The sequence below is a fragment of the Nonomuraea sp. JJY05 genome (genome assembly GCF_043496855.1).
GTDB lineage: Bacteria > Actinomycetota > Actinomycetes > Streptosporangiales > Streptosporangiaceae > Nonomuraea.
The window spans coordinates 1-57,068 of sequence record NZ_JBIEIS010000069.1 but is presented as its reverse complement, the minus strand read 5'-3'; the positions used below and the strand labels follow the sequence as shown (position 1 = coordinate 57,068).

The window sequence follows — 57,068 nt, the reverse complement described above, 5'->3', positions numbered from 1 at the left end:
CCGTCGACCAGGTGCTGCTCGGGCCGCAGGCCCCGGCGTTCCAGCCGGGCGTGGATGCCGGGCAGGACCTCGGTGTCAGCGCTGGTCGCGGGCATGGTGACCACGCCCGTGATCACATTGGGGTCGTCGCCGGAGCAGGTCTCGGTCACGTGCGCGAGGAAGCCCTGCCAACGGGTGACCTGCCCCCGGCGCGCATAGCGGGCCGTCAGGTCGTAGGGCGAGATGATCCGCTTGGCCTCCGCTGGGCGAGGGCGGCAGACCGCTATCGTCGTCATCGTCACGCCAGCGCAGCCGCCCGGTGGAGTCGCAGTAGTAGTTCTGCACCAGGATCTGTCGCAGGGCCTGCACCTGGGGGCCGCCCAGCAGGCCGGGATGGTTTCGGCTCAGGTGTTGCAGCAGGCGACGGGCATCTGCCCCGGTGGTGTTGATCCTGGTCTTGGGCCGGGTGGGGTTCTTGCCCAGGCGGACCTGCCGGCCGTAGCGGCGTCCCCAGTCCTCATCGACCAAGCCGTTCAGCGTGTGAGCGGCAGTGCGGGCCAGTTCCTCCAGGGCTGCGCGCACGGCCTCGTCACGGCCTCGGTGACCAGTTCCAGGCGGGTCAGGTCGCGCACGGTGGCCAGGACATGGGTGGAATCGGTGCGCTGGGTGGTGCGCTCGCGGACCAGTCCGGCCTCCTTCAGACGGGCCAGGGCCAGATCGAGAAGCCGGTCCGCCCGCCCGTCCTGCAGCAGGCGGTCACGGAAGTCACCGAGCACGCTGTGGTGGAAGCCGGGGTCGTCCAGTTCGAGGCCGAGCGCGTACTTGAAGTCGATGCGACAGCGCACGGCCCCGGCGGCATCGCGGCCGGGGAAGGTCCAGCACGAATTGCAGCACGCTCACCGTGGCCAGCTGGGCGGGTGAGAGTCCCGGCCGTGTCACCGCCGGCCGTCGCGGGGATACCACTGCGCGAAGTCCTCATCGTTCCATAACCCGTCCAGCCGGTCGCGGATCCACATGGCCGGGGTGCCACGGGGATTACTCGCTCGTGCTACCTGGGCGGTGAGCTCCGCGACCTTCAGCGCGGACCGGGGACGAACCAGAAGAGACACCTGTCCACCTCGGGGGAATGACCGACTTCGCCGACCCCAGAAGCCTCACAGTTACTGATCAGTCGCCCTTCGGGACATGCCGGATGTTTTCAAGATTCCCGACAGAGTCAAGCTGAGGCTTCGTCCATCAGTCGGCGCGATATCGCGTGCCAACGCCGCCTCTTGGTCTGGAGTGCGAGCGCGCCGTGCCGAGCTCGAACCGGTCCCATGAATCTTCAGCGCGACATTTGACAGATCCACTTCAATATGCTCTCTCAATTCACTTGAAGAGCAGCTCGAATTAATTTGTCAAATCGGCTCGACAAAGGCTCGGGCACTCGAAATGAAGGACTAACTTAAATGCATGGAATTTCGTCGTCTCGGCCGTAGCGGCCTCTTCGTCAGCGCGATCTCCTACGGGCACTGGCTCGCGTACGATGCCCCGGACCAGGAAGAACGTGCGCGAGCCTGCGTCACGGCGGCGCTGGACGCGGGCATCACGACGTTCATCACCGCGGACGCGTACGCGAACACCGCAGCCGAGTCGGTGCTCGGCCGCGCGCTGAAAGGACAGCGGCGGGAAAGCTTGGAGATATCCACGAAGGTGTTCTGGCCCACCGGTCCGGCCGGGCCCAATGACAAAGGTCTCGGCCGCAAGCACATCATGGAGTCGGCACGCGCGTCGCTGCGGCGGCTGGGCACCGACTATCTCGATGTGTACCAGGCGCATCGATTCGACCGGACGGTGCCGTTGGAGGAGACCATGCTGGCCTTCGCCGACCTGGTCCGGCAGGGCCATGTGCTCTATGTCGGCGTCTCCGAATGGACGGCCGAGCAGATCACGAGCAGCGCCGCGCTCGCCCGGGAGCTGCACGTGCCGCTGGTCTCCAACGAGGCGCAGTACAGCGCGTTGTGGCGGGTGATCGAGGCCGAGGTCGTGCCGGCCTGCGAACGCGAAGGGCTCGGGCAGCTCGCCTGGTCCCCTGTCGCGCAGGGCGTACTGACGGGCAAGTATCGGCCGGGGCAGCCGGCGCCCGCCGGGTCGCGCGGCGCTGACCTGAGCGGTTCGGGCAGTTTCATCCAGCCCTTCCTGCGTGAGGACGTGCTGGTACGGGTGCAGCGGCTGCGCCCCCTGGCCGAGGAGGCCGGGCTGTCCCTGGGACAACTCGCACTGGCCTGGGTGCTGCAGCGCCCCGGCGTGGCTTCGGCGATCATCGGGGCATCGCGGCCCGAGCAGGTGCGGGAGAACGTCGAAGCGGCCGGGGTCCGGCTCGACGCCGATCTTATGGGGCGCATCGATCAGGCGCTCGACGGCGTCGTCGAAACCGACCCGGCGCTGACGACGAGCCCGTAAAGGAATGGCGGATCGGGGCCGGTCGGTCGCATCTCGGCTGTCACTCGGCCCACTCGGCACCCCGGCGAATCGCAGTGGTACGAGGACGTCCCGCGGACGCCGGGGCGCTGGACAGGGCGTAGGTGACGCCGGTCAGGCGTTCGGACAGTTCCCACAGGTGTGCGGCTGTGGCGGTGTCGCCGATGGCGCGCTCGCGAGTGCGACGGGTGGGCTGTCCGCGCAGTTGCAGCAGCCCGTCGGGAACGATGTAGCTGCCACCGGGCAATTCCGGCACGGTCGCCGCGTACAGGGAGGTCTTCGCCCCTTCCGGGACGGGCCGGAAGGCCACGCGCACCAGGAGGCGGGTGAGCGTGGCATACAGCCGTCCTCTGCCGCTGTTGGCGCCGCCGGTGAGCACGTTGGTGCGGGTGAGCCCGGGCGCCACGGCCATGCTGCGGAGCCGCTGCCCGGCGGCGTCGGCCCGGCGCTGCAGCTCCATCGCGAAGTAGAGGTTGGCCCGCTTGGACTGCACGTAGGCGAACGCCGTCCGGTAGCCGCGTTCGGCGTTGAGGTTGTCGAGGTCGAAGCGGGCGAAGCGCTGGCCCTCACTGCTGACGGTGACCACCCGCGGATCGGAGGCGGCGAGCAGATGCGGCAGCAGCAGGCCGCTCAGGGCAAAGGTGCCCAAGTGGTTGACGCCGAACTGCGACTCGAACCCGTCGGCGGTCAGCGCGTACGGCACCATCGCCACCCCGGCGTTGTTGACCAGCAGGTCGAGCCGGTCGCGGTCCCAACCCGCGGCGAACTCCCGGATGGAGGTCAGGCTGCCCAGGTCCACCCGGCGCAGTTCCACGTGAGCGCCGGGCACCTCACCCCGCATCCGGGCGAGGGCGGCCTGGCCGCGTTCGGGATCGCGGCAGGCCAGCACGACGTGCGCGCCACGGCGGGCCAGCTCGCGGGCGGTCACGTAGCCGATGCCGCTGTTGGCTCCGGTCACCACGGCGACGCGTCCGGTCTGGTCGGGGATGGTACGGAGGGTCCCGGGGGGAGAGTTGCGCATGATGTACCACCTTGAAAAGAAAGAACTTATCGCAACTTCGAGTTGCGATAGATTCATCCTGTCAGCCGCCTCCGTATATCGCAACTTGGAGTTGCAATGCAGTCCGATCACTCCACCGCCAGGCCGGTCGGCCGCGGCGCCAAAGTACGCGCCGCCGTCCACGCCGCCACACTCGCCGAGCTCGTGGACAAGGGCTACGCCGCGTTGACCATCGAGAACGTGGCCCGGCGCGCCGGAGTCCACAAGACGACGGTGTACCGGCGGTGGAAAGATCGGGAGAGCCTGCTCACCGACGCCCTGGCCGAGCACATGGCGCTGGACATCCCCGTCCCTGACACCGGAGCGATCGAGACCGACCTGCGGGCACTGGCGCGCTCACTCGCCCGGGCGTTCACCAGTCCGACCGGCCAGGCCATCCTCGCCGCCATGTTCACCGGGGCCGCCCAGCTTCCGGAGATCGCGGCAGCCCGGCGCCACGTGTTCGACGACCGGCTCGCGAGGGCCGAACCGGTGGTCACGCACGCCATCGAGCGCGGCGAACTGCCCCGGGACACCGACCCCGCCGAGCTGCTGAAGACCTTGGCCGCGCCGATCTACCTGCGTCTGCTCATCACCGCCGAACCGGTCGACGAGACGACCGCCGACCAGGCCGTGCGCGTCACGCTCGCCGCCGCGCGCGCCGGCGTTCTGCGGCCGGTACGACGCGACGACGAGCCGGCGAAGGCGGCACGTTGAGGCCGCCGGTCAGCTGCGGTGGTGGGGGTAGGCGGAGGCGATGAGGCGGCTCAGGAACTGATCGAGGTCGTCGAGTCCGTAGGAGGCAAGCACGTCGGGCGGCTGGGTGAGCAGGTAGGTCAAGGCGCTGTTGGCGGCCAAGGTCACCATGGCGGCGTTCTCGCGGGTGACCGGGAGGCCGGCGGCCTGCTGGGCGGCCAGGTGCAGGTCGAGGTCGGCGCGGGAGAGCCGGGCCAGGGTCTGCCGCACCTGGGGGTTCCTGGCGGCCTCGGCGTGCAGTTCGAGGTGGGCCAGGATCCGGGATCGGTTGATCGTCATCGCCCGCTCGATCATCAGGCGCAGCAACGCGAGCAACTGGTCGACGGAGCCGATCTCAGCCTGCTGCAGCTCGCATCGAACGGCGCGGAGGAGCCCCGGTCGGCATGCTGTCGCGGGTCTCACTGATCGAGATGCTGGTGCAGCGGGCGGATCCGGCGACGATCAGCACAGGCGTGGAGATCACCGATCCCGCCGCGCTAAGTGCCGGCTACGACCTGGTGGTCGGTGCCGACGGGGTGCGCAGCGCGGTGCGCCAGGCCTTCTTCGGCGCCGCGACCCGTCCCCGCTACGCGGGCATCGTCGCCTGGCGCGGCGTGGTCGAGGGCTTCGAGCCCCAGGACTACGGAGAGAGCTGGGGGCGCGGGCAGATGTTCGGGATGACGCCGCAGGCTCCGGGGGTGACCAACTGGTACGCGCCCGTACGCACGCGGGAAGGAGTCCGCGAGAGCCTCGACGACCTGCGCGCACGCTTCGCCGGCTGGCACGACCCCATCCCGCGCGTGCTGGCGGCCGCCGAGGAGGGCGCCGTGCTGCGGCACGAGGTCTACGACCTGTCGCCACCCCTGGAGTCGTATGTCACGGGGAACGTGGCGCTGATAGGAGACGCGGCCCACGCGATGACACCCGCGCTGGGGCAGGGCGCCTGCCAGGCCCTGCTCGACGCGGCCGAGCTCGCCGCCTGCCTGCGTACGCACCCCGGCGACGTGGGGAAGGCGCTGCTCTCCTATGACGCGCGGCGGCGCCCGGCCGCGCAGCGGATGGTCAACGCCTCCAGCTGGATGACCCGCCTGGCCGGTGCCGGTCGCCTGGCGGGGCCGCGCAACGCACTGATGCGGCTGCTGCCCTTGTAGAGGGAAACCGGCGTACGGGGTCGCGGGCGACCGGCTCGGCCTCACTCTGGGCCTGTCCGGCCCCCGCGAACCCGTGAGCCTGATCACGCGCTCGTACTGCTCACGATGACAGAGAATTCTCACGGCCAGCGAGCCGCGCGATCATCGATGCGGTGGATCTCAGCCCGGGCTGAACCAGCGGGTGAGGGCCGCCTTCAGGCTGTCGGGGTCCGCGCCCGCCCAGGCGACGTAGCCGTCGGGCCGGATGAGCAACGCGGATGCCGGGGCATCGCCGGCGACAGCGGTCACGCGGTGCACCCGGTCGTTCCAGGGCTCTGCGATGACGGCGAGGTCGTTCCCGCCGGTGAGGTCGACAAGCACAGGGCGGGCCTCGCGCAGGAGTTCGGCGAGGCGCCCTGGGTGTCCGTCGTCGGTGGTCAGGTCAAGGGGTGGTACGAACCAGCCGGTGGGCGCGGCGGGGTGTTCCTCACCCATGTCGTAGCGGACATCGGCGCCCGCGAGCAGGGCGGCGACCAGGTGCAGGTTCTCGGTGCGGCCGAGGAGTTCCGCGAAGAGCAGGCGCAGAGCGGTGACGTCGCCTCCGGGTGCCAGCAGGGCGGTCGCGGCCCGGGTGTGCATGAGCACGCGTTCGGCGCTCGCACGGCGTTCGGTTCCGTAGCTGTCCAGCAGGCCTTCCGGGGCCCATCCCCGCAGGGTGGCGGCGAGTTTCCAGGCCAGGTTGGCCGCGTCCTGCAGTGCCAGGTTCAGGGTCGGCCCGTGGCTGACGTGTGCGGCGTCGCCGGCGATGAAGACTCGGCCGTCGCGGTAACGGTCAGCGAGCCGGGAGTTGCGGCCGCACTGGCGGCGAAGCAAGGTGGGCGCGCCCTCGGGCGGCGGAGCCAGGGGCAGGCGCACTCCGAGAACCCGTTCGATGCTGTCCTCCATCTCGGCAAGCGTCATCGGCGCGCCCGGCCCCGGGAAATCGCCTGCCGGGCGCTCCTCCCATTCGGCCGTGTTGACCAGCGGCCGCTCCGGGTCGTGCGCGAGGAGGGTGAAAACGCCCCGCTCGGTGCGGTGGAAGTGCGCCGGGATCTCACCGAGGCCCTCGACCACGACCCGTCCCCCCGGCGCGAAACGGAAGTGGTCGCTCGGCCCGATGAGGGCCGTCCGGTCGACCACGTGGTCGTCGCCGGTACCGGGGAAGGCGATTCCCGCCTGCTTGCGAACCAGGCTGTGGCCGCCGTCGCAGCCGACGAGGTATCGGGCCGTGAAGGTCGTCTCGACTCCGTCCGAACCGCGTGCCACGACGTCGACCCCGTCATCGCTCTGGCCGAAGGACAGCACGTCCCAACCGCGCCGGACATCCGCGCCGAGTTCGGCCGCGCGCTCGCCGAGCACCCGTTCAAGATCACGCTGGTTGACCGGCAGGAGATACATCGGGTTCTCCTTGCCGAGCACGTGCAGCGGCAGCGGCATCCCGCCGAAGAAGAACCCGGGCGCGGGCGCCGGTGCTCCTCGGCCCCCGCAGCGTTCGAAGAGGCCGCGGTGGTCCAGCAGCCGCACGACCTGGCCGGCGAGGCCGTGTGCCTTGTCCCCCAGGTCCGGGTCCGGCCGTCGTTCCAGCACCAGGGGCCGGACTCCCGCGAGGCGGAGCTCGCAGGCCAGAAAGAGGCCGGCGGGTCCACCGCCGGCGATGATGACGTCGAACATCACTGACGCCTCCTTAGGATACGCATCTGTATCTAATGGCGGACACCGTAAGTCACCGCGATAAGATACGCAAGTGGATCGTAAGCGCGAGCGGATCGCGGGTGAGAGCGGGGCGATCGGGGCGCGGGCGGCGGAACGTCGCGCCGACGGCGGCGCGTCGCGTCGGCGCGGCCCCAAACTCGAGGAGGCGATCCTCGACGCCGCGTGGGACGTGCTGGTCGAGCACGGATACCACGGCTTCACCTACGAAGCGATCGCCGCCCGCGCCGGCACGAGCCGACCCGTGCTCTACCGGCGCTGGCCGCAGCGCGACGACCTGCTGCTGGCCACGCTCACCACGTTCTGGCAGCCGATCACGGTGCCCGACACCGGCAGCCTCCGCGACGACGCGATCGGCTTCCTGCGCAACGCCAACGCTGACCGCGCGCCCACGATCACGTTCATGAGCGTGCAGCTGGCGGACTACTTCCGCGAGGCAGGCACCAGCTTCGGCGAGCTGCGCGACACCCTCCTCCCGCCGGGCCAGGCGACCGCCTTCGAGACGATCGTCGCCCGCGCGGTCGAACGCGGCGAACTGCCCGCCGTGCCAGGCTCGTCCCGCGTGGTGAACCTGCCGTTCGACCTGCTGCGCCACGACCTGCTGACGACGATGCGCGCGGCGCCGGACGAGTCGATCGTCGAGATCGTGGACGAGGTGTGGCTACCGCTGCTGGGGGTGTCCGGGCCGACGACCTCAGCGTGATCACGCAGGCGCCTTGCTCACCCGGCTCGCCGCGACGGTCCGAAAGAAGGGGATGGATCCGTCTTCAAGGCCGGAAAGCGCGTGACGGGCGTCGAGGAGACGGACTCCGTTCATGGAGACGGGTACGGCGAGCTCAGGCTCCATACCCGGACCTTGCCGTCGTTGCCCCCGGAGACCGCCACCAGGCGGCCGTCCAGGTGTGCGAGTGCCACCGCTTCGATCAGGCCACGGTGGTCGTCGAAGGGTTCGCCGATCGGCTTGCCGGTCGCCAGGTCCCACACCCGGACGGTCTGATCGTTGTAGCCGCCGGAGACGACGATCGGGCGGCCGTCGTTCAGTTGCCCCGCGGCCAGGCCGAGCGCCCAGCTCCGGTGGCCTCTGAAGGGATGGCCGATCGGTTCGCCGGTGGCCAGGTCCCAGACGCGTACCGTGTGATCGCCCCTCCCGCCGCCGGAGATCGCCACCGGGCGGCCGTCGAGTCGCGCCACCGTCGCCGATTCGACCGGCCCCTGATGAGCGTTGACGCGTCTGGCCATGGGGGTGCCGGTGGCCAGGTCCGTCATGAGGACGTTGCCGTCGACGTCCCCGGAGACCACGACCGGGCGGCCGTTCACCTCGCCCACCGCCACCGACAGCACCCAGCCGCGGCCGGTGCCGGTGCCGACCGGGTCGCCGATCTGGTCGCCGGTCGCCAGATCAGAAACCCGCACCGTACCGTCGAGCCCGCCGGACACCGCCACGGGACGGCCGTTCACCTGCCCGACCGCCACCGATTCGACCGAGCCCCGATGGCCTTGGAAGGGTTTGCCGATCGGTTCGCCGGTGGTCTGGTCCCAGACGCGTACGGTGCCGTCGCGACCACCGGAGACGACGACCGGGCGGCCGTTCACCTGCCCTGTCGCCACGGACCACACCGGCCCCTGGTGCCCCGTGAACGGGGAGTGGAGAGGCGCGCCGGTGGCAAGATCCGATATCAGCACTGTGCCGTCGTAGCCCCCCGAGGCCACCACAGGCCGGCCGTCCCACTGTCCGACCGCCAGGGACAGCACCCAAGACTGCCAGCCGTTGACGGGCTCGCGGATCAGGGTGCCGAACGGCGCGCCCGTCGCGGCGGGCTTCGTGGTCGTGCCGGCGGTGGAGGGGGTGGCGCCGGGAAGAACCCCGGTCAGTACGGGCGTGAGCCATAAGGCCACGGGGATCACGAGCACGACGGCGGCCGCCGCGAACACCTTCGCCAGGCCGGGCGGACGGCGGCGGGGGTGCGGGGCGTTCTCCGGCGGCGGCGCGGAACGCCAGGCACCGCGCGGGGCGCTTTCCGGCGACGGTGCGGAACGCCGGGCACCGCGCGGGGCGTTCTCCGGCCGCGGTGCGGAACGCCGGGCACCCCGCGGGGCGTTCTCCGGCGGAGTTGCGGAACGCCGGGCACCCATGTCCTGGAGGGGAGTTTCGTGGGTGAGCGCGGTGAACAGGTCGGTGACGCTCGGCCGGGACGCGGGATCCTTGGCCAGGCCGGCGGCCAGGAGGGGACGGAGGCGGGCGGGCACGCCTGCCAGGTCGGGCTCGCGGGTCATGATCGCGTTCAGGACGCCCGCGGTGACCGTGCCGGAGAAGGCCCGGTGCCCGGTGGCGGCGTACACCATGGTCGCGGCCCAGGCGAACACGTCCGAGGGCGCCCCGGCCGGCTCTCCGTTGAGCTGTTCGGGCGCCAGGTAGGCCGGGGTGCCGATCAGGCCGGACCCCGTGGTGGAGTGGTCCAGCACCCGGGCGATGCCGAAATCGATGACGACGGGCCCCTCCTGGCCCATGATCACGTTGCCGGGCTTGAAGTCCCGATGCACGATGCCGGCCCGGTGGATCGCGTCCAGCGCGACCAAGGTGGTGATCGCCAGCCGGTCCAGCCCGCCGCCCGTGCGCGGCCCCTCCCGGGTCACGAGCTCCTCCAGGGACGGGCCCTGTACGTACTCGCTGACCAGGTAGGGTGCCGAGCCGGCGATCCCGGCGGCGACGACCCGTGCCGTGCAGAACGCCGCCACGGACCCGGCGATCTCGGTCTCGCGCAGGAACCGTTCCAGGGCTTCGGGCTCGGAGGCCATCCGGGCGTGCAGCGTCTTGACGGCCACCCGCTGCCCCGAGGGGGCCTGGCCCAGGTAGACGACTCCTTGGCCGCCCACGCCCAGCACCCCGATCAGTCGATAGTCCCCGAGCTGGCGGGGATCGTTCTCGGCTAACGGGCGCGGATCGGACATGAGGCAATCTTCTCCTGGGCTCAGGGAGGATCCACTCAGCTGCTCAAAAGGTATATGTCCGCATGATGACGCGAAAGCCGCGCCTGGAGGCAGGCGTACCGGCAGCCGGCGCGCTGGAGGCGTTGAAGGATCATCTCGCCGGGGATGCTCAGGGAAACGTGGACCCGAATGGGAAGGTCGACATCATGCAGACACCCGCGATCGTCACGCCACAAGAGTGGGAGGCAGCCCGCCAGCGGCTGCTCGTCAGGGAGAAGGAGCTGACCCACGCCCGGGACGCGCTGGCCGCGGAGCGCCGGCGGATGCCGTGGCTGGCGGTGGAGAAAGACTACGAGTTCGACGGACCGGCGGGTAAGGCGAGCCTGCTGGACCTGTTCGAGGGCCGTCGTCAGCTGATCGTCTACCGCGCCTTCTTCGATCCCGGCGTGCACGGCTGGCCCGATCACGCGTGCGTCGGCTGTTCCATGGTGGCCGATCATGTCGGCCACCTCGCCCATCTGAACGCCCGCGACACCACTCTCGCCTTCGTCTCCCGCGCGCCCCAACCGGAGATCGCGCGGGTGAAGGCGCGGATGGGCTGGACGATGCCCTGGTACACCCTGACCGACGAGTTCGACGCCGACTTCGGCGTGGACGAGTGGCACGGCACCAACGCGTTCATCCGCGACGGTGACAGGGTGTTCCGCACCTACTTCATCAACAACCGCGGCGACGAGGCGCTGGGGAGCACCTGGAGCTACCTGGACATGACCGCGCTCGGGCGGCAAGAGGAGTGGGAGGACTCCCCCGAGGGCTATCCCCAGACCCCGCCGTACCAGTGGTGGAACTGGCACGACGAGTACGGCGCCGCCGAGCCGGCGCAGGGGTAGCCGGCCGGCTTGGCCCCGCACTCCGCGTATCCGCGAACGCCGGCTCATCTACCAGGATCTGGCTCCGCTCCGCGTCTGGGACACGCCCCAGGACCGACATCGGCCCACCAATCGCCCGAACGCGACACCGGTCCGGGGTGGGCTCCAGCGGGCCCACCGCCCAGTCGGGCAACGGGAGGGTGGCGCCGGGCCCACCTACTCGACCCCTGCTCGATATTTGCCGGTAACAACCTGGTAACAGGGTCTTCTCCTCAGCAATGTGAGCGGTCACACTCAGGCAACAAGAAATGTGACCGGTCACATCTGCGCACCTCCACGTCCCCCCAAGGGCTCGAACGCCCGAAGCACGCAAGGAGGTTGTATCGCCATGAGGAGGAAACATGCCTGGTCAGCGATGCTGGCGGTGGTCTTGGTGACGGGTGCCGTGCACGCCTCCCCCGCCCAGGCCGCGTCTCAGCTCGTCGTCGATCTCGGCAGCTCGACCGGCGCGCTCAGGTACGGAGCCACCGGCTTCCTGTACGGGCTCGGCGACGAGGGCATCCCGAACGAGACCATGCTCGCCGCCCTCAAACCGCAGGTCACCGCGCAGAAGGCGCCCGACGGCCTGCAGCACCCGAACGGTGACGCGCTCAAGATCGCCCCCATGTTCAAGCGCGCCGGCGGCCGCGAGATCCAGATCTACATGCAGGACGTCTACAAGCAGTGGCCGTACGAGAACCTCGGCATCAACGACTACCTGGCCAAGGTCGACACGATGGTCAGGAAGGTCGTCGCCGACCCGTACCGCACCTCGTACGTCTACGTCCCCTTCAACGAGCCCGACCAGATCTGGTACGGCGGCAACCTCGCCGGGTTCCTGAACGACTACCGGACCGTCTACCGCCGGATCCGCTCCCTCGACCCCGGCGCCCGCATCGCGGGCCCGAACTTCGCGAGCTACCGCTCGGCCGACATCCGGACGTTCATGCAGTTCGCCCGGGACAACGCCGTGCTGCCGGACGTCACCACCTGGCACGAGCTCGGCGACGACTTCTTCACCAGCTGGCACACCCACTACGCCGACTACCGGGCGATCGAGTCCGGCCTGGGCATCTCCCCCAGGCCGATCACGATCAACGAGTACGGGCGCTTCTCCGGGGATCTGGGCGTGCCGGGCAACCTGGTGCAGTTCGTGGCGAAGTTCGAGAACAGCAAGGTCGACGCCTGCCTGGCGTACTGGACGACGGCCGGCGGGCTCAACGACCTGGTCACCAGGAACAACCAGGCGACCGGCGGCTGGTGGCTGTACAAGTGGTACGGCGAGCTGACCGGCAACACCGTGACCGTCACCCCACCCGCGCCGGGTGGCTCCCTCCAGGGCCTGGCCGCGCTCGACCAGGGCAAGAAGCAGGCCAGGGTGATCTTCGGCGGCAACAACCCGGCCGGCGGCACGTACGACACCAACCTGGTCGTCAAGGGCATCCCGGGCGCCCTGGGCACCACGGTCCACGCCACCGTCTGGGGCGTCGACGACACCGGGCTGAACCCCTCCCCCGGCCCGTACAAGGTCACCGAGGCGGACTTCACGCCGTCCGGCGGCCAGATCACGATCCCCCTCACCGGGCTGAAGGGCTCCTCGGCGTACCACGTGATCGTGACCCCGGACAAGGACCCGACCGCCGGCTCCCGCTACGAGGCCGAGTACGCCGCCGCGCCGGGTGCGATCACCTACGGCCCGGTCTCCTACGCGGACGGCGGCGCCAAGTTCGTGGTCACGGCCCCCTCGGACGGCTACTACAACGTGGACCTGCGCTACTCGGCCTCCGCCGCCCGCGTGGCCAGGCTGCGGCTCAACGGCTCGGACCTGACCGACGTCAACCTGCCCGCCGCCGCGAGCTGGAGCACCGTCACCACCAAGGTGTTCCTGACCGCCGGGATCAACCGCCTGGACGTGAGCGCAACCGGCGTCAACGTCGACTATGTCGACGTCTCGCCGGCGTCGGGGACGATCACCGCGTACGAGGCCGAGTCCAGCGCCAACACCCTGGGCGGCGCCGCCCGGGTCGCGGCCAACTCCGCCGCCTCGGGCGGGAAGTACGTCGGCTACGTCGGCGCCGGCGCGGCCAACACGCTGCGCTTCAACAACGTCACCGTCGCCTCGGCCGGCCGCTACCGGCTGGTCGTCACGTACGCCAACGGTGAGCTGGGCGAGGGCGCCACCAACTACAACAGCAACATCGTCGACCGCTACGCCGACATCTCGGTCAACGGCGGCGCGGCCCAGCGGCACTACTTCCGCAACACGCTGGGCTGGTCGAACTACCGAACCACCGTCGTGGACGTCACCCTGGCCGCCGGAGCGAACACGATCACGTTCGGCAACGCCTCCGCCGGCTACGCGCCCGACATCGACCGCATCCAGATCGCCAAGCCGGTCGGCTAGCACCAGCCCGGCCGGTCAGCAAGCAGCAGAGGAGATCCATGAACACCAGCGTCGTCTGGGGCCACCCGAGCCTGCGGGTCGTGCTCGACGTCTCACCCGACGGACCGGTCGGCGTCCGGTCGCTGTCCGGCGGCGACGCCGCCACGGCGCACCTGCCCAGGTCGACGCAGCCGGTGGTGGAGCTGCTGGTCCCGGAGGAGGGGCGGGCGCGGGCCTCGCACCGCTTCTCCCGGACGGCCGTCGGCCTGCGCCTGGCCTACCGGGGCTGCGAACAGCGCAGAGAGGGGGTGTGGCACGTGCTGCAGCTCGATCTGCACGACGCGAGGAGCGGGCTGAGCGCCGAGGTGTTCCTGCGCTCGGCGGAGGGCGTCAGCGCGTTCCAGGTATGGACGCGGGTGACCAACCGCGGCCAGGACCCCCGGCTGCTGCTGGGCGTCACGTCGTTCGCCGCCGCCTTCGCGGGGGCCGTGGACGACCTGGACGTCGTACGGGCCGACAGCGAGTGGCTGGGCGAGAGCCGCTGGGTCCGCGAGGCCCTGCGGGGGCAGGCCGTACCCGATCTCCGCCTGGGCGGCCACGGGCAGGACGGCCGCGGGCGGCTCGCGGTCGTCAGCACGGGCACCTGGTCGACCGGCTCCCACCTGCCCACCGGCGGCCTGATCGACCGCGCCGGCGGGCAGGCGTGGCTGTGGCAGATCGAGCACAACGGCGCCTGGCGCTGGGAGGTCGGCGAGCGGCTCGACGACCCGTACGTCGCGCTGCTCGGCCCGACCGACATCGACCACCAGTGGCAGCACCTGCTCCAGCCCGGCGAGTCGTTCACCACGGTGCCGGTGTCGGTCGCGGTGTCCGGCGAGGGCCTGGAAGGGGCGGCCGCCGCGCTCACCGCGCACCGGCGGATGATCGTCCGGCCGCATCCCGACCGGGAGCGGCTGCCGGTGGTGTTCAACGACTACATGAACACGCTGTCGGGCGACCCGACCACGGCCAAGCTCCTGCCGCTGATCGACGCCGCCGCCTCGGCCGGGGCCGAGGTGTTCTGCGTGGACGCGGGCTGGTACGACGACGGCGGCACCTGGTGGGACAGCGTCGGCGAATGGCAGCCGTCGCAGACGCGCTTCCCGCGCGGCATCGAGGAGGTCCTCGGCCGCGTCAGGGAGCACGGCATGGTGCCGGGGCTGTGGCTCGAACCCGAGGTGATCGGCGTCCGCAGCCCCATGGCCGACAAGCTGCCGCCCGAGGCGTTCCTGCAGCGTGGCGGCGTACGCCTGGTCGAGCACGGCCGCTACCACCTCGACCTGCGCCATCCCCGCGCGATCGCGCACCTGGACCAGGTCGTGGACCGGTTGGTGGAGGAGCTCGGCGTCGGTTACTTCAAACTCGACTACAACATCGACCCGGGCGCGGGCACCGACCTGGACGCCGACAGCGCCGGGGACGGGCTGCTGGCCTGCAACCGGGCCCATCTGGCTTGGCTGGACGGCGTGCTGGCGCGCCATCCGGGGCTCACCCTGGAGAACTGCGCGTCCGGCGCCATGCGCATGGACTACGCCATGCTGTCCCGGCTGCACCTGCAGTCCACCAGCGACCAGCAGGACTTCCGCCTCTATCCGCCGATCGCGGTGTCGGCGCCGATGTCCGTGCTGCCCGAGCAGTCGGCGAGCTGGGCGTACCCGCAGCCCGACATGTCGGACGAGGAGATCGCCTTCGCGCTGTGCACCGGCATGCTGGGGCGGCTCTACCTGTCCGGCCATCTGGACGGGATGAGCCCCGCCCAGCTCGACTCGGTCCGCGACGCCGTACGCGTCCACAAGGAGATCCGCGCGGACCTGGCCCGCGCGACGCCCGTGTGGCCGCTCGGGCTGCCGGGCTGGGGCGACCGCCATCTCGCCCTGGGCCTGCGTGCGCCGGTCGATGGCGCCGCCGACGTCACATACCTTGGCGTATGGCGACGCGACGGGGCGAAGCCCGTACGGCTGGACCTGCCGCACCTGGCGGGCCGCGCGGTCGAGATCGACGTGATCTACCCGCGGCACCTGCCGGACTGGGCTCGCGACTGGCAGCCCGGCTCGGGCGTGTTGACGCTCACTCCCTGCTGTGACGAGCCCCACTCCGCCCGGATCCTCCGTATCCGCACCGCCTCATGAAAGAGACCACCATGAAGACCAAATGGACGGCCGCCGCCGCCGCGACGGCGCTCGCGCTCGGCCTGGCCGCGTGCAGCGACCCCTCCGTCGAGACCGCCTCCTCCGCCGCGCCCGCCACCGCCGCGGCCTGGCCCGACCCGGCCACCAAGCTCGACGGCGTCAAGCTGACGATCTGGGCCGCCCAGAACAGCAACACCGTGCCCAAGGCGGTCATCGCCGGGTTCCAGAAGGCGACGGGCGCGACGGTCGAGGTCGTGACGATCCCGGACCCGTACGAGCAGGGCATCCAGACCAAGGTCGCCACCGGCGACAAGCCCGACCTGGCGTTCTGGCAGCCGACCGCGTCCATGCTGACCGCGATCAACGCCAAGGCCAACCTCCAGCCGCTGAACGACGCGCCGTGGCTGGCGCAGCTGTCGCCGGACCTGAAGGACATCACCGGCATCCTGGACGGCAACCGGTACGCGGCCCTCATCACGAGCCCCGCGGTCGAGGGCGTCTACTACAACAAGGAGGTCTTCGCCGCCAACAAGATCACCGATACGCCGAAGAACTTCGACGAGATGGTGAAGCTGGGGCGCACGCTGAAGGCCAAGGGCGTCACGCCGTTCTTCGAGATGGCCGGCGACAAGTGGGCGACCCAGTGGTGGGTGCAGGTCCAGCTCGCGGACGCGGCCAAGAACGGCCTGTGGGAGCGGATCAACACGGGCAAGGAGACGTTCGACAGCCCGGCCGTCGTCGGGGCGATCAAGACGTACAAGTCGCTGATCGACGAGGGGCTGTTCAACTCCGACATCAAGACCGCGAAGTTCGAGGACCAGGGCGCGGCGCTGCTGTCCGGCAAGGCGGCCATGGTCGTGCAGGTGAACTCGTTCTTCGGGCAGCTGCAGGCCTCGGCCGACACCGCCACGCTGAACAAGAAGATCGGCTTCTTCCCGATCTCGCCGTCGGGGAACGTCGGCACGTTCATTCCCGACCAGTCGAACGCGCTGGTGGCGTTCAGGACCGGGGACGCCAAGCGGGAGGCCGCGGCGCGGCAGCTGCTGGCGTACTGGATGGGGCCCGGCTACAAGGACTTCGTCACCGACCGCAACACCGTCTCCCTGGAGCCGTCGGTGCCCAGCCCGGCGGGCGTGCCGCAGGCGCTGCTGGACGTGCACGCCGCGCTGCCCACCGCGGTCGGGTCGATGCAGGCGCTGGCGGTGGCCAACCCGGACCTGTACCTGAACCTGGCCGACATGATCACCGGGACCATGACGCCGGAGAAGGTCGCCTCGGCCACCCAGGATCAGTTCGCCCAGCTCGCAAAGGCCGCCGGGGCGAGCGGTTTCTGACGTGCTGATCACCACCTCGCGGCAGGCCGCCTCCCGCACCACGACCGCGACCCGCGGGCGCCCGGTCGTCGGGAGGCGGACGCACCCCATGTGGTTCATGGCTCCGGCGTTCGCCATCCTGCTGGTGTTCTTCTTCCTGCCGACGCTGTTCAACTTCGTCTACGCCTTCACCGACTGGTCGGGCTTCAAGAGCGCGATCCGGCCCGTCGGGCTGGACAACTTCACCGACCTGGCCTCCAACGGCACGCTGTTCCGGTCGCTGCGGGTCACGGTGGTGTACGCGGTGCTGGTGGCGATCTTCCAGAACGCGTTCGGCTTCGGCCTGGCCGTGCTGCTGGAACGCGACACCTGGCTCAACCGGGTGGCCCGCGTGTTCTTCCTCATCCCGGTGCTGATGTCCGCCCTCGCCGTCGGCTACATCTTCCAGGCCCTGCTCAAGCCGACGGGCGGCCTGAACCGGCTGCTCGGGATCGACTACGCCTGGCTGGGCGACACCACCTGGACGATCGTGGTCGTGGCGCTGATCCACGCGTGGAAGTGGATGGGGCTGTCGATGCTCATCTACCTGGCGGGGCTGAAGACCATCCCGGACGACATCGTGGAGGCCGCCCACATCGACGGGGCGTCGCGGTGGCGTACGTTCTGGGCGGTCCGCTTCCCGCTGCTCGCGCCCGCGATCACGTTCAACGTCGCCACGGCGCTGCTGGGCTCGATGAACGGCTTCGACATCGCCCAGGCCACCACCGGCGGCGGGCCCGCCCGCACGACGGAGATCCTGAACATCTTCATCTACCGCACCTTCGGCCAGGGCCTGTTCGCGCAGGCCACGACGATGAGCCTGGTGCTGTTCCTGCTGGTGGCCCTCATGGCCTTCCCTGTCATCTACGTGCTGCGCAAGCGGGAGGAGATCCTGTGACCCCCGTCATGCCCGAGCGCCGCGGTGTGAGCGACGCGCCCGTGTGGCGCCGGCTCCAGCCCCTGGTCACGTTCGTGCTGGTGGCGCTGTCCATCGGCATCCCGCTGTGGCTGGTGCTGGTGACGGCCGCCAAGTCCCGCGGCGAGGCGCTCACGCCGGACCTGTCGCTGCCGACCGAGTGGCACCTGCTGGAGAACCTGCGGCAGGTGTGGGGCGACGGCGAGGTCCTGCAGGCCTCGCTGGGCAGCCTGCTCGTCGTCGTGCCCTCGGTGATCGGGGTGCTGCTGTTCGGCTCGATGGCCGCCTGGATCCTGGCCCGCCGCGCCACGCGGCTCAACGCCGTCCTGTACGCGCTGGCGATCAGCGGCATCGTGCTCCCGCCCGCCGTCGTCACCGTCGTCCTGCTGCTGCGCCAGCTCGGCCTGGCCGGGAGCGCGGTCGGGATGATCGGCGTCTACATGGGCATCTACATGTCCACGGTGATCTTCTTCGTCACCGGCTTCGTGCGTACGATCCCCACCTCCCTCGAGGAGGCGGCGCAGCTCGACGGGGCCAGCCCGATGCGGGTGTTCTGGCTGGTGGTGCTGCCGCTGCTGCGCCCGGTGCTGGCCACGGCCACCATCCTGGTCTGCCTGTACGTGTGGAACGACGTCTTCTACGCCTTCTTCGTGATCGGCGGACGCCTGGACACGCTGCCCCTCAACCTGTTCCGGGTGGCCAGCGCCGGGCTCTATCTCAACAACTGGCACCTGATCTTCGCCTACGTGATCCTGATGAGCCTGCCGCTGGTCGTGGTCTTCGCCATCGCCCAACGAAAGATCATCTCAGGCATCACCAGCGGCGCCGTCAAGTAGCGGGCCGGTCACCGAAGGGGAGCGGGGCCGGTCCCCTTCGCACGCCCGGCCCCCCGCCCACGTGGCGCACCGGCCACGTACGGGCTGGGGTCGTGGCGCATGACCAGCCGTTCCCCCGGCCCACCGCTCGCCCAAGGTCATCCCGGCGAGTCGAGCTCGGACGGCCGGACATGGCGATGCGGCGTCGAGCGCGTCTCCACCTGGCCGTCCACCACCCAGATCAGCCGTCCAACAGGCGCCGGACGTCCTCCAGGAGTTTCGCGTCGGCGGCCAGATGCGCCTCGGCGTTGTCGAACAGCGCGTCGGCCAGCGGCGACAACCCCGCCTTCGCCTCGCGCCCGGCGGCGAGCGCCACCCGCCGGGCCTCCAGCGCCCGGAACGAGGCCGCCACCAGGTCCCGCGCCTCGCCTGACTCCAGGAGCGCGTGCCAGCGCAGCGCCAGCGCGAAGTCGGACCGCGTGGAGTGCGGGGGTGCGGCGAGCGCCTTGCGCAGCAGGTCGCGGAGCGTGCGCCGGCCCTCGGGAGTGATCGCGTAGACCCGGCGCAGCCGATCGCCGGTGCGCTCCTCGGAATGCGTCTCCGCCAGCCCTTCGGCCTCCAGCTTGGCCAGGGCGTGGTAGACCGAGCCCGGCTTCACGTCGGTCCACTGCTCCAGCGCCCCGGCCGTGACGAGCTGGTTGATCTCGTATCCGTGCCGCGGCCCCTCGTTGAGCAGCCCCAGGACGAGCATCCGGGTCGACGACACTCAACACCTCCACGCGATAGTCAAGGTTGACTATATCAGCCGTCCCATGCTCATATAATCAAACTGGATTATTCAAATTGGAGGTTCTCGTGTTCTCGCGTCTCTCGCGCCGGATGGACGCGCTCGTCAGCGCGTACACGCGGCTGGGCAGGTTCAGCGGCGCGGTGCTGGTCGCCCGCGGCGACCGGCGGCTCTTCGCCAAGGGGTACGGCCACGCCGACCACGAGCGCCGCGTGGCCAACACGGCGGCGACGGCGTTCCGCATCGGATCGCAGACCAAGACGTTCACCGCGATCGCGATCCTGCAACTGCAGGAGCAGGGCGGGCTCCGCGTCACCGACCCGATCGCCCGCCACCTGCCCGGCTACCCGCACGGCACGCGGATCACCCTGCATCACCTGCTGACCAACACCTCCGGCATCCCGGACTACGTCACGACTGACGGCTTCACCCGCGTCATGGGGACGCCGCGCACCCGCCGGCAGCTCATCGACGGCTTCGAGGGCCGGCCCCTGCTGTTCGAGCCGGGCGCGCGGATGAGTTACAGCAACTCGGGCTGGATCCTGCTGGGCGAGGTGATCGAGCGGCTGTCCGGCCTGACCTACGGCCAATACCTGCGCCGGAACGTCTTCGCCCCCTTGGCCATGGAGCGCAGCGGCCTGGCCGACGGCACCGACCCCGAGACCGCCGTCGGCTACATGTCGGTCGACGGCCAGGTCACCAGAACCCCATATCTGGACAATTCCAACCAGGACGCTGCCGGAGCGCTCCACTCGACGGTCGAGGACCTGCACCGCTGGAATCGCGGCCTGCCCGGGCTGCTGCGGCGGGAGTCGCTGGCGGAGCTGTTCAGGCCGCACGTCGAGGCGGACGGCACCGGGTACGGTTACGGCTGCGTGGTGAGCGAGGACCGGGTGGAGAGCGCGGGCGGCACCATCGGATTCGTCAGCGTCTCAGCCCGTTACCGGCACGACGACCTCTTCGTGACCGTTCTGTCCAACATCGAGAACGCCGCCTTCTCCGAGATCGAGTCCGCGCTGGCGGCGATCGCCCGCGGCGAGCCGTACGAGCTGCCGAGCCGGCGCGTCTTCGTCAGCGTCGCTCCGGACGTCCTCGACCGGTACGCCGGCCGCTACACCATGCGGTACATGGGACGCACCTCCACGATGGACGTCACGCGGGAGGGTGAGCGGCTCATGGTGGAGGTGCACGGGTTGGTCAGGACGGAGCTGCGCCCGATGTCGGCGACCCGCTTCTTCGCCAGGATGAAGGGCGAGGTCGAGCTGGACTTCCTGGCGAACGGTGAAGTCGCGCTCAACTGGGCGGGTCACGAGGTCACCGCCCGGTCCGCCTGAGGAAGCCGGCCCGCCCACCACGGCGAGGAGCGGGCGGGCCGGGAAGTGCGGGCTGTCAGGCGCAGGTGTAGCCGGACGGGAGGGCGGTGTTGCCGCTCGGGCGGGTCGCCTGGAAGCCGACGCTGGTGGTGGCGGCTCCGGGGGCGAGGGTGCCGTTGTGGCTGACGTTCCTGATGGTCACGGTCTGCCCGCTGACGGTGGCGGTGCCGTTCCACGAGCCGGTCAGCGTGTGGCCGGCCGGCAGCGTGAACGTGACCGTCCATCCGTTGATCGTCGAGGTGCCGGTGTTGGTGATGGTCAGCGGCTGGATGACGTACCCGGTGGCCCACTGGGTCTGCACGGTGGGGACGGCCGTGCATGTTCCGGTGGAGGTGCCGGGCTGGGTGGTGACCTGCGCGGTGTTCGAGACCGGCGAGGTGTTGCCCGCGGCGTCGCGCGCCCTGACCTGGTAGCGGTAGGTGGTGCTCGGACTCAGGCCCGTGTCGCTGAACGAGGTCGTGGCCGAGGTGCCGACCTGGGTGAACGTGCCGCCGCTCGCGCCGGGCGCGCGCAGGATGTCGTAGCCGGCGACGCCGTTGTCGTCCGTCGAGGCGGTCCAGCTCAGGGTCGTGCCCGTGGACGTGGTCGCCGAGGCCGCCAGGCCGGCCGGGGCCGTCGGCGGTGAGGTGTCGCCGCCGCCGGTCGTCGTGGTGAACGCGACCGGTGGCGAGTCGCCGGACAGGTTGCCCGCGCCGTCACGTGCCCGCACGTACACCTGGTACGGGGTGTTCGCGGTCAGCCCGGTGAGGGTGATCGAGGTGGTGGTGGACTGGCCGAGCTGCGGGTCGGTGGTGCCCAGCTCGCGGTAGACGTTGTAGCCGGTCAGGCCGGAGCCGCCCTGGTCGGTGGAGGCGGCCCAGGTCAGCGTGGCGCCGGTGGCGGTCACGTTGGACGCGACCGGGGCGCCCGGCGTGCTCGGCGGGGTGGTGTCGCCGGAATCGCCGAGGGTGGGAGTCTGCCAGTCTCTCCACTCGGCCAGATTGCCGAGCGCCTTGGACGAGATCCTGATCGCGCCGGGCGCGTTGCCCGTCTTCAGCAGGAACTTCTGGATGTTCTGCTGCAACGGGGTCCGCCATTCCGCCCTGTTGGCGCAGTGGTTGCCGTCCTGGATGTCGGACCAGTACGTGATGTTCTCTCCCGCGCCGAGCGCCTTGTAGACCTCCGCCCCGCCCAGGGCCGCCACGCTCGCTGACTTCGGACCCAGGTTGGTGATGTGCGGATTGTCCATGATGAACAGTCCGCGGGGCGCGACCATGGCCACCATTTCGTGCGTGTCCACCGGGAGCCTGGCCGGGCTGCTGGTGAAGGAGCCGAACGCGTCGCCCAGCCACGGCTGCTCTCCGTACGCGCTGCTCAGGCTCTGAGCGCCTTCCCCGGGAATCCCGCGGAAGATGGGAACGCCGGCGCTGCCCGACTCGATCGGCATGGTCAACGCGATGCGCTGATCGAACGCGCCGATCACGAAAGCGCCCTTTCCGAAGCGCGAGCATCCCGTGACGCCGGTCGCATCGGCTTTGAGAATGCTGCCGTTCGACTGTTCGATGACGTCGATGATCCGGCTCACGCCCCAGGCCCAGGCCAGCAGCAGCCCCGTGCTGCTGGAGGAGCCGTAGACGCTGTAGAAAGCGCCTTGTTTGTTGCTGCGTGGCGTGCCCTCTTTTCCGACCGCGTAGGGGTCGTAACTGATGACGGCGGCGCCGGCCGCTTTGATGGCGGCCGTGTCCGCGCCGAACCCGCCCACGACGACGACGGCCGGGAAAGGCCCGGACCCACTCGGCAGGTCGACGCTCGCCGAGAAACTCGAGCTCCTGCCGTTGTGGTTCACGTTCACGGTGATGCCGGTCCTCGAGACCGTTCCTGTGACGCTCGACGGCTTTGCGGGCTTCTCACCGTAGACGAACTTCTCCGCCAGCTTCTTGATCTCCTGCCGTCGGCACCGCCACTCGGACCTGGCGGAGATGCGCGTACCGTCCAGCTTCTTGAAGGGGTCGGGAAGCTTGGAGTTGGTGGGCAAGGAGCCTGCGTCGGGCAGGCCGGTCACCGTGCAGTCGGCACCCTCGTCCTCGACTCCGGCAGCCGCTACGGCCTCGGGGGGCGCGACCGTCACCGCTCCGGCGATCGACAGCGTCGCTGCCGCCGTCAGCGCGACGACCCTCGAACGGATCTTGTAGCGGCCCAAGCTGGTGATCACCAAAGCTCTCCCTTCCGGGTGGAGTGTTGGCGATCAGTCTGAAAACCCCTATGAAACATGTCAATAGAATGTCGAAATGTTTCAAAGATCAAGGCTTTCTCAAGCTTTTGAACTGCAAATATGCCCTTGAAGGTGTCGAAACTTTCGGAAATGGTGCGGATGAGGTGAAGGCGGCACCCGCCGTCCCGAAAGTTTCGATCAGCCTTCGTCAGCGGCCGGCAGGCTGCTGACTCGCGGCGAGGGTGCGGACGGCCGACACCACGGCCTCGCGGCGCCGGGCCAGGGCCGCCTTGTCGTCCTGCTCGTCGAGGACGAGGCGGCACAGCTGGGGGACGGCGAAGTTCCAGGCGACCAGCCCGAGCACGGTGAACATCCAGTCCTGGGCGGCGCAGGTGCGCTCGGGCCCGGCCAGTCCGGCTCCGACGCCGGCGTCCACCAGGTCGCGTACGTTGTCCCGGTACATCGCGCGGCGTTCGTCCTCGCCCTCGACGGGACCCGGACCGCTCTCCAGCGCCTCCCACAGCAGCAGCCTGATCAGGTCCGGATGGTCCTGGTACCAGTCGAACAGCTGCCCCACGGAGTCGGCCACCGCGCCGGGATCGAGGGCGTTGGCGTGGCAGACCTCGTCGACCTTGGCCCGCACCACGGCGCCGAACAGCTTCTCCTTGCCCCCGAAGTACAGGTAGATCGCCTGCTTGTTGGCCTTGGCGGCGGCGGCTATGCGCTCGACCCGGGCGCCGGCCAGGCCGTGCGCGGCGAACTCGGCGGTGGCGGCCTGGAAGATCCGCTGTCGGGTGGCCTCCGCGTCGTAGCTCATGAACTGAATTAAACCATCCAGTTGACTTTCCGGGCGACATCCGCTTCGATCTAAACCAACCAGATGGTTTATTTCTGAGGAGACATCATGTCCATAGCTCCCGTGCCGGTCCGCTCGCCGCTGTCCACCGGTCTGGCCGGCTCCACCGCCGTCCTCATCGGCGGCACCTCGGGCATCGGCCTGTCCGCGGGTGTGCTGCTGGCCGAGGTGGGCGCCCGAGTGGTGCTGGTCGGCCGCGACCAGGCCAGGCTGGCGGCCGCCGTGGACCGCGTACGCGGCGCGGTCCCGGCGGGCGGCCCTGCCGACGGCCCTGCGGACTCGGTGCTCGGCGTCTCCGCCGACGGCTCGGACGAGGACGCGCTGGCGGAGGTCTTCGAGCGGGCCGGCCAGGTCGACCACGTGCTCGTGACGTCCGGCGGCCTGGGCGGGGCGGGCCCGGTGACCGAGCTCTCCCACGACGACCTCCGCTCGGTCCTGGACACCCGGCTCTGGGGCGCCGTCGCCGCCGCCCGGCTCGCGGCGAACCGGCTGCCGGCGGGCGGTTCGATCACCTTCACCTCCGGCACGTTCGTCGTCCGCCCGATCCCCGGGATGACCGGTCCGCTGGCGGCCGTCGGCGCCGTGGAGACCTTCACCAGGGCGCTCGCCGTCGAGCTCGCGCCGAAACGGCTGCGGGTGAACGCCATCCGCTACGGCAGCTTCGACACCCCGCTGCTGCGCACGGTGTCCGGGCTCGACGGCGACGCCGCGGTCGCCAAGGCCGGGGAGGGCACCCCGCTCGGCCGCTTCGGCACGGCCGAGGAGGCCGCCGCCTCGGCCCTCTTCGTGATGGCCAACAACTACGTCACCGGTCAGGTGATCACCGTGGACGGCGGGCAGAGCCTGGCGTGAGTCAGATGTGAGCAGGCTGGGTGAGCGGCCCGGACCGGCGACCCGACCGCGCGGCGGGTTCCCGGACCTCGACACGATCGCCGCTCGCGCGGCGACGGCGTCAGGCTGAGCTCCGCTCGCGCCGTTCGTCGCGGGTTTCTGACCGCTCGCCGTAAAGATCTTCAATACTGCATACCGTATGTGGTACGCGTGTGAGGTGGCAAGATTCCTCGACCGTTCCCGGATCGTGGCGGCACCCGGCTGGAGCCGGTGGCTGGTGCCGCCCGCCGCACTCTCGGTCCATCTGGCGATCGGGCAGGCGTACGCGTGGAGCGTGTTCAAACCCCCGCTGGAGTCCTCCCTTCACCTGTCGGGCACGCAGAGCGCCCTGCCGTTCCAGCTGGGCATCGTCATGCTGGGCCTGTCGGCGGCCTTCGGCGGCACGCTGGTGGAGCGCAACGGGCCGCGCTGGGCGATGTTCGTCTCGATGGCCTGCTTCTCCTCCGGCTTCCTGCTGTCCGCGCTCGGCGTGGCCACCCGGCAGTACTGGTTGGTGGTGCTCGGCTACGGCGTCGTGGGCGGGATCGGGCTCGGCATCGGCTACATCTCCCCCGTCTCCACGCTGATCAAGTGGTTCCCCGACCGGCCCGGCATGGCGACGGGGATCGCGATCATGGGGTTCGGCGGCGGCGCGCTCATCGCCTCGCCGTGGTCGGCGCAGATGCTGGAGTCGTTCGGCACGAGCACGGGCGGGATCGCCACCACGTTCCTCGTGCACGGCCTGGTCTACGCGGTCTTCATGACGATGGGCGTGCTGCTGGTGCGCGTCCCGGCGGAGGGCTGGTCTCCGCCGGGGTGGACGCGGCCCGCGGTCGCGGTCAGGCCGCTGATCACCGACGCGGACGTCTCGGCCCGCAACGCGATCCGCACCCCGCAGTTCTACTGCCTGTGGGTCGTGCTGTGCTGCAACGTCACCGCGGGCATCGGGATCCTGGAGAAGGCCGCTCCCATGATCAGGGACTTCTTCGCGGGCACGGCCACGCCGGTCGCGGTGGGCGCGGCGGCGGGGTTCGTCGCGCTGCTGTCGCTGGCGAACATGACGGGCCGCTTCGTCTGGTCGTCCACCTCCGACCTGATCGGCCGCAAGAACATGTACCGCGTCTACCTGGGGGTCGGCGCGCTGCTCTACCTGGTGATCGCGCTGGCGGGCAACTCCTCCAAGCCGCTGTTCATCCTGTGCGCGCTGGGCATCCTGTCCTTCTACGGCGGCGGCTTCGCGACGATCCCGGCGTACCTGAAGGACCTGTTCGGCACCTACCAGGTCGGCGCGATCCACGGCCGTCTGCTCACGGCCTGGTCCACGGCGGGCGTGCTCGGCCCGCTGATCGTCAACGCCATCGCCGACGCGCAGAAGGCGGCGGGGCGGTCGGGGCCCGCGCTCTACACCACCTCCCTCTACATCATGATCGGGCTGCTGGCGGTGGGCCTGCTCGCCAACGAGCTGATCCGGCCGGTGAGCGACAGGTACCACGAGAAGCCGGCCGAGCCGGCCATGGAAGGGCAGGCGACATGATGACGTCCAGGCGGACCGCCCTGATGGTGCTGGCGTGGGCCTGGGTCGCGCTGCCCTTCGCGTTCGGCGTGTACGAGCTGGTGCTGAAGCTGACGCAGCTGTTCGACTAAGGGGTGTTGCGCACAGTAGCGGGGCGCTGCGGCTCGGGCGACAGGGCCTCGGCCAGGTCGCGGATGATGCTGCGGTGATCGCCGCGCCGCCAGGCGAGGGCGAGCACGCTCGGGGCCAGACCCGTGACCGGGATGGTCATGATGCCCGGCCGCCGGTAGATCTCGGCGTTGCCGGCGGCGAGCAGGACGATGTTGTCGCTGCTCTCAAGCGCCGCGAAGGTCTCCTCGGCGTTCGTCACGGTCGTGCAGACCACCGGTGGCCGCCCGCCGCGCTCGTCGGTCGCCAGCCAGTGGTCGCGGAGGGGGCCGGCGCTTTCGGGGAGCGCCAGGAATTTCTCGTCCAGGAGCTCGGCGAAGTCGACCTCGTCCCGTTCGGCCAGCCAGTGGCCCTGCCGGAACGCGACCCAGCGCGGCTCCCTGGCCACGACCCGGACGTTGAGATCATCCTGACCGGGGAACGGCAGCCAGACGAACGCCACGTCGACCTCGCCCTCGGCCAGGCCCACCGTGGGGTCGGTCCAGTTGACCTGGCGCAGCCGCAGGTCGCACCCGGGCCGGCGTCCGGTGAACCGTTCCCGCAGCGTTGCCAGGAGGCCGCGTCCGACACTGGTCGACATGCCGACGGTCAGCCGTGAGGCTTCGGCCGCGGCGGCGTCGCCGACGGCCCGCTGGGCCTCGTCCCACTGCCGGAGCAGCTCGCGGGCGGCCGGCAGCAGCGCCTCGCCCGGCGAGGTGAGCCGCACCGTGCGCCGGTCGCGGGAGAACAGCCTCACTCGCATCAGCTCTTCGAGCTGGCGTATCTGCTTGCTGAGCGTCGGCTGCGAGATGAACAGGCGCTCGGCCGCGCGGGTGAAGCTGAGCTCCTCCGCCACGGTCACGAAATATCTCAGGTCACGCAGATGAGCATCCATAGCCGTCGGCTATTACAGCAGATATTGGACGTGCGAGGAAGGTCGACGCCACGATTGCGACATGAGCACCACGGAGGATCGCCTGGCGATCATCGAGACCTGCACCCGCATGGCCTGGCATGCCGACCAGCGCGAATGGAACCGTCTGGGCGAGGTGTTCGCGGACTCGGTGACCCTGGACTACACCAGCCTGAACGGCGGCGAGCCCGCCGTGCTGACGCCGGCGCAGATCGTCGAGGCCTGGTCGGGCCTGCTCGGCTCGTTCGACGCCACCCAGCACCTGATCACGAACCACCTGGTGACCGTCGACGGCGACACCGCGCTCTGCACGGCGTCATTCCAGGCCACGCACCGCCTCACCGATCCGTTCGGCTCGCCGCTGTGGACGCTGGGCGGCACCTACCGCTTCGAGCTGGTCCGGTCGGACGGCGCGTGGAAGATCGGCGCCGTGGTGATGACCGCCACCTGGGCCGACGGCAACCGGAACCTGATGTCCCTGGCGGCGGGAAACGGATGATCGCCCTCGTGACCGGCGGCAACCGGGGGATCGGCCGGGAGGTCTGCCACCAGCTGGCGGCACTCGGCCACACCGTCCTCCTCACCGCCCGATCGCCGGCGGCGGCCGAGACCGCGGCCAGGGAACTCGGGGGCGACGTCGTCCCGCTGCGGCTCGACGTCACCTCCGAGGAGGACATCGCGGAGGTGGCGGCCGCTGTCGCCGAGCGGTACGGGCGGCTGGACGTTCTGGTCAACAATGCCGCCATCACCTACGACACCTGGCAGAACGGCGCGTCCGCCGACCTGGACGTCGTCCGCGAGGCCGCCGAGACGAACCTGTACGGTCCCTGGCGGCTGATCCAGGAGCTGCTGCCGCTCCTGCGCGAGAGCGCGCACCCCCGGATCGTCAACGTCTCCAGCGAGGCGGCCTCGCTGACCAACATGGGCGGCGGCACCCCGGCGTACGGCACCACCAAGGTGGCCCTCAACGCCCTGACCCGCATGCTGGCGGCCGAGCTTCGCGGTGACGGCGTCCTCGTGAACGCGATCTGCCCGGGCTGGGTCGCGACGGACATGGGAGGCCCGGGCGGCCGTCCCGTCTCCGAGGGCGCGGCCGGCATCGTCTGGGCGGCCACGCTGCCCGACGACGGCCCGACCGGCGGGTTCTTCCGCGACGGCCGCCCCCTCCCCTGGTGAAACCCTGTGAAGGACAATGAAATGATCTTGGTGACGGGTGCGACGGGCAACGTCGGCTCCGAAGTGGTCCGAGCCCTGGCCGCGGCCGGTGAACCCGTCCGGGCGCTGGTGCGCAAGCCGGGCACCATGCCGCTGCCGGACGGCGTCGAGGCGGTGACGGGCGACCTCAACCGGCCGGAGAGCATGGCCGCAGCGCTGGGCGGGGCCCGCGCGGTGTTCCTGCTCCCCGGGTACGAGGACATGCCGGGACTGCTGGCCGAGGCCCGGCGTGCGGGGGTGGAACAGGTCGTGCTGCTGTCCGGCGGCTCGGCCGGGAGCGGCGACATGACCAACGCGGTGACCCGTTTCATGGCCGCGTCCGAGTCCGCCGTGCGGGAGTCGGGGCTGCCGTGGACGTTCCTGCGGCCGAGCGCGTTCATGTCCAACGCCCTGCGCTGGCTGCCGCAGCTCCGGTCCGGCGAGCAGGTGCGGGTCCCGTTCCCGGACGTGCGCACGGCGAGCGTCGACCCGCACGACATCGGGGCCGTCGCCGCCCGCGCGCTGCTGTCGGAGGAGTACCGGGGCGAGATCCTCCGGCCGACCGGTCCGGTCGCGATGCCGCCCGCCGACCAGGTCGCCGTGCTGGCCAAGGTCCTCGGCCGCGATCTGGAGTTCGTGGGCCTGACGAACGAGCAGGCGCGCGCCGACCTGCTCGCGACCATGCCCGTCGAGTACGTGGAGGCGTTCTTCGACTTCTACGTCAACGGCTCGCTCGACGAGTCGATCGTCCGCCCGACCGTCCGCGAGGTCACCGGCCGCGAGCCCCGCACCTTCGAGCAGTGGGCACAGGCCCATGCGGACGACTTCCGCTGAATCCCCCTCGCATCCCAACTCCACGAAAGCTCCAGATGAACCAGAGATTGCGGCGCCTTCTCGCCGCAAGCTCCGCCGCCGCATGCGCGATCGCGCCGGTGGCGGGCTGTTCGAACGACGACAAGCCCGCGACGCCGTCCGTGCAGAAGACGGAGCCGGGACGCTTCGCCTCGTCCAACCCGGGTTCGGTCAACACCTACTGGATCCAGGCACCGGAGGGCCTGGTCCTCATCGACACCCTGCGCACGCCGGCCGATGCCCGCAAAGCGGTGGCGGAGATCAAGAAGACCGGCAAGCCGGTCGCCGCCATCCTGCTCACTCACTCCCATCCCGACCATGTGGGCGGGGCGGGCGCCTTCCACGAGGCGTTCCCCAAGGCCCCCATCTACGCCTCCAAGGCGACCGACAAGACGATGCGGGAGGACGATCGCGGCTTCTACCCGCTGGCCCGTTCGGCGAACGCGGACTTCCCCGCCAAGCTCACCTACGCCGACCGGACCTTCGAGGACGGCGCACCACTGCAGGTCGGCGGCCTCCGGTTCGAGACCGCCACGTTCGCCCACGGCGAGTCCGACACCGCGGACGTCTACTACCGTCCCGACACCGGCGACCTCTTCTCCGGTGACCTGGCGACCGGGAAGGTCACGCCCGCGCTGATCGAGGGGACCAGCTGTGGCTGGCTCCAGATCCTCGATCAGCTCGGTGGGCGCTTCTCCGGGGCCAGGACGATGTACCCGGGGCACGGCGCCGCGGGCCCGGCCCGCGCGTTGATCGACGAGCAGCGCCGGTATCTCCAGGTGTTCCGCGCTCTGGTCCGGCCGGCCGTCGCCCCGGACTCCCCCGATGGCAGGACGGTCGGCCCCGGCGAGCAGAAGTCGATCATCGCCGAGCTGGACCGCGCCTACCCGGGCCATCCACCGGTCGCGGACCTTCCGACCATCGTGCAGGACAACATCAAGGCCGTCGCGCGCGAACTGTCAGCCGAGGACCCCGCGAAGACGCCTGCCGCCTGCGCGGATACCCCTCGGAAGGGGACGGACGGGCTGCTCGCGCCGGTGAGCGCCTACGTCACCGCGGTCAACGGCCGCGACCTCGACGCGCTGGCGGGAGCGTTCGCCGCCGACGCGGAGCTCGTTGACGTCGGGCGGCGTTTCAAGGGTCGCGCCGCGATCCGCGACTGGGCCCGGGCCGAGGTCATCGGCGGCAGCCTGACCGTCATCGAGGTCGTCGAGAACCGGCCCGGTCACCAGCGCCTCCTTGTGCGCTTCGCCCCCGGCGGCCAGGGAGGCTTCAACGCCCACTACGCCTTCACCGTCGACGGCTCGTCCATCACCGAAGCCGAACTGACCTATGCGAACTGATCGAAGGAGCAGACGTTCAATGACCACCGTGCAGAAGGTGAAGTTCTCCGCCGGCGACGTGGCGCTGACCGGGAACCTGTTTCTGCCCGACGGCGCCGGACCGGTGCCGGGCATCGTGGTGGCGGGCACCTGGACGAGCGTCAAGGAGCTGATGGCCGACCGGTACGCCGAACGGCTCGCCGACCGCGGGTTCGCCGCCCTGTCCTTCGACTTCACGGGCTATGGCGAGTCCGAGGGCGAGCCGCGCGACTGCGAGGTCCCGGAACGGAAGGTCCGCGACATCAACCACGCGGTTTCCTTCCTCGCCGAACATCCCGCGGTGGACGCCGCCCGTCTCGGCGCCCTCGGCGTCTGCGCGTCCGCGATGTACATGAGCGGGAACGCCGTCGACGATCCCCGCATCCGGTCGCTGGCGCTCGTCGCGCCCTGGCTGCACGACCCCGAGATCTGCCGGGAGGTGTACGGCGGCGAGGAGGGCGTCGCGGGCAAACTCGCCGAGGCCGCACGGGCACGCGCGATGTACGAGGCGAGCGGCGAGGTCGAGTACGTGCCGGTCGTCAGCGGCTCCGACCCGCGCGCCGCCATGCCGTTCGACATCGACTTCTACCTCAACCCCGGCCGCGGCGGCCTCCCGCAGTGGCCCAACCGCTTCGCGGTGATGGCGTGGCCGGGCTGGCTCGGCTACGACTCGATCTCCCTTGCCTCCCGCCTGACCCAGCCCGTCCTGCTCGTCCACAGCGAGGACGCCGCCATCCCGGACGGGGCGCGGCGCTTCCACGCCGCGCTGGCCGGGCCCAAGGAGTTCGTCTGGACCGAGGGCGACCAGTTCGCCTTCTACGACCGGGAGCCGCAGGTCACGACGGCGGTGGACGCCGCGGCGGCCCACTTCGCCCGAACGCTGCCCCGCGCATGACCGGATGCCCGGCCTTGCCGACGATCTAGCCGAGCGAGATCCGGTCCAGGTCGGGCGCGGCCTCCGTGTCGTTGTAGAGCTTGACGGTGTTGGCGCCCGCCCGCAGCGTGACGGGCACGGTCGTGGTGTAGGGGGTGTTGTTGCCGGCGCCGCTCACCTTCACCTCGACCGGCGCCCCGCCGTTGACGCTCACGAAGTACGAGCGCTGCCCGTTGACGGTGAAGTCGATGAACAGCGTGTACTGCCGCGCCTCGGGCACCACGACGTCCTCGAAGAGCACGAAGGCGTCGGGGGCGCCGCCGAGGTTGCGGACCTTCTGGCCGCCGGAGCACGGTGAGCAGCTGGTGATGCCCGCGCTGCCGAGCCCGTTGCGCGAGTCCTCGGCCTCGCGCATGAACACCCGGTCGGCGGGGCGCGGCCGGACGCGTACCTGCCGGGTGACCGTGCCGGCCCGGCTCAGCACCTCGAACGCGGCCGTCACCGGGATGTCGGCCGGCGTGACGTCCTGGCCGGCCGGCGAGGTGAGGGTCCAGGTGCCTTCGAGGGTCTGCCCGAGCCGCATCGAGGCCGCGGCGGCGGGGGCGCCCTCGACCGTCCAGCCGGCGGGTGCGACCGGGGCGAGCCGCACCCGGTCGAGCGCGTCGTCGGCGTCGAGGCGCAGCCTGGCCGACACCTTCATCGTCTGCCGCCCGGGGCCGGCCCACTGCAGGCCGCCGGGCTCGACGGTCATGGTCGTCTTGGGCACGTACGAGGCGGGCGGCAGCGGCGCGACCGCCAGGCGGTCGACACCCGGCCCCTTGGCCGCGTCGCTGAACAGGGTGATCGTGTTGGCCCCGGCCTTGAGCGGCACCGGCAGCGCGGTGGAGAGCGGCACGTCCGGGTTGTCCCCCGGGACCCGGACCTCCACGGGCGCGGCGCCGTTGACGGCGACCTTCAAGGAGGTGGGGGCGGCGGCCGTGTGGTCGATCTGCAGCCGGTAGTCGCCGGCCGCCGCCACCGTGACGTCCCGGTACGCGATCGCGTTACGCGCCCCGCCGCCGAGTCCGGTGACCTGCGCGTGGCCCGAGCACGCCTGGCACGGGTCGAGGCGGGCGGCGCCGGAACGGTGCCGGTGCTCGGCCTCCAGCGGCGCCGGCTCGCCGAAGGAGAGCGGGCGGCCGCCCGCGACCCTGATCTCGTCGATCCGCAGCTCCCGGAAGAAGCGCGGCGCCTGCGGGCCGGCCCAGGTGTTCAGCACCTCGAGCTTGAGGTAGCGGGCGCGCAGCTCGCCCAGGTCGACGATCTGCGTGCCGCGGGCGCTGCGCATGGCGCCGGCGCGGACCGGCCCGCCCCAGTGCCGGCCGTCGTCGCTCGCGTAGACGCGGTAGTCCTTGATCCGTGCGGAGTCCTCGGGGCGGCCGAACGTCTCCCGCGCGTACGTCGGCGACCATTCGCGCTGGCTGACGGCCAGGTAGGCAGCCTTGCGCACCCGGCCGAGGTCGAGCGTCACCGAGACGGGAAGGGTCGCGCCGCTGTCCCAGTAGACCTCGTGGCTGCCGTCCACGAGCGCCGCGGCGGGGTGGCCGTCGCGGGAGGCGGTGGCGGTGGCCTTGAGCCCGTCGTAGAAGCCCTGGCGGCCGGCCGTCTCGACCTTGAACACCGTGTCGTAGTCGTCCCATCGGGTGATGCCGAGGATCGTCAGGTAGCCGCCGGACTGGCTGAAGCGCATCCGCTCGCCCGTGCGCAGGTCGCTGACCCGGGTCACCCGGTGGCCGTCGTCGCGCAGCCGCACCTGGTCGGTGCTGGGCCTGGTCACCACGTGCACGTACTGGACCCCGGTAGATGGCGCGGCGCCGCGCTCGACGGTGACGACGCCGTGGGCGCCGTCGTTCCAGAAGCCGGGCTGCAGGCCGCCGTACATGTAGCCGCCGCCCTCGACGCCCCGCAGGGACGCCTCGATCGGCGGGACCCACGTGGACATGAAGGCGTTGAACTCCTCCTGCTGGGGCGGGAACCTGCCGTTGACCATCGGGGTCTCGGCCATCAGCGACTTCATCGAGGAGCCGGCGTTGGTGACGTAGCGGCCGGTGCTGAGGCGGAAGTCGACCGGGTGGCTACCGCCGTCGTACCACCAGTCGCCGGTGGTGGGCAGCTTGTAGTCGGCTTCGACCAGGCGCGGCATCGGGGTCCAGGCGGCCTGCGGGTAGTCGTAGGCCGGGGTCATGCCGGTCTTCTGCTCGTTGCTGACCGTGTCCATGATCGGGGTGTCCTCGTTGTTGTTGCTCAGCAACCAGGACGGGCGCTGCTCGCGGATCTGCTCGTAGAGCCGGTTCTGCTCCCAGTACTCGTTGTCGTTGTCGATCCAGAACCCCGCGAGGTCCTGATATCTGGCCATCACTTCGAAGAAAAGGTCGTAGCTGTACATGCCGAACCCGGCGCGGGTGGTCAGGTCGACCTGCCGCCCCTTGTACGCCGAGTAGGCGGCCGAGTCGAGCGTCTCGACGCCCTGCTCGTTGTGCCACTGCGGGTCGTCGGTCATGTAGAGGATGACCCGCACGCCCTTGGCCTTGCCGGCGTCCACCAGCTCGCCGAGGAAGTCCCGCCTGGTGCTGCACGAGCCGGGGATCTGCGACGGCCACGGCCGCGCGTACCCGAGCCTGCTGTGGAAGGTCGCCAGCACGATGTACGAGGCGCCCAGCTTGCGGGCCTCGTCCACCCAGTAGTCCGGGCTCCAGCCGCCGCCCGTGACGTCGCTCTCCCAGGCCGCGCAGTCGAGGTGGCGCGGCGCGGTGAACATGCCCCAGTGCAGGAACAGCCCGGCGGTGGAGTCGCGTAACCACTGCTGCCTCGGGTGCCGGACCTCCGCGCCGGCGGGCGCCGCGCACAGGCCCGCGACCACGGCGAGGACGAGTGCGGCGAGGAGGGTACGGCGATGCGGTCGAAGTCTCATGGAGTCGCTCCCCTTCAGACATCCGACGAATACAGCACCCACGGGCCATGGTCAAGACTCTTGACGCGTCAGGGCGCCAAGTGATCCTATGACTCATGATAGGAAAGTTTCCTAATGGAGAGTCGATGCGATTACTCACCACGAGCGCGCTGCCCGCCGGAATGCTGCTGCCCGCCCTCCCGGCAGCGGCGACCAGCGGGCCGAACGGCGCTACGCCACCTACTGCAGCGGCACGCGCCAGTTCGAGGGCTACTTCAAGATCACCAGCCTGCCCGGTTCGCGGATCAGCCTCAAGCAGACGTTCAAGACCACGGGCCCGTACTTCATGCTCGCCGTCGAGCGCGGCGGGCGGCTGTACGCGGTGCACGGCGGCGACACGATTGCCACGGGGGCGACGATCGGCACCACGGTCCGCGTCAACACCGTCCACGTGGTCGGCAGCGTCCACCGCACCTACATCAACGGATCGCTGAAGCACACCGTGGCCGGCGAGAGCGGCAGCTTCTCCGACAAGTTCGGGGCGTACCGGACGGCCGGCGGCCAGGGGCCCGCCACGGTCGAGTGGAGCGGCATCCGCTTCTGGCGTAAGTAGGGGGCGATGAGGGCCCAGATGGCATTGGTGCTGATGGCGCTGGTGGCCGCCGGGTGCGCGGCCTCCGCGCCGATCGACGTCACGCTCGGCGACGGCCCCTACCCGAAGCCCGGCCCCGGCTGGGCCGAGCCACGCGTGATCCCGGGAGGGTCCCCCGGGATCCGGCCGGTGGGCGGCGAAGGGGCCGCGCCCACCGGCCTGACGGCCACGGTGACGCAGGCCGACGGCGTCGCGTTCCGGTGGGCCGACCGGGCCCGCGACGAGGAGGGCTTCCTGCTGGAGGACCGCCCCGCCGGCCGCCCCGGCTATCGCGTGACCGCCGTATTGGCGCCGGACGTCAACGCGTTCGGCCTGCTCACCCTGCCCGAGGAGCGGCACGCGTCGTACCGGGTGCGCGCCTTCCGCTACGGCCCGCCGTCGAACGTCGTCCGGCGGACGACCGGCGACGACCTCCCATCCCCCACCACCGAAGAAGACTGAGCTCACCATGAACAAGCTGTCCGCGGCCGGAGCGCTCGCGCTGGCCGTCACGTTGGCGCTGAGCGCCTGTTCGAGCGGTACGCCGAGCACCTCCGCCGCACCCTCCGCCGGCGGCAGGCAGAAGGTCACCTTCCTCGTCTTCCCGTCGCCGAACCTGCCGGAGTCGTACTGGAAGGCCCAGGTCGCGCTGGTGACCAAGGCCAACCCCGACCTCGACGTGGAGCTCGTCGCCGCGCCGTCGGAGTCGGAGCGCAACGACTACGCCAAGCAGCTCGCCGCCTCGGGCCAGCTGCCGGACGTGCAGATCGGCATGCAGGACCTGATCGCGCTGGAGCCGAACCTGGCGTCCTGGACCGAGCAGGAGCTCAAGGACTTCATGTGCCCGACCTGTGGGGCGGTCAACGGCAAGGTGCTGCAGCTGCCGGCCAACACCCAGACGATCCCGAACGTCTACTACAGCAAGAAGCTGTTCAAGAAGGCCGGGATCGAGGCGCCGCCGAAGACCTACGCCGAGCTGCTCGCCGACGCGGGCAAGCTCCAGGCCGCCGGGATCACGCCGTTCGTGAGCGGCGGGGTGTTCGTCACCTCCCAGCCGTGGACCGCCATCCTGGCCACCGACCTTTATGCCAGGACGCCCGACTGGATCGCCAGGCGGCGCGCCGGCCAGGTGACGTTCGCCGGTGACCCGGCCATGAAGGCGGCCACGCAGAAGTTCGCCGACCTGGCCGCCAAGGGCTACATCGACAAGCGGCAGATCGGCCAGGACTACCCGAAGACGCAGGAGGCGTTCCTGGCCGGCAAGGGGGCGATGTACCCGATGGGCAGCTGGTTCGCCGCCGCGGCCGACCAGTCGGACATGAAGGACGACATCGGCGTGTTCGCCTGGCCGAGCGACGACGGAAGCCTGCGTCTGCCGGCGTTCACCGGCGGCGGCCTGTCGGTCAGCGCCACCGCCAAGAACCTGGCCGCGGCCAAGAAGTTCGCGCTGGCCTTCCAGCTCACCAAGGAGAACCTGGACGCCTCGGTCAAGGCCGACGCTCTCTTCCCCGCCGTCAAGGGCTACACGCCGCCGTCCAGCACCGGCCCGGTCTTCAAGGCCGTGTACGACCTGTGGCGGCAGGCCGTTCAGCAGAACGCCACCGTCCCGGCGTTCGGCTGGGAGGCGGGCGACGCGGCGATGCTGCCCGGCATGCAGGGCAAGTTCTGGTCGACCGCGCAGGACCTGGTCAGCGGCAAGAAGACGACGGACCAGGCGCTGGCCTTCCTCGACACCGAATGGGAGAAGAGCGGCTGATGGCCGTCAGCACCACCCATCGCAGGCCCGGCACGCTCGCCCGCCGTAAAAGCAGGCGGCCGGCGTGGCCGGACCTGTGGCACTTCCTGACGTTCGCGGCGCCGGGCACGCTCGTCTACACGTGCCTGGTGCTGCTGCCGATCGCGATGAGCGTCGGCTACAGCCTCACCAACCAGGCGCTGCTCAGGCCGGACACGCAGTTCGTGGGCCTGCGCAACTACGCGCTGCTCTTCCGGGACGAGACGTTCCTGAGCTCGCTGCGGGTCACCACGATCCTGACGCTGATCGTGGTCATCGTCCCGAACGTGCTCGGCGTGGCCGTCGCCGTCGTCCTCGACCGGCGCGGCTGGCTCTACAACGCGCTGCGCAGCGTCTTCTTCACGCCGATGGTGATCAGCTCGGTGGTCATCAGCGTGATCTGGACGCGCGTGCTCGCCGACGACGGGCCGGTCAACCAGGGGCTGCGGGCCCTCGGCGTGGCCGAGCCGCCGGGCTGGCTGTCCGACCCGGACATCGCGCTGTACTCGCTGTCGTCCATCGTCTGCTGGCAGATGCTCGGCTTCTGCGTGGTCGTCTACCTGGCCGGGCTGCAGGGCGTGCCGCAGGAGCTGGCCGAGGCGGCCGCGATCGACGGGGCGGGGCCGCTGCGCCGCTTCTGGAAGGTGACCTGGCCGCTGCTGGCGCCCGCGCTGACCATCAACACCGTCGTGCTGCTGATCTCGGCGTTCAAGATCTTCGACCACGTGAAGGTCATCACGAACGGCGGCCCGGGCACGGGCACGACGGCCAGCGTGGCGTTCGTCGTCCTGCAGGAGGGGTTCGTGGAGAACCGCACCGGTTACGCCTCCGCCGAGGCGGTCGTCATGCTCGTCGTCATCGCCGCCCTGTCGGTGGTCACGCTGCGGATCCTGCAGCGCAGGGAGGTGCAGCTGTGACGGGATCCCGCCTTCCCTGGGCGCGTCCGCTGGTGGCGCTGGTCATCGGCGCGGTCTTCTTCATCCCCCTCTACATCGCGCTGATCAACGTCTTCAAGGCGAGTGGCCAGGTGGCTCGGGACACGATGTCGTTGCCCGATCCGTTCACCCTGGACAACCTCACCCGCGTGCTGACCGACCCCGGCAGCCTCTTCTGGTCGTCGCTGCGCACCAGCATCGTGGTCACGTCGCTGTCGATCGTCATCCTGACGCTGCTGTCGGCCATGCTGGGCCACTACCTGGCGCGGCACACCCGGTGGTGGTCGCGCGCGGTCATGGTGCTGCTGCTGTGCGGGCTGATGATCCCGCCGCAGGTCATCCTCATCCCGGTCACGCAGGTGCTGAAGTCGCTCGGGCTGATGTCCACGCTCCAGGGGCTCGTCCTGTTCAACGTCGGCTACTACGTGCCGTTCGGGGTGTTCGTCTTCTCCGGGTTCATGAAGGGCATCCCGCGCGAGCTGGAGGAGGCGGCCGCGATCGACGGGGCGACGCGCTGGCAGACGTTCTGGCGCGTCGTCTTCCCCCTCCTGCGGCCGGCCACCGCGAGCGTGCTGATCTTCCTCGGGGTGTGGATCTGGAACGACTTCCTCAACCCGCTGATCATTTACGGCCCGCGCGAGGGCACGACGATCATGACGGGCGTCTACAAGTCGCTCGGCCAGTACGCGGCGGACTTCGGCGGCATGTTCGCGCTGATGTTCCTGGCCACGCTGCCGATCCTGGTCTTCTACCTGCTGCTGCAGAAGCAGTTCGTCAAGGGACTCACGGGCGGCGCGACGAAGGGCTGACGGTCTCCTCCAGGCTCAGGCTCGGCGGCAGGCCCTGGACCGTGGCGGTGCCGTCGCGGTCCACCCGTACCTCGACGTCCGCGTCCCCCACGCGCAGCCCGGTGGCGGACAGCGCGCCCAGGGGCGCGCCGGACAGCGGGCGCAGCTCCACCCGGCCGGCCGGCACGTCGGGGTAGAGCCCGGCCGCCGCGTGGGCGATGACGACCGCGGCGGCGGCCGACCACGCCTGGGGGCGGCAGGCGGCCGGGTAGGCCACCGGGCGGCCCACCCGGTCCCGGGCGTCGCCCGCGAACAGCTCCGGCAGCCGGTAGCCGAACGACTCGGCCGCCGCCAGCAGCCCCTCGGCGAGGCCGGCGGCCTCCTCGTCGAAGCCCTCCCTGGCCAGTCCGCCGATGACGATGGCCGTGTCGTGCGGCCAGACGGATCCGCAGTGGTAGGACAGCGGGCTGAACCCGCCCTCGTCCGAGGACATCGTCCGCAGCCCGAACGCCTGCGCCATGCCGGGTGAGGCCAGCAGGCCGGCAACCCGGGCCGACTCCTCGCGCGAGAGCAGGCCGGTGCCGAGCAGGTGGCCGATGTTGCTGGTCAGGGAGTTCACGGGGCGCTTGTCGCGGTCGAGGGCGAGCGCCGGGAAGGGGCCCAGGGGCCCGTCGACCCAGAAGGCGGCGCGGAAGCGCTCGGCCAGCGCCCCGGCGTAGTCACGCCATCGGTCGGCGCCCGGCAGGCCGAAGGCGTCCAGGAGGGCGGCCCCGTGCAGGGCGGCCTGGTGGGCGTAGCCCTGCACCTCCGCCAGCGCGATCGGCGGCTCGGCCTGGCGGCCGTCGTGGAAGCGCACCGAGTCGCCCGAGTCCTTCCAGCCCTGGTTGGCCAGGCCGCGGCCGCTGGAGTCGATGTACTCGACGAACCCGTCCCCGTCGGGGTCCGCGTGGTCGGCGAGCCAGCCCAGCGCGGCCTGGAGGTTCGGCAGCAGCGCCCGCACCTGCGAATCCGGCAGGCCCCAGCGCCACGCGTCGTGCAGCAGGCTGATCCAGAGCGGGGTGGCGTCGATGGTGCCGTAGTAGGCGGCGGGCAGCCGTCCGCCCTTGTCGTCCAGGTCGAAGGCGTCCCGGCGCAGCTCGTGCATGATCTTTCCGGGGGCCTCGCCGGAGTCCGGGTCGAGGCGCCGCCCCTGGCGGCGGGCCAGGACGCGCAGGGTGCCCGCGGCCAGCCGGGTGCCGAGCGGCAGGAGCATGCGGGCCGCCCAGATGCTGTCCCGGCCGAAGAGGGTCAGGAACCAGGGCGCCCCGGCCGCGAGGAACGTGTCGCCGGGCTCGGCGGGCTCGGCCAGCCGCAGCGAGCGCAGGTCCTCGAGCGACCGCTCCAGCAGCCTGGTGACGCGCCGGTCGTCGGCGGTGACGTGCGGCGGGCTCCATTCGAGGGCCGCGGCGGGGGGCACGACGACCGCGGCGGGGTCCTCGACGGCCAGCTCCCAGCGCAGGCTAGCCCGGCCGCGGGGCGGCAGGCTCACCTCCCACCGCAGGCACGCCCCGTCGCCCGCGGTCGCGTGGGCGTCGTGGCCGGTGACGGTGACGCGGGTGGTGTCCGCGTGCCAGGTCAGGCGTCCCTCCCCGGCCGCGCTCGCCGGTACGGGGGTGCCGCAGCGCCCGGACTTGACCGCCTCGACGGCCGCGAAGTCGCACGCCAGCTCGACGGTGACGGTGGCCGTGACCGGCGACGACGCGGTGGAGACGATCTCCACCCGCTCGCCCATGCCGTACGGCGACACCTCCCGCGAGCGCTCGATCCGGACCGTGGGATCGGCCGTGCGGTCGCCGAGCCAGCGGGCCAGGGACACGAACCGGGCCTGTCCGGCGGCCCCGGGCGCGTACCCGATGGACTCCGGCTCGCGCCCGTCCACGAGCAGCCGGGCCTGGGACAGCACCCGGCGGTCCGCGCAGAAGAGCCCCTGCACGCCGGCCGGGCGGATCTGGCCGTCGGCGTCGCTCAGCGCGCTCGCCGGCGCCATGACGGTGCTGACCAGATCGTGCAGCAGCGGCTGAAGCACTACGTTTCCCCCTGAGGTCGGTTCAATGATCACCACCGGGTCTTGACAGACGGACGCCGGGGGTGCAGATTTCGAAACACTCCGCTAACTTTGAACGATCAAATCATGCCGCAACAGACTTTGAACGTTCAACCCCCTCGAAAGGTGATTTATGGCGGAAAAGGTGACGATCACCGATGTGGCGAAGGCGGCGGGCGTGTCGCGCCAGACGGTGTCGAACGCGCTCAACAGCCCGGAAGTGGTCCGAGAGGAGACCCTCAAGCACGTCCTCGAGGTGATCGAGCGGCTCGGCTACCGCGCCAACCAGGCCGCCCGCCAGATGCGCACCGGCCGTTCCCGCCTGATCGCCATCGGCATCGAGCCCGACGGCGACGGGATCAGCGGCTCGTGGGCCGACCGCTTCCTGCACAGCCTGTCCCAGACGGCGGCGCAGGAGGGCTACCGGATCCTGCTCTACACCGCCGCCGACGACCGCTCGGAGATCGCGACGTACGAGGACCTGCTCGGCGCGTACAAGCCGGACGCGTTCGTGCTGACCGCCACCCACCACGACGACCTGCGCGCGTCCTGGCTGCTGGAGCGCGGGCTGCCGTTCGTGGCGTTCGGCCGGCCCTGGAGCGACCTGCCCGACGCGCGCCATCCGTGGGTGGACGTGGACGGCGCCGCGGGCACCGAGGCGGCCACCCGCCACCTGCTGGCCGCCGGTCACCGGCGCATCGGCTTCATCGGCTGGCCGCCCGGCTCGGGCGTGGGTGACGACCGCCGCGAGGGCTGGGCGAGGACACTCGGCGCCCAGGATCTGGCCGGGCTGCAGCGGGCGGTCGAGGACGGCATCGCCGCCGGGGAGAGCGCGGCCCGCGACCTGCTCGCCGCCGACCCCGGCGTGACCGCCCTGGTGTGCGCGAGCGACTCCCTCGCCCTCGGCGCCCTGCAGGCCCGCGAGCCCGGCCGGCCCGTCGCCGTGATCGGCTTCGACGACACGCCCGCCGCCAGGGCCGTCGGCCTCACCAGCGTGCACCAGCCGCTCGGCGAGGCCGCCGCGGCCTGCGTCGAGCTGCTCGCCCGCGCCCTGGAGAGCCCCGACGCCGAGCCGCCGTCGGCGCACGTGCTGCTGGCCCCCTCCTTGACCATCCGCCAGTCCGCCTGACCCCACCCCCCAACGCGAGAACAGGACCCCCTCCGATGACTCCACGCACCCGCCGCGCCGCCGCGATCAGCGGCCTCGCCTGCGTCACGCTCGCTCTGTCGGCCTGCGGCAGCGGCTTCGACGACAAGCCGAGCCAGGCCCCCCAGCAGAGCGGCGGCCAGGTCGACCTGCAGATCCTCATCGGCTCCTCCGGCGACGCCGAGACCGCGGCCGTCAAGCAGGCCGCCCAGACCTGGGCCTCCTCGGCGGGCGCGGCCGCGACGGTGACGCCCGCGCAGGACCTCGCCCAGCAGCTCGGCCAGGCCTTCGCCGGTGACAACCCCCCGGACGTGTTCTACGTGGACGCCTCCCGCTTCGCCGACTACGCCAGCGTCGGCGCCCTGGAGCCGTACGGCGACAAGATCAGCCGGCCCGACGACTTCTACCCCTCCCTGCGCACGGCGTTCACCCGTGACGGCAAGCTCTACTGCGCGCCCAAGGACTTCTCCACCCTGGCGCTGATCGTCAACAAGGATCTGTGGTCCAAGGCCGGGCTCACCGACGCCGACGTGCCGACCACCTGGGAGCAGCTCACCTCGGTCGGCGAGAAGCTCAAGGCCAAGGGCGTCACCCCGCTGGCGATCGGCCCGACCCGCGACCGCGTCGGCGCGTTCATGGTGCAGGCCGGCGGCTGGCTGACCAGCCCCGACGGCAAGCAGGCCACCGCCGACAGCCCGCAGAACCTCGCGGCCCTCGAGTACGTGCGCTCGCTGGTGTCGGCCAAGCTGGCCCGCTACCCCGACCAGCTCGACGCGGGCTGGGGCGGCGAGGCGTTCGGCAAGGGCAAGGCCGCCATGACCATCGAGGGCAACTGGATCAAGGGCGCGCTCAAGGCGGACTTCCCCGACGTCACGTACTCGGTCCACGAGCTGCCGGCGGGCCCCAAGGGCAAGGGCACGCTGTCGTTCACGAACTGCTGGGGCATCTCGGCCAAGAGCAGGCACAAGGAGCAGGCCATCTCGTTCGTCGAGGCGATGACCAAGGCCGACCAGCAGATGACCTTCGCCAAGGCGTTCGGCGTCATGCCCTCGCGCCAGTCCGCCAAGGCCGCCTACACCGCCGAGTTCCCCGACGACGGCCCCTTCGTCAACGGCGCCGACTACGCCCAGGGCCCCGTGAACGCCCCCAAGATGGACAGCGTCCTGACCGACTTCGACGCCGGGCTGCAGCAGCTGGCCACCACCGCGCCCAAGACGCTGCTGCAGCGGACGCAGAAGAACATCCAGGCCGCGCTCGGCACGTCATGACCATCAGCAAGACACGTGAGAACCTGGCGGGCTGGCTCTTCGTGGCCCCCGTCGTGGTGATCCTGGGCCTGTTCATGCTGGCGCCGATCCTCATGGCGCTGTGGGTGAGCCTGACCGACTGGAACGGGCAGGGCAGCCCGTTCCGGGGCGGCGTGCCGTTCGTGGGCGTGGACAACTACACCCGTCTGTTCACCGAGGAGGGGCTGGCCAGGCAGGACTTCATGACGAGCGTGCGCAACAACGTCTACTACGTGGCCATCGTGGTCCCGCTGCAGACCGTGCTGGCGCTCGGCCTGGCCCTGATCGTCAACAGCCGGCTGCTGAAGGGCCGGACGTTCTTCCGCGCCGCGTTCTTCTTCCCCTCGGTGACCAGCTCGGTGGCGATCAGCGTGGTCTTCCTGTTCGTGTTCGCCAACTCCGGCGCGGTCAACGCGCTGCTGGGCCTGTTCGGCATCGACGGGCCCCAGTGGTTCGCCGACTCGCGCGGCGTGCTGCACCTGCTGCTCGGGTCCGTCGGACTGGTCGATCCGGCGGCCCCGCCGCAGGCGCTGACCTCCGGCGGGCCGTTCGGGCTGTCGTGGTGGGAGTGGCTGTCCGGGCCCAGCGTGGCGATGACGACCATCATCATGCTGGTCGTCTGGACCACGTCGGGGACGTTCATGCTCATGTTCCTGGCCGCCCTGCAGGACATCCCGGTGTCGCTGGAGGAGGCGGCCATGCTGGACGGGGCGGGCCGCCGCCAGGTCTTCAGGAACGTGACGCTGCCGCTGCTCAAGCCCACCCTGTTCCTGGTGCTCACGCTGGGGCTGATCTCGACGTGGCAGGTCTTCGACCAGATCTACGTGATGAGCCAGGGCAATCCCGCCAAGACCACCCTCACGCCGGCGTTCCTGTCGTACCAGACGGCTTTCCGCAGCTTCGAGTACGGCTCGGGCACCGCGATCTCGTTCGTGCTGTTCGCCATCATCGTGGTGCTGACCCTGGTCCAGCGCTGGGTGATGAGAGAGAGGCGCCATGCGTAAGGACAACGCGCGCTCGCTGGCCTCCACGTTCACCGGCTACTGCATCCTGGTCTTCTTCGCGCTCGTCTTCCTCTACCCGTTCGTCATCCAGATCGCCACCTCCTTCAAGACCGAGCCGGACGCGGCGGCGCACCCCCTGTCGCCCATCCCCGGCCCGGTGACGATGGGCGGCTACGAGAAGGTGTTCCTCAACACCGACCTGCCGCTGTGGCTGGGCAACTCGCTGCTGGTGACCGTGGTCGTCACGGCCGGGCGCGTGCTGCTCGACTCCATGGCCGGGTACGCGCTGGCCCGGCTGCGCTTCGCTGGCCGGCGTGCGATCTTCTCGTCGATCATCGCGATCATGGCGGTGCCGGGCGTGGTGCTGTTCATCCCGAAGTTCCTGGTGCTGAACCAGTTCGGCATGTACGACAGCTACACCGCCCTGATCCTGCCGGTGCTCGCGGACGCGGCCGGGGTGTTCATCATGAAGCAGTTCTTCGAGTCGCTGCCGGTCAGCGTCGAGGAGGCGGCGCGGGTGGACGGAGCGGGCGTCTTCCGCACGTACTGGTCGGTCGTGCTGCCGATGGCCCGGCCCGCGCTGCTCACGCTCACCATCATCTCCTTCCAGGGCACCTGGAACGAGTTCCCGCACACGCTGGTGGCGGTGCAGAACCCCGAGCTGTTCACGCTGCCGCGCGGGCTGGCCGACCTGGTGAGCGGGTCGCTGGGCAAGGGCACGCAGTATCCGCTCAAGCTGGGGGCCGCGCTGATGGCGACCATCCCGGTGGCGGTGGTGTTCGTGATCTTCCAGCGGTACTTCGCGCGCGGCGCCAACGAGGGCTCCGAGAAGGGCTGACCGCTCGCCGGCGGGCGGCTGCTGAAGGTGTGGCGGAAGGCCGGCGTCCGGGTCTAGCGGGTCATCGTCTGGCGCAGCCGCTCGGCCTGCTCGCGCAGGGGTTGCGGGATCAGCTCGACGAGCTGGTCCGGCCTGAGCGGCAGGTCGAGCAGGCTGAGCTTGACCCGCTTGCGCTGGGCGTAGGTGTCGGCGTCGAACCGTACGATGTCCACCGCGTCCGTGCGCAGCCGCACCGACAGCTCGGCCCCGGGCGGGAGCGGCCTGGCGGGAGTGCCGTCCACGGAGAAGAGCAGCGTCACGTCGCCCGACGGGTTGCGCAGCACGATCCGGTCGTCCTTGCCGAGGATGACCGGGCGGCTGATGCCGGACATCGGGGCCACCGGGGTCAGGGCGACGGCCTCGGTGGACGGGGAGATGATGGGGCCGCCGGCGGCGTGGTTGTAGGCCGTCGAGCCGGTCGGGGTGCAGGCGATCACCGCGTCCCCGCGGTAGTAGCCGTGGCTCAGGCCGTTGACCTCGAGGTCGAGGGTCAGGCTGGCCAGCGGCTCGGCGGCGGTGACCACGAGGTCGTTGAACGCGGTGTGGTCGTCCGCCTCCAGGCAGCTGTGCGGCTCCAGGGTGTAGTGGCCCTCGGCCAGGCGGTCGAGGGCCGGCTCCAGCTCCGCCGGGGTCACCTCGATGAGGAAGCCCAGGTGGCCGTGGTTGACGCCGAGCACCGGCACCTGGCGGCCGACGACCAGGCGCATCGCGCCCAGCATGGTGCCGTCGCCGCCCAGGCTGATCACGCCGTCCGCCCGTTCGACGAACTCCTCGGGCGTGACGATCTCGACCTCCGGCCCCACCCGCGCGGCGTCGCACGGCCGGGCGATGACGCCGCCCCCGGTGCGGCGCGCGTGCCGGACGATCAGCCGTACGGAGTCCAGCACCGGCCGGTCGGGGTGCACCACCAGCCCCACAGTGAAGTGCTTCACGAGGTGCCCCCTACCCAGCGGTGGGGTCAGCGGACCTTCCGGAGTCAGGGCGCCGGTCACGGGCTCCTGATCGACCGGCGCCGGGTGGTTCAGCGGGGCGGCAGGTCGAAGCGGGTCAGCACGCTCCTGCCGTCCGTCACCAGGACGTTGAGGAGGTCGTCGCCGGAGGCTAGGACGAGTTCGTCGTCCCCGTCGCCGTCGTAGTCGCCCGCCGCCAGCGGCGCGCCGCGGGCCAGGCCGCTGATGCCGCCGCCGGCTCGCAGGCCGCCCGGTCCGCCCCAGAACATCCGGACCGGCTCACGCCCGTCGCGCGCCCCGCCGAAGGCGAGGTCGTCGCGGCCGTCGCCGTTGAAGTCGCCGCCGACCGCCGCGCCCCTCTCGCCCCTGAACGTCCGGGTGCGGCCGTCGCCGTAGTAGACGGTCAGCGTCCTGTCGACCTCGGGCGCCTCGGTCTCGGTGCCGGGCTCGTCGTTGCGGCTGCCGTCGTCGCCGACCGCCAGATCCCTGGCGCCGTCGCCGTCGAAGTCACCGAACGTGGCCGCCAGGCCCTTGCCCAGCTTGCGCCCCGCCTTGGCCAGGCCGTCCGGACCGCCGTTCAGCAGCCACCCGGAGGTCTGCTCGCCGTCGTCGCCCGTGAACACCACCAGCCCGGTCGCGTGCCGCCCGTCGATCTCGTCGACGGTCATCCGCCAGAACTGGCCGCCGGTGGGCGACGGCTGGACGGTATGGCGGCTCGGCACGCCCGCGCGGCTGAACGGGCCGTACATCACGACCAGGTTGGAGGCGCCCCGGTTGTCGTCGGCGGACATCGCCACGTCGGCGGCGCCGTCCCCGTCGAAGTCGCCGGCGACGGACCGGAACGTGGCCATGGTGGTCTTGATGGGCGGCGGCACCCGGGTCGGGAGCGTTCCCGTGTCGATGCCGTCCGGGCCGCCCCAGAAGATGTGCGGGCCCATCGTCTCGTCGCGATCACCCGGCCGCCCGTAGCCCAGGATGTCGCCGAAGCCGTCCCCGTCGAGGTCGGCCCTGATGCCCCGGTCGATCTGCCAGGCGAAGAACGTCTGCGACGAGACGATCGCCGGCCTGCCGGTGCGCAGACCCCGGGACGAGCCGTAGACGACCGCGAGGAAGCGTATGCCCGGTCGGAGCAGCTCGGCGTAGACGAGCAGGTCCGCGCGGCCGTCGCCGTTGACGTCGTCGGGACGCCCGCCGGCCAGGGCCGAACGCCGCGCGAGGGTCGAAGTGGTGGACGGCGTCGGCGTGGTCGGCATGGTCGGCATGGTCGGCGTGGACGCCGACGGCGACTGGGCGGCGGGGCTGTGAGGCGCCGGCCGGACGCCGCCGCATCCGGCGAGCAGGAGGGCCAACGCCAGCCAGATCATCACCCTTCGCGGCACAGGCACCGAGCTTAGTGCGCCGCCCCGCCGAGCGCCGGGTTTCCGTCGCCCGCACCCCGGGTGCCGGGAGAAGCCCGCGGGTCTCAGGGCGCGTCAGATCCGCTGCAGGGCCTTCTCGCGGCGGGCCGCGACGCTGGAGCCCGACTCCCCGCGGGCCATCCCGCGCAGCAGGAACGGCGCCGCCACCAGGCCGAGCACGGCCCAGGCCAGCAGCACCCCGGCGGTCTCCACGGGCCGCCAGGACCCGCCGAGCTCGACGGCGGCCGCGGCGTCCGGGAGCAGGGCCGAGCGCATGCCGAGCCCGAGCCAGTAGACCGGGAACGCCTGGGCGACCCACTGCACCCACTCCGGCAGCGCCGTGATCGGGTAGAAGATGCCGGAGATCGCGATCAGGCCCAGGACGGGGAGCTGGATCAGCCCCTGGCTGCGGGCGCTGACGAACACCGAGCCCAGCACCGCCCCCAGCGGCAGCGTCGCCAACAGCCCCAGCACGAGCACCCAGAGCACGGTCAGCCAGGCGCCCGCGTCGCCGAACGCCAGGCCGGGCACGAGGAACATGCCCGGAACCAGGAAGATCGCGAGGTCGGCCACCAGCCCGCCGGCGACCAGGATGATCTTTCCGAGCAGGTAGCCGGTCATCCCGTGCGGCGTGGCCTTGGCGCGCAGCAGGGTGCCGTCCTCGCGGTCGGCGGTGAGGTGCTGGCTCATGCTCACCATGGACATCCCGGCGTTCATGCCGAGGATGCTCGGCAGGGCCAGGACGCCGAGGGACAGCCCGCTCTGCCCGAAGGACACGTTCCGCAGGAAGTACGTGGTGACCAGCATCAGCACGGGCCAGAGGAAGTGGCCGAACAGGTCGGCGGCGTTCGTGAACGACTGCCGCAACTCGATCAGGCCGCGGGACCAGCCGGCCCGCCAGGCCGTCGCGGTCGGGCTCATCGCGTTCCCTCCTCCGCCTGCCGGACGAGGGAGAGGTAGGTGTCCTCCAGCGAGGCGCGGCGCACCTCGAGGTCCTCGATCTCCTCGCCGTACTCCTTGAACAGCTCGAACACCAGCCGGGTCGACTCGGTGGCCGAGCGGGTGAAGCGCCGGCCGTCGCGGGTCCAGCGCACCTCGTCCTCGCCGGCGATCTGCTGGGCGAGCTGCGCGACCGTGCCGTCCGCGACGATCCGGCCTCCGTCGAGCACCATGATGCGGTCGGCGAGCTTCTCGGCCTCGGCCAGGTCGTGGGTGGTGAGCAGGATCGTGGTGTCGCCCTCCGCCGCGAGCTCCAGGACCAGCTCGTGGAAGGCGCGCCGGGCCACCGGGTCGAGCCCGGCGGTGGGCTCGTCGAGGAAGACCAGCTCGGGGCGGCCCACGAGGCCGACGGCCACGTCGAACCTGCGCCGCTGGCCGCCGGACAGCGTCCTGATCTTGTGCTCCGCCTGCTCGGTCAGGCCGACCGCCGCGATGAGCCGGTCGGCCTGCCACGGCCGGGCGACGGCCTGGGTGGCGTAGGCGGCGTAGTAGCGGCCGAGATGCTCCAGCAGCTCGCGTACCCGCCATTTGCCGTGGTCGCGCCAGGACTGCAGGACGACCCCGACCCGCGCCCGCCAGTCCTCGCCGGCGCGCGCCGGATCGGCGCCGAGCACCTCGACCCGGCCGGCCGACCGCGTCCGGAAGCCTTCGAGGATCTCGATCGTGGTGGTCTTGCCCGCGCCGTTCGGGCCGAGCAGGCACACCACCTCGCCCCGGCGTGCCCGGAAGGTCACGTCATGCAGGACGTCGGCCGGGCCGTAACGCATCCGCAGGCCCTCGACGTCCAGCACGACTTCTCTCGTCGTCATGGATCTCGCCTCTCATGGGAGCACGCCTCGGCGTGGCGCCCGGAGATCCCGGCCGCGCTAGCAACCTTAGTTGACTAATTTGTACTTAGTCAACGCGGGTTGCTTAGCGCGGCCGTGCGAGGTCACTTCAGGCCGTACGCCCGCTGGACGGTCTGCTCGACGGTGCTGCCCTCGGCGTCCGTCGCCTGGGCCTTGAGGCCCACGGCGCCCGTGGTGGCGGCCAGCGCGGGGGGTGTGATGGTGGCGTGGCCGGAGGCCGAGACGCGGACCGGTGTCCAGTGGGCGCCGTCGTCGAACGTGACCGAGAGCTTCACGTCCGTGACCCTCGCGTCCGGCGTGCCGTAGGACCCGTGGTAGCCGGTGACGGTGATCCGGTGCGGCGTGCCCGCCTTCAGCCGGTTGTCCAGGTCGAGGGGCACGTCGTAGCGGAGGTTGAGCCGCCGGACCGGCTCGCACGGCGCCAGCTTGCCCGTGGCGAGCCAGGCCAGGCAGAGCCCGTCGTCCGTGGTCTGCATGCCGCCGGTGGGCCGCTTCGACCGGAACGTCCAGGCGGTCTCGACGTCCTTGGCGTACAGCTGGGACTTGTTCGGGGTGTGGAACTTGTCGGTGAGCCGGTAGGCGGCCTCCGTCTCCGGGAGGGTGAAGGTCGGCACGATGATCGCGAAGATCGCGATCACGACCGTCGCCTCGACGAGCGGGACCTCCTGCCCGTCGCGGTACAGGCGCAGCTCGTCCTTGCCGCCGTGCTTGTCGCTCTGGAAGTTGGCGTTGTACGCGAACGCCTCCTGGTGGTTGGGCACCGGCCCCATGACCGGCAGGGCCGCCAGGAAGGTGTCCTTCGTCCGGCACGGGAAGCACTGGGCGGTCCCGGAGCGGAGCACCGCGTCGGAGACGACGACGTTGCCCGGCACGCGGGGCTGGATTCCCCACGGCTCGGTCCGCGTGCCCGCGGCGGCGAACACGTCGATGGCGGTCGCCGCCAGCGCGCGCCTGCTGTGGAAGTCGACGCCCTCGTCGTAGTCCATCGTGTTCGAGCGGGTCCAGACGACGTCCGGAGAGACGGGCCCGACGTACTCCGTGAAGGTCGTCTGCGCCCGCACGGTGTGCTCCATGGACCACGTGTTCCCGTACCTGCCGGGCCGCAGCATCGCCGCCGCCGTGCTCAGCTCCACCTGGCCGGGCCGGTCGGCGTGGAAGCGGTCCTCGATGCGCTGCAGGTCGCGCGTCCTGACCGAGTAGGAGAGGTCGGCGGGGACGCGGCCCTGCTCGGGCAGCATCAGCGAGTACAGGTACGGCGTGGTCGCGACGCCCTCCGCCGTGACGGTCACCGGCCGGCGCCCGGCCAGGGCGGCCAGGGCCCGCCCCTGCTCGGCGGTCAGGCTCATGGTCGGGATCGGGTACGTGGGCCAGCTGCCCGCCGGGTCGAGGAAGGCCCGGTTGGCGGCCCCGTACGCGAGGACTCCCACGGCCCCCGCCTGCTGGGCGGCCTTGACCCGGTCCAGGGCGTTGCCCGTGCAGGCCATGGCCGGGCAGAGGTCCTCGAGGCTGAGCAGGACGAGCTTGCCGCGCGCGTCCAGGCCGGCGAAGTCGGTGCCCTTGCCGGCGTAGACCAGCGAGAGCCGGCTGCGGCCGTCGAGCTTGGGCGTCTGCGGCGCCATGTCCTGGTAGCGGGGGGTGATGCGGGGGCCGCCGGGCACCTTCATGGTGATGGCGGGGGCACGGAGCTGGTAGCGGCCGTTGAGGGTGAACGTGCCCTGGGTGACCTTGCGGGTGGGCAGCATCACGTAGTTGTCCAGCCCGTACTGCGGGTACAGGGACTGCACGTCGATGTAGGCCTCGCCGTTGGCCGCGACGCGCCGGTAGGCGTACTGCGAGAGGTGGACCTCCGAGGCGCGCGGCGTCTCCACCGACACCTTGCGCGCCTTGCGCAGGTCGAGCGTGACCGTGGTGTCCTTGGTGATCTCGATCTGCGGGTCGGACGGCAGCGACTGCACCCATTCGCCGTCCGCGCCGCGCCAGGCCAGCGCGGTGAGCACGGCGTAGGTGCCGGGGTAGACCTGGGCCTCGGTCTCGGCGCCCGAAGCGGGGGTGTAGGCGTACTGGAGGTCGTCGCGGTCGTCGGTGCGCATGAACATCCACGGGGTCGCCGTGGGGGCGCTCGCTCCGTCGGGCAGCACCACCCGGGCCCGGACGGTGACCTTCTTCGGCTCGACGAACGCGCCCACGGCCGTGTTCACCTGGACCTGGCCGGCTGCGCCGGAGGCGCGGACGTAGCCCTCGTACCAGGTGTCGGGGCCCGAGGGGTCGAACGTGACCGCGACCGGCGCGGTGCCGTGCGCGGGCACGGTGACCGTGTCGCGGTCGAGGGTGAGCGTGCCTGCGGGCAGGTCCCCGCCCCGGTGCGCCTTGACGCCCGTGCTCAGGGTGAGGGTCACCGGCTGGTCGCCGTCGTTGGTGTAGGTGAGGGTCCTGGTGACGGGGCCGTTCTGCGGCGAGGGCAGGAAGCCGAAGTCGATGCCGCCGGAGGCGCGCACCTGCTGCTTGACGGCGCGGGCGACGTCCACGCGGCCGGCGCCCTGCTGGTAGGCGTCCTGGCCGTCGCCGTGGGCGGTGCTGGTGAGCGCGGCCTTGAGCTGGGTGTTCGTCCAGTCGGGGTGCTGCTGGGCGAGCAGCGCGGCGGCGCCCGCGACGTGCGGGGTGGCCATCGAGGTGCCGGACGCGGTGGTGTAGCCGTCCTCTGCGGGCTCGCCCATGGAGGTGCCGGCCGCGCGGGCGGCGACGATGTCCACTCCGGGAGCGCTGATGTCGGGCTTGAGGCTGTAGTCGATCGCGGTCGGGCCCCGGCTGGAGAAGGAGGCCGGCTTGTCCTCGCGGTCCACCGCGGCGACCGTGAGCGCCGAGGCCGCGGTGCCCGGGGTGCCGATCTGGCGGCTCTTGCCGTCGTTGCCCGCGGCGACCACGAACAGCGCGCCGGAATCGGCGGACAGCTTGTTCAGGGCCTGGTCGAGCGGGTTGTCCGGGCCGGGGCAGCAGCCGCCGAGGCTCATGCTGACCACGCGGGCCTGCTGGGCGACCGCCCACTGCATGCCCTCGATGACGTCGGACTCCAGGCCGCCGCCGTAGTTGTTGAGCACCTTGCCGACCAGCAGCGACGCCTCGGGGGCGACCCCCCGGTACTTGGCGCCGTCGCCCGCGATGATGGAGGCGACGTGCGTGCCGTGGCCGTGGCCGTCCTGGGCGGTCTTCTCCGAGCTGAAGTTCTCGGCCGCGGCGATCCGGCCGGCGAGGTCGGGGTGGGTGGCGTCGATGCCGGTGTCGAGCACGGCCACCTTGACGCCCGCGCCCTTGAGCCCGGCCGCCCACGCCTCGGGCGCGCCGATCTGCTTGACGCTCCGGTCGAGCGAGACCTGCACCTTGCGGTCGAGCCAGATCTTCTCGGACGCGGCCCTGGCCGTGCTGACCCCGGACCAGAACTGCCCGGCGGACTTCTTGTCCACCTTCACGGCCGCGGCGTCGATGCTGGCCAGGGTGCGGGCCCCGGCGATGCGCCGCTGCGCCCCGTGCTGGACGATCAGCGGCAGGGTGGGGCTCTCCGCATCGGAGTAGCCGTTGCCCGCCAGGTAGGCCACGTCGAACAGGCCCCTGTCCAGGCGTCCCGCCGACACCAGGCCCATCACGTCCGTGGGGTAGACGTAGTACGCGCCCGGCTCGCGTACCGACATGAAGAACACCGGCGCGCCGTCCGGGCGCCGGGCCGGCTGGATCTGGGCCTGTGGGCTGCCGTCCGGGGCGGTGCTGTACGTGACCACGTCCCCGGTGATCAATGTGATCTTCTTCGCGGACTCCCCCGCCGCGCCGGCGACCGGCGTCGCCACGGAGGGAGGAGCGGGAGGTAAGGTCGGGGCGGCCATCCCGGTGGAAAGCAGCACCCCCAACGCGACAAGCGACCGGCCGATCATGCGTCTCCTCAGAGATCATCGTGTCCCCGGGAACCATGACAGATCGCAGTAAAGCCGCGAAAGACGATTGTGAGTCCTCTTCCCGCCATGTACGGAAATAGGACATGCTGTGATCGTGCTGGAGATCATCGGGCTCTCGTACGCCGAGCAGGCGCTGTACGAGGCGCTGGTGGAGCGCTCCCCCGCCGCGCTCGCCGAGCTGGGGCACGCGGCCTCCACGGCCGCCAGGCTGGAGCAACTGGGGCTGATCACCCGCCTCCCTGAGGACCCGCCACGTTATGTGGCGGTCTCTCCTGAGATGGGGCTGGACGCGCTCATCCGGGCGCGCACCCGGGAGCTGGCCGCGGCCCGCCACCGCGCCGCGCAGCTCGCCGCGCGCTTCCACCGCTCGGTGCCGGACGGGGACGCCGCCGACCTGGTGGAGGTGGTGATCGGCAAGGACGCGGTGGGGCGGTGGTTCCAGCGGCTCCAGGAGAGCGCGCGGCGGCGAATCAGCGTCTTCGACGCGCCGCCGTACGCGACGCCCATGGGCGGCAACGCGGTGGAGTTCGAGCTGCTGGAGCGGGGTGTGGAGTACCGGGCGCTGTACGACCGGCGGGCCATGGAGGTGCCGGGCACCCTCTCGCTCATCACGCGCTACGTCGCGGCCGGCGAACAGGCCAGGGTCGGCGACGTGCCCGTCAAGCTCGCGCTGAACGACCTCCCCATGGCGATCATGCCGCTCCGCCACGACCAGCACGTGGTGGAGTCCGCGCTGGTGGTGCACGACTCGACGCTGCTGGACGCGTTGTCGGCGCTGTTCGAGATGTACTGGGAGCGGGCCGTGCCGCTGCAGGTCAGGCACGGGCGGCTGGCCGAGGCGACCGGCCCCGCCGACGCGCAGCGGGACCTGCTGCCGCTGCTCACCGCCGGGCTGACCGACGCGGCCATCGCCGCCCACCTCGGGTGGAGCGACCGGACCGTACGCCGCCACGTGCGCGCGATGATGGTCCGGCTCGACGCGCGCACCCGCTTCCAGGCGGGCTACCAGGCGGTCGTACGCGGCTGGCTGGACGGGGACGTACTGTGACCGCCCTCGGGATCGTCGGGCCCGGCATGGACGGGGGCGGGCCGTGACGCCGCTGGGCGCGATCGGGCTCGGGCCCGACGAGGAGGCGCTGTACGAGGTGCTGCTGGACCGCTCCCCCGCCACCCTCGCCGAGCTGGGCGCCGCCTGGCCGCGCGCCGACCTGCAGCCCCTGCTCGCGTCGCTGGAGTCCAAGGGCCTGCTCAGCACCTCCCCCGGGCCTCCGCCCGCCTACGCCGCCGTCGCCCCGGAGATGGCGCTCGACGTCCTCCTGCTCGCCGCCGAACGCGACCTGCTGCGGGTCCGCGAACGGGCCCGCGAGCTGGAGGAGGTCTTCCAGGAGCGCGCAAGGGAGCGGAGGCCCCCGGTGGTCGTCGAGGTGGTCACCGGGCGGGGGGCGGTCGAGCAGCGGCACGCCCAGATCCAGCGTGCCGCCAGGCAGCAGCTCCGGTGCCTGTCCAGGCGGCCGTACTTCGACCCGCTGGGCAGCGTGGCCGCGCAGCGGGAGCTCCTGGAGCGCGGGATCTCCAGCCGCATGATCTACGAGCGGGACTTCGTGGCGGCCGAGGGGGCGTTGCGGCAGATCGAGGAGATGGTCGGGGCGGGCCAGCAGGCGCGGGTGCTGCCCGAGCTGCCGATGAAGCTGTACGTGGTGGACGACCGGCTGGCGCTGCTCCTGCTCAGGCACGAGCCGGCGGACGCGGTGGCGGCGCTCGTCATCCATCCGTCGGGGCTGCTGGAGGCGCTGATCAGGCTCTTCGAAGGGTTGTGGCAGCGGGCCCTGCCGCTCGGGCTGGCGCCGTCCGCGCGCAACCCTCCGCCCAGGAACTCCCGGGACGACGCGCGGCTGATCGCGCTCCTGCTGTCGGGGCTCACCGACGAGGCCATCGCCCGCCAGCTCGGGGTCGGCCACCGGACGGCGGAGCGCCGGATCGCCGAGCTGATGTCCCGGCTGGGCGCCCGCACCCGCTTCCAGGCCGGCGTCCAGGCCGCGCTCTCCCAACCACCCCCGCCTCCGCCCGCTTGACGCCCACCCGCCGGGGTTGCGGTGTTCTGGGGAGAGGTGCACCACGGCGTCCAACGCCGCCGACCGCCCGCCCTCCAAGGGACGCCCGCCCCTGATGGTGGGAGAGCCCTCTCCCACCGGCCGGGGCGCGGGACAACGCGGATGTGGCCGGATCGCGAGCCCCACGCGACCCGGCCACAGTTCAGAGGGTCAGCTTCCGCAGTGTTCGAAGGGGCTCTCGTAGGTGCTCGTCCCGGCCTTGCCGCCCCACTTGACGCACTTGTCGGCGGCGGCGGCCCGTACGGGTCCGGCGTAGTACTCGAAGTTGCCGGTGTCGGTGACCCGGGCCTTGCCCTCGACCTCCAGGAAGGCCGTGGTGGCGGTGGCCGTGCCCAGCGAGGTCTTCTTGATCGTGGCCACGCAGTTGTTCCCGTTGGCCGAGTTGTACAGCAGGAAGACGGTGCCCGCCGTGCCCAGCGCGTTGGAGTCGATCACCTTGTAGCCGGTGCCGCAGACCTCTTCCGGCGTGTGCGGGTTGGTGCCGCCGCCGCTGCCGCCCACGTACTGCATGTACTTGGTCCAGTCCCAGTACCGGCCCGGGTCGGTGTGGTCGGCGCCCGGGACCTCGTTGTGGCCCACGATGTGGGTGCGGTCCTTGGGGATGCCGTACCGGTCGGCGATGTTGCGGGTCAGCGCCGCCGACGAGCGGTACATGGTGTCGGTGAACCAGGTGGCGTTCTCGACCCAGCCCTCGTGCTCGATGCCGACCGAGCGCCGGTTGTAGTCGCCGGCGTGGAAGGCCCGGTCCTTCTCCCTGACCGTCTGGGTCACGGCGCCGTCGGAGGAGCGGACGACGTAGTGGGCCGAGGTGGGGTTCGGCCGCGGCCCGGTCTGGAACCAGGAGATCGTCCCGGCATAGGTGCCCTGCGCGACATGGATGACGATGCGGTCGATCGCGTCGCTGGTCGGCCGGTTGGAGACGGCGTAGTTGCTGCTGTGCGCCGGGGCCCACGCGGCCGACGGGTAGTCGGTGCTCGCCGCCAGCGTGCTGGGCTGGTCCAGGTCGTCCGCGTCGGCGTACGGGCCCCGGTCCGGCGTCACGGCGCGCGCCGGCGCGGTGACGGTCTCCCCCGCGGGCGTCTTGGCGTTCACGCCCTGGGCGAGCTGCTCGTAGACGGTGTCGGCGTACAGCCGGGCCACCGCGGGCGAGGCGGCGCCGCTGTACTTGGCGATCGCCTGGTACCACTTGCCCGCGTCCTTGCGGGCGGCGGCGTCCAGCTTGAGCTCGTCGCCGAGGGCGCGCAGCACGGCCGCGCCGCCCGCGATGTTGGCCGCGTCGTCCGACTTCAGCACCGAAGCGGACTTCTTGGTCAGTGTGGCGGCCTTGTCGAGGGTCTTGGCGGTGACCAGGTGCATCACGCCGTAGCCGCCGCTGGCGCTGGGCCGGCCCTTGTGGCCGTCCAGGTGGGTCTCGGAGTAGGCCACCGAGACCAGCAGGTCACGGGGCACCTCGTAGGTGGAGGCGGCCTTGGCGAACGCGTCGGCCATCGGATCGGCGGTCGTCGCGCCGGCCGGCTGCCCCGCGAGCAGCGACAGGGGCAGGACGGCGGCGCCGGTCAGGAGAATGCGCAGGTTCTTCAAGGGGGTTCAGCTCCCGCAGTGCTCGGACGGGCTGTTGTAGGTGCTGGATCCGGCCTTGCCGCCCCACTTGACGCACTTGCCGGCGGCCGCGGCGCGTACCGGGCCGGCGTAGTACTCGAAGCTGCCGGTGTCGCTGACCCGGGACTTGCCCGCGACCTCGAGGTAGGCGGTGGTGGCGGTGGCCTTGCCGAGCGAGGTCTTCTTGATCGTGGCCACGCAGTTGTTGCCGTTGGCGGAGTTGAAGGTCAGGTAGACGGTGCCGCTGGAGCCGAGGGCCGCCGAGTCGATGACCTT

General features: G+C 71.1%; 46 protein-coding genes and 3 pseudogenes. 29 read left to right on the top strand and 20 right to left on the bottom strand.

The window, feature by feature from the left end:
* The 3 genes and pseudogenes from ACFKCF_RS57080 to ACFKCF_RS57070 form a co-directional block, all read right to left on the bottom strand.
* A pseudogene (locus ACFKCF_RS57080) lies at positions 1 to 275 on the bottom strand (hypothetical protein); the annotation flags it as partial.
* Between the two features lie 237 nt (positions 276 to 512).
* A pseudogene (locus ACFKCF_RS57075) lies at positions 513 to 830 on the bottom strand (transposase); the annotation flags it as partial.
* Between the two features lie 84 nt (positions 831 to 914).
* On the bottom strand, positions 915 to 1,088 hold the full coding sequence (locus ACFKCF_RS57070) for a hypothetical protein (protein ID WP_394505303.1): 174 nt from the start codon (positions 1,086 to 1,088) through the stop codon (positions 915 to 917).
* A 343-nt stretch (positions 1,089 to 1,431) separates the two neighbouring features.
* On the opposite strand from ACFKCF_RS57070, the gene ACFKCF_RS57065 reads away from it, so the two are divergent.
* Positions 1,432 to 2,421: an aldo/keto reductase family protein gene (locus ACFKCF_RS57065; protein WP_394505301.1), complete on the top strand. Its 990-nt coding sequence runs from the start codon at positions 1,432 to 1,434 to the stop codon at positions 2,419 to 2,421.
* A gap of 40 nt (positions 2,422 to 2,461) precedes the next feature.
* On the opposite strand, the gene ACFKCF_RS57060 is transcribed toward ACFKCF_RS57065, so the two are convergent.
* Positions 2,462 to 3,460, bottom strand: coding sequence for an oxidoreductase (locus ACFKCF_RS57060; protein ID WP_394505299.1), 999 nt, complete (start codon positions 3,458 to 3,460; stop codon positions 2,462 to 2,464).
* 96 nt (positions 3,461 to 3,556) lie between these two features.
* Between ACFKCF_RS57060 and ACFKCF_RS57055 the strand changes: the two genes are divergently transcribed.
* Entirely contained in the window at positions 3,557 to 4,195 is a 639-nt protein-coding gene (locus ACFKCF_RS57055; RefSeq protein WP_394505297.1) for a TetR/AcrR family transcriptional regulator, read from the top strand.
* Positions 4,196 to 4,204: 9 nt separating this feature from the next.
* Here the strand turns inward: ACFKCF_RS57055 and ACFKCF_RS57050 are convergent, their stop codons facing one another.
* On the bottom strand, positions 4,205 to 4,549 hold the full coding sequence (locus ACFKCF_RS57050; RefSeq protein ID WP_394505295.1) for a hypothetical protein: 345 nt from the start codon (positions 4,547 to 4,549) through the stop codon (positions 4,205 to 4,207).
* Between the two features lie 68 nt (positions 4,550 to 4,617).
* Between ACFKCF_RS57050 and ACFKCF_RS57045 the strand changes: the two genes are divergently transcribed.
* Positions 4,618 to 5,364 carry an FAD-dependent monooxygenase gene (locus ACFKCF_RS57045; RefSeq protein WP_394505294.1) on the top strand — a complete coding sequence of 249 codons (747 nt, stop codon included), beginning with the start codon at positions 4,618 to 4,620 and terminating at the stop codon, positions 5,362 to 5,364.
* A gap of 159 nt (positions 5,365 to 5,523) precedes the next feature.
* Here ACFKCF_RS57045 and ACFKCF_RS57040 read toward each other — a convergent pair whose 3' ends face one another.
* Complete coding sequence (locus ACFKCF_RS57040; RefSeq protein ID WP_394505293.1) at positions 5,524 to 7,053, bottom strand: FAD-dependent monooxygenase; 1,530 nt, start codon at positions 7,051 to 7,053, stop codon at positions 5,524 to 5,526.
* Between the two features lie 73 nt (positions 7,054 to 7,126).
* Between ACFKCF_RS57040 and ACFKCF_RS57035 the strand changes: the two genes are divergently transcribed.
* Positions 7,127 to 7,795 carry a TetR/AcrR family transcriptional regulator gene (locus ACFKCF_RS57035; RefSeq protein WP_394505291.1) on the top strand — a complete coding sequence of 223 codons (669 nt, stop codon included), beginning with the start codon at positions 7,127 to 7,129 and terminating at the stop codon, positions 7,793 to 7,795.
* 110 nt (positions 7,796 to 7,905) lie between these two features.
* Here ACFKCF_RS57035 and ACFKCF_RS57030 read toward each other — a convergent pair whose 3' ends face one another.
* Positions 7,906 to 10,041 carry a protein kinase gene (locus ACFKCF_RS57030; RefSeq protein ID WP_394505289.1) on the bottom strand — a complete coding sequence of 712 codons (2,136 nt, stop codon included), beginning with the start codon at positions 10,039 to 10,041 and terminating at the stop codon, positions 7,906 to 7,908.
* A 62-nt stretch (positions 10,042 to 10,103) separates the two neighbouring features.
* Here ACFKCF_RS57030 and ACFKCF_RS57025 point away from each other — a divergent pair, with 62 nt between their 5' ends.
* The 6 genes from ACFKCF_RS57025 (at position 10,104) to ACFKCF_RS57000 (ending at position 18,583) form a co-directional block, all read left to right on the top strand.
* A complete protein-coding gene (locus tag ACFKCF_RS57025) occupies positions 10,104 to 10,910 on the top strand; it encodes a DUF899 domain-containing protein (protein WP_394505287.1) in 807 nt (268 codons plus the stop codon).
* 367 nt (positions 10,911 to 11,277) lie between these two features.
* A complete protein-coding gene (locus ACFKCF_RS57020) occupies positions 11,278 to 13,332 on the top strand; it encodes a hypothetical protein (RefSeq protein ID WP_394505285.1) in 2,055 nt (684 codons plus the stop codon).
* A gap of 38 nt (positions 13,333 to 13,370) precedes the next feature.
* Positions 13,371 to 15,479 carry a glycoside hydrolase family 36 protein gene (locus tag ACFKCF_RS57015; RefSeq protein ID WP_394505283.1) on the top strand — a complete coding sequence of 703 codons (2,109 nt, stop codon included), beginning with the start codon at positions 13,371 to 13,373 and terminating at the stop codon, positions 15,477 to 15,479.
* A gap of 11 nt (positions 15,480 to 15,490) precedes the next feature.
* The gene (locus ACFKCF_RS57010) at positions 15,491 to 16,813 is read left to right on the top strand and encodes an ABC transporter substrate-binding protein (RefSeq protein ID WP_394505281.1); all 1,323 of its coding nucleotides are present in this window, start codon (positions 15,491 to 15,493) and stop codon (positions 16,811 to 16,813) included.
* A gap of 1 nt (position 16,814) precedes the next feature.
* On the top strand, positions 16,815 to 17,729 hold the full coding sequence (locus ACFKCF_RS57005) for a carbohydrate ABC transporter permease (protein ID WP_394505280.1): 915 nt from the start codon (positions 16,815 to 16,817) through the stop codon (positions 17,727 to 17,729).
* The gene (locus ACFKCF_RS57000) at positions 17,726 to 18,583 is read left to right on the top strand and encodes a carbohydrate ABC transporter permease (RefSeq protein ID WP_394505278.1); all 858 of its coding nucleotides are present in this window, start codon (positions 17,726 to 17,728) and stop codon (positions 18,581 to 18,583) included. The genes ACFKCF_RS57005 and ACFKCF_RS57000 overlap by 4 nt, the downstream gene beginning before the upstream one ends.
* Positions 18,584 to 18,803: 220 nt before the next feature.
* On the opposite strand, the gene ACFKCF_RS56995 is transcribed toward ACFKCF_RS57000, so the two are convergent.
* Positions 18,804 to 19,328, bottom strand: coding sequence for a PadR family transcriptional regulator (locus ACFKCF_RS56995; protein ID WP_394505276.1), 525 nt, complete (start codon positions 19,326 to 19,328; stop codon positions 18,804 to 18,806).
* Positions 19,329 to 19,417: 89 nt separating this feature from the next.
* Between ACFKCF_RS56995 and ACFKCF_RS56990 the strand changes: the two genes are divergently transcribed.
* On the top strand, positions 19,418 to 20,683 hold the full coding sequence (locus ACFKCF_RS56990) for a serine hydrolase domain-containing protein (protein ID WP_394505274.1): 1,266 nt from the start codon (positions 19,418 to 19,420) through the stop codon (positions 20,681 to 20,683).
* Positions 20,684 to 20,738: 55 nt separating this feature from the next.
* Here ACFKCF_RS56990 and ACFKCF_RS56985 read toward each other — a convergent pair whose 3' ends face one another.
* A complete protein-coding gene (locus tag ACFKCF_RS56985) occupies positions 20,739 to 22,913 on the bottom strand; it encodes a fibronectin type III domain-containing protein (protein WP_394505272.1) in 2,175 nt (724 codons plus the stop codon).
* A 208-nt stretch (positions 22,914 to 23,121) separates the two neighbouring features.
* A complete protein-coding gene (locus ACFKCF_RS56980) occupies positions 23,122 to 23,730 on the bottom strand; it encodes a TetR family transcriptional regulator (RefSeq protein ID WP_394505270.1) in 609 nt (202 codons plus the stop codon).
* An 87-nt stretch (positions 23,731 to 23,817) separates the two neighbouring features.
* Here ACFKCF_RS56980 and ACFKCF_RS56975 point away from each other — a divergent pair, with 87 nt between their 5' ends.
* Both ACFKCF_RS56975 and ACFKCF_RS56970 read left to right on the top strand, forming a co-directional pair.
* Positions 23,818 to 24,621 carry an SDR family NAD(P)-dependent oxidoreductase gene (locus ACFKCF_RS56975; RefSeq protein WP_394505268.1) on the top strand — a complete coding sequence of 268 codons (804 nt, stop codon included), beginning with the start codon at positions 23,818 to 23,820 and terminating at the stop codon, positions 24,619 to 24,621.
* Between the two features lie 196 nt (positions 24,622 to 24,817).
* Positions 24,818 to 26,173, top strand: coding sequence for an OFA family MFS transporter (locus ACFKCF_RS56970; protein ID WP_394505266.1), 1,356 nt, complete (start codon positions 24,818 to 24,820; stop codon positions 26,171 to 26,173).
* A 106-nt stretch (positions 26,174 to 26,279) separates the two neighbouring features.
* On the opposite strand, the gene ACFKCF_RS56965 is transcribed toward ACFKCF_RS56970, so the two are convergent.
* Entirely contained in the window at positions 26,280 to 27,194 is a 915-nt protein-coding gene (locus ACFKCF_RS56965; protein ID WP_394505265.1) for a LysR substrate-binding domain-containing protein, read from the bottom strand.
* Positions 27,195 to 27,255: 61 nt separating this feature from the next.
* Here ACFKCF_RS56965 and ACFKCF_RS56960 point away from each other — a divergent pair, with 61 nt between their 5' ends.
* Genes ACFKCF_RS56960 through ACFKCF_RS56940 form a run of 5 tightly spaced genes read left to right on the top strand, consistent with a single transcriptional unit; the run spans position 27,256 to position 31,514 of the window.
* Entirely contained in the window at positions 27,256 to 27,711 is a 456-nt protein-coding gene (locus ACFKCF_RS56960; protein ID WP_394505263.1) for a nuclear transport factor 2 family protein, read from the top strand.
* Entirely contained in the window at positions 27,708 to 28,388 is a 681-nt protein-coding gene (locus tag ACFKCF_RS56955) for an SDR family oxidoreductase (RefSeq protein WP_394505261.1), read from the top strand. Before ACFKCF_RS56960 ends, ACFKCF_RS56955 begins: the two co-directional genes overlap by 4 nt.
* Before the next feature lie 21 nt (positions 28,389 to 28,409).
* A complete protein-coding gene (locus ACFKCF_RS56950) occupies positions 28,410 to 29,240 on the top strand; it encodes an NAD(P)H-binding protein (RefSeq protein WP_394505259.1) in 831 nt (276 codons plus the stop codon).
* Between the two features lie 35 nt (positions 29,241 to 29,275).
* Positions 29,276 to 30,601: an MBL fold metallo-hydrolase gene (locus ACFKCF_RS56945; protein WP_394505257.1), complete on the top strand. Its 1,326-nt coding sequence runs from the start codon at positions 29,276 to 29,278 to the stop codon at positions 30,599 to 30,601.
* A 19-nt stretch (positions 30,602 to 30,620) separates the two neighbouring features.
* On the top strand, positions 30,621 to 31,514 hold the full coding sequence (locus ACFKCF_RS56940) for an alpha/beta hydrolase (protein ID WP_394505256.1): 894 nt from the start codon (positions 30,621 to 30,623) through the stop codon (positions 31,512 to 31,514).
* 25 nt (positions 31,515 to 31,539) lie between these two features.
* Here ACFKCF_RS56940 and ACFKCF_RS56935 read toward each other — a convergent pair whose 3' ends face one another.
* Complete coding sequence (locus ACFKCF_RS56935) at positions 31,540 to 34,443, bottom strand: CBM35 domain-containing protein (RefSeq protein ID WP_394505255.1); 2,904 nt, start codon at positions 34,441 to 34,443, stop codon at positions 31,540 to 31,542.
* 325 nt (positions 34,444 to 34,768) lie between these two features.
* Between ACFKCF_RS56935 and ACFKCF_RS56930 the strand changes: the two genes are divergently transcribed.
* Genes ACFKCF_RS56930 through ACFKCF_RS56910 form a run of 5 tightly spaced genes read left to right on the top strand, consistent with a single transcriptional unit; the run spans position 34,769 to position 38,571 of the window.
* Positions 34,769 to 35,035, top strand: a complete 267-nt coding sequence (locus ACFKCF_RS56930) for a hypothetical protein (protein WP_394505254.1) — start codon at positions 34,769 to 34,771, stop codon at positions 35,033 to 35,035.
* 18 nt (positions 35,036 to 35,053) lie between these two features.
* A complete protein-coding gene (locus tag ACFKCF_RS56925) occupies positions 35,054 to 35,515 on the top strand; it encodes a hypothetical protein (RefSeq protein WP_394505252.1) in 462 nt (153 codons plus the stop codon).
* A gap of 7 nt (positions 35,516 to 35,522) precedes the next feature.
* Positions 35,523 to 36,809 (top strand): ABC transporter substrate-binding protein, encoded by a 1,287-nt coding sequence (locus ACFKCF_RS56920; RefSeq protein ID WP_394505250.1) that lies wholly within the window; start codon positions 35,523 to 35,525, stop codon positions 36,807 to 36,809.
* Positions 36,809 to 37,744, top strand: coding sequence for a carbohydrate ABC transporter permease (locus ACFKCF_RS56915; RefSeq protein ID WP_394505248.1), 936 nt, complete (start codon positions 36,809 to 36,811; stop codon positions 37,742 to 37,744). The genes ACFKCF_RS56920 and ACFKCF_RS56915 overlap by 1 nt, the downstream gene beginning before the upstream one ends.
* The gene (locus ACFKCF_RS56910; RefSeq protein WP_394505246.1) at positions 37,741 to 38,571 is read left to right on the top strand and encodes a carbohydrate ABC transporter permease; all 831 of its coding nucleotides are present in this window, start codon (positions 37,741 to 37,743) and stop codon (positions 38,569 to 38,571) included. The genes ACFKCF_RS56915 and ACFKCF_RS56910 overlap by 4 nt, the downstream gene beginning before the upstream one ends.
* On the opposite strand, the gene ACFKCF_RS56905 is transcribed toward ACFKCF_RS56910, so the two are convergent.
* Positions 38,546 to 40,615, bottom strand: coding sequence for a glycogen debranching N-terminal domain-containing protein (locus ACFKCF_RS56905; protein ID WP_394505244.1), 2,070 nt, complete (start codon positions 40,613 to 40,615; stop codon positions 38,546 to 38,548). The genes ACFKCF_RS56910 and ACFKCF_RS56905 overlap by 26 nt on opposite strands.
* Before the next feature lie 151 nt (positions 40,616 to 40,766).
* Between ACFKCF_RS56905 and ACFKCF_RS56900 the strand changes: the two genes are divergently transcribed.
* The 4 genes from ACFKCF_RS56900 to ACFKCF_RS56885 are packed head-to-tail and all read left to right on the top strand — an operon-like array spanning position 40,767 to position 44,908.
* Positions 40,767 to 41,762 (top strand): LacI family DNA-binding transcriptional regulator, encoded by a 996-nt coding sequence (locus tag ACFKCF_RS56900; protein ID WP_394505242.1) that lies wholly within the window; start codon positions 40,767 to 40,769, stop codon positions 41,760 to 41,762.
* A 35-nt stretch (positions 41,763 to 41,797) separates the two neighbouring features.
* The gene (locus ACFKCF_RS56895) at positions 41,798 to 43,048 is read left to right on the top strand and encodes an extracellular solute-binding protein (RefSeq protein ID WP_394505241.1); all 1,251 of its coding nucleotides are present in this window, start codon (positions 41,798 to 41,800) and stop codon (positions 43,046 to 43,048) included.
* Complete coding sequence (locus ACFKCF_RS56890) at positions 43,045 to 44,070, top strand: carbohydrate ABC transporter permease (protein WP_394505239.1); 1,026 nt, start codon at positions 43,045 to 43,047, stop codon at positions 44,068 to 44,070. Before ACFKCF_RS56895 ends, ACFKCF_RS56890 begins: the two co-directional genes overlap by 4 nt.
* A complete protein-coding gene (locus ACFKCF_RS56885; RefSeq protein WP_394505237.1) occupies positions 44,063 to 44,908 on the top strand; it encodes a carbohydrate ABC transporter permease in 846 nt (281 codons plus the stop codon). Before ACFKCF_RS56890 ends, ACFKCF_RS56885 begins: the two co-directional genes overlap by 8 nt.
* A 53-nt stretch (positions 44,909 to 44,961) precedes the next feature.
* On the opposite strand, the gene ACFKCF_RS56880 is transcribed toward ACFKCF_RS56885, so the two are convergent.
* The 5 genes from ACFKCF_RS56880 to ACFKCF_RS56860 form a co-directional block, all read right to left on the bottom strand.
* Positions 44,962 to 45,879, bottom strand: a complete 918-nt coding sequence (locus ACFKCF_RS56880) for an NAD(+)/NADH kinase (RefSeq protein ID WP_394505235.1) — start codon at positions 45,877 to 45,879, stop codon at positions 44,962 to 44,964.
* A gap of 89 nt (positions 45,880 to 45,968) precedes the next feature.
* Entirely contained in the window at positions 45,969 to 47,276 is a 1,308-nt protein-coding gene (locus ACFKCF_RS56875; protein ID WP_394505233.1) for an FG-GAP repeat domain-containing protein, read from the bottom strand.
* Positions 47,277 to 47,369: 93 nt separating this feature from the next.
* A complete protein-coding gene (locus ACFKCF_RS56870) occupies positions 47,370 to 48,215 on the bottom strand; it encodes an ABC transporter permease (RefSeq protein ID WP_394505231.1) in 846 nt (281 codons plus the stop codon).
* A complete protein-coding gene (locus ACFKCF_RS56865; RefSeq protein WP_394505229.1) occupies positions 48,212 to 49,102 on the bottom strand; it encodes an ABC transporter ATP-binding protein in 891 nt (296 codons plus the stop codon). Before ACFKCF_RS56865 ends, ACFKCF_RS56870 begins: the two co-directional genes overlap by 4 nt.
* A gap of 122 nt (positions 49,103 to 49,224) precedes the next feature.
* Positions 49,225 to 52,977, bottom strand: coding sequence for a S8 family serine peptidase (locus ACFKCF_RS56860; RefSeq protein WP_394505227.1), 3,753 nt, complete (start codon positions 52,975 to 52,977; stop codon positions 49,225 to 49,227).
* A 199-nt stretch (positions 52,978 to 53,176) separates the two neighbouring features.
* On the opposite strand from ACFKCF_RS56860, the gene ACFKCF_RS56855 reads away from it, so the two are divergent.
* Entirely contained in the window at positions 53,177 to 54,130 is a 954-nt protein-coding gene (locus tag ACFKCF_RS56855; protein ID WP_394505225.1) for a LuxR C-terminal-related transcriptional regulator, read from the top strand.
* A 43-nt stretch (positions 54,131 to 54,173) separates the two neighbouring features.
* Positions 54,174 to 55,154, top strand: coding sequence for a transcriptional regulator (locus ACFKCF_RS56850; protein WP_394505223.1), 981 nt, complete (start codon positions 54,174 to 54,176; stop codon positions 55,152 to 55,154).
* A gap of 189 nt (positions 55,155 to 55,343) precedes the next feature.
* Here ACFKCF_RS56850 and ACFKCF_RS56845 read toward each other — a convergent pair whose 3' ends face one another.
* A complete protein-coding gene (locus ACFKCF_RS56845; RefSeq protein ID WP_394505221.1) occupies positions 55,344 to 56,774 on the bottom strand; it encodes an N-acetylmuramoyl-L-alanine amidase in 1,431 nt (476 codons plus the stop codon).
* 6 nt (positions 56,775 to 56,780) lie between these two features.
* Positions 56,781 to 57,068, bottom strand: a pseudogene (locus ACFKCF_RS56840) (M23 family peptidase); the annotation flags it as partial.

Bases quoted from the DNA above. Each gene is read 5' to 3' on its own strand.
- ACFKCF_RS57065 (WP_394505301.1), top strand. From the start codon at position 1,432: ATGGAATTTCGTCGTCTCGGCCGTAGCGGCCTCTTCGTCAGCGCGATC.
- ACFKCF_RS57060 (WP_394505299.1), bottom strand. From the start codon at position 3,460: ATGCGCAACTCTCCCCCCGGGACCCTCCGTACCATCCCCGACCAGACC.
- ACFKCF_RS57055 (WP_394505297.1), top strand. From the start codon at position 3,557: ATGCAGTCCGATCACTCCACCGCCAGGCCGGTCGGCCGCGGCGCCAAA.
- ACFKCF_RS57045 (WP_394505294.1), top strand. From the start codon at position 4,618: ATGCTGTCGCGGGTCTCACTGATCGAGATGCTGGTGCAGCGGGCGGAT.
- ACFKCF_RS57040 (WP_394505293.1), bottom strand. From the start codon at position 7,053: ATGTTCGACGTCATCATCGCCGGCGGTGGACCCGCCGGCCTCTTTCTG.
- ACFKCF_RS57030 (WP_394505289.1), bottom strand. From the start codon at position 10,041: ATGTCCGATCCGCGCCCGTTAGCCGAGAACGATCCCCGCCAGCTCGGG.
- ACFKCF_RS57025 (WP_394505287.1), top strand. From the start codon at position 10,104: ATGATGACGCGAAAGCCGCGCCTGGAGGCAGGCGTACCGGCAGCCGGC.
- ACFKCF_RS57020 (WP_394505285.1), top strand. From the start codon at position 11,278: ATGAGGAGGAAACATGCCTGGTCAGCGATGCTGGCGGTGGTCTTGGTG.
- ACFKCF_RS57015 (WP_394505283.1), top strand. From the start codon at position 13,371: ATGAACACCAGCGTCGTCTGGGGCCACCCGAGCCTGCGGGTCGTGCTC.
- ACFKCF_RS57010 (WP_394505281.1), top strand. From the start codon at position 15,491: ATGAAGACCAAATGGACGGCCGCCGCCGCCGCGACGGCGCTCGCGCTC.
- ACFKCF_RS56980 (WP_394505270.1), bottom strand. From the start codon at position 23,730: ATGAGCTACGACGCGGAGGCCACCCGACAGCGGATCTTCCAGGCCGCC.
- ACFKCF_RS56975 (WP_394505268.1), top strand. From the start codon at position 23,818: ATGTCCATAGCTCCCGTGCCGGTCCGCTCGCCGCTGTCCACCGGTCTG.
- ACFKCF_RS56965 (WP_394505265.1), bottom strand. From the start codon at position 27,194: ATGGATGCTCATCTGCGTGACCTGAGATATTTCGTGACCGTGGCGGAG.
- ACFKCF_RS56960 (WP_394505263.1), top strand. From the start codon at position 27,256: ATGAGCACCACGGAGGATCGCCTGGCGATCATCGAGACCTGCACCCGC.
- ACFKCF_RS56955 (WP_394505261.1), top strand. From the start codon at position 27,708: ATGATCGCCCTCGTGACCGGCGGCAACCGGGGGATCGGCCGGGAGGTC.
- ACFKCF_RS56950 (WP_394505259.1), top strand. From the start codon at position 28,410: ATGATCTTGGTGACGGGTGCGACGGGCAACGTCGGCTCCGAAGTGGTC.
- ACFKCF_RS56945 (WP_394505257.1), top strand. From the start codon at position 29,276: ATGAACCAGAGATTGCGGCGCCTTCTCGCCGCAAGCTCCGCCGCCGCA.
- ACFKCF_RS56940 (WP_394505256.1), top strand. From the start codon at position 30,621: ATGACCACCGTGCAGAAGGTGAAGTTCTCCGCCGGCGACGTGGCGCTG.
- ACFKCF_RS56935 (WP_394505255.1), bottom strand. From the start codon at position 34,443: ATGAGACTTCGACCGCATCGCCGTACCCTCCTCGCCGCACTCGTCCTC.
- ACFKCF_RS56930 (WP_394505254.1), top strand. From the start codon at position 34,769: ATGCTCGCCGTCGAGCGCGGCGGGCGGCTGTACGCGGTGCACGGCGGC.
- ACFKCF_RS56925 (WP_394505252.1), top strand. From the start codon at position 35,054: ATGGCATTGGTGCTGATGGCGCTGGTGGCCGCCGGGTGCGCGGCCTCC.
- ACFKCF_RS56920 (WP_394505250.1), top strand. From the start codon at position 35,523: ATGAACAAGCTGTCCGCGGCCGGAGCGCTCGCGCTGGCCGTCACGTTG.
- ACFKCF_RS56915 (WP_394505248.1), top strand. From the start codon at position 36,809: ATGGCCGTCAGCACCACCCATCGCAGGCCCGGCACGCTCGCCCGCCGT.
- ACFKCF_RS56900 (WP_394505242.1), top strand. From the start codon at position 40,767: ATGGCGGAAAAGGTGACGATCACCGATGTGGCGAAGGCGGCGGGCGTG.
- ACFKCF_RS56895 (WP_394505241.1), top strand. From the start codon at position 41,798: ATGACTCCACGCACCCGCCGCGCCGCCGCGATCAGCGGCCTCGCCTGC.
- ACFKCF_RS56890 (WP_394505239.1), top strand. From the start codon at position 43,045: ATGACCATCAGCAAGACACGTGAGAACCTGGCGGGCTGGCTCTTCGTG.
- ACFKCF_RS56885 (WP_394505237.1), top strand. From the start codon at position 44,063: ATGCGTAAGGACAACGCGCGCTCGCTGGCCTCCACGTTCACCGGCTAC.
- ACFKCF_RS56870 (WP_394505231.1), bottom strand. From the start codon at position 48,215: ATGAGCCCGACCGCGACGGCCTGGCGGGCCGGCTGGTCCCGCGGCCTG.
- ACFKCF_RS56865 (WP_394505229.1), bottom strand. From the start codon at position 49,102: ATGACGACGAGAGAAGTCGTGCTGGACGTCGAGGGCCTGCGGATGCGT.